This is a genomic window from Pseudoalteromonas sp. SR43-3, assembly GCF_014163875.1.
In the GTDB taxonomy this organism is placed as follows: domain Bacteria; phylum Pseudomonadota; class Gammaproteobacteria; order Enterobacterales; family Alteromonadaceae; genus Pseudoalteromonas; species Pseudoalteromonas distincta.
Genome location: NZ_JACJEC010000002.1, coordinates 155,509 through 213,179, shown reverse-complemented (window position 1 = coordinate 213,179; position 57,671 = coordinate 155,509). Strand labels below are relative to the sequence as shown.

The following is a 57,671-nucleotide window of genomic DNA, read 5'->3' as shown; positions in this document are numbered from 1 at the left end:
TGATAAGCAAGCACGTGAATACAGTAATGAAAATCAACAATTTAGATACATAGTGCGCTCAAATATTATTGTTTATTCTGCTGCGCCAGATAAAGTGCAAAACGCGCTGAGTAAAGTAAGCCAGCTTGCTAAACAAGATATCGCAATAGTGCAAGATAGCTACGAAACAAAAGTTGAATACATCTTTACTGGCCTCAATGATGTAAAGCCTGCGATGGTGCAAGAAGCAACTGAAAAAGCGCGTGAAGTCGCTAATAAATTTGCTAAAGACTCTAATTCAAAATTAGGCAAAATAAAAACAGCTCGCCAAGGGCAATTTAGTATCAGTAATCGAGATTCAAACACACCGCAAATAAAAAATATAAGAGTGGTAACCAGTGTTGAATATTATTTAAATGACTAGGGCCTGTTGACCTTTCAGGATTAAAATTTGTTCAATCTAGGGGCGATTTAATCGCGGCGTGAGGTTTGTAACCTAGTGGGCTAAGTAAAAACCGAGCAAAGCTTCCGCGTCCTGCTCACGCCTCTTACCTACATCCATGTAGGCAACAAAGAGTAAATTGCCCCTAGGCAGAACCCTTCGGCAGCGCATGTTTGGCATTTATTCCACGTTACCGCCTATTTATGGGAAATAACCACACTGCATAGGCTCTGCCTTGCCTAAATACCAAACATACTGCTGTAAATTTAACCTCGAAAGATAAACAGGCCCTAGGAAATAATATGTCAGAGTCTAAATATGGTCAGTTTGTACTGGCGCCCCGTTCGTATTTTTTCACTGCTATAGCGAGCGTAGTATTTGCGTTTAAAGGCTTTAGTTATAATGCATGGCGGATGGAGGCAAGTGAAGATAACAATAATACACGCATTGCTAGCTTTCAAATTTTACAAGAACTAGCCGAGCTTATTGTATTTGCGGCACATTACGATAATAACAAAATAGATGGCAGCCCCAGAAAAGGCTGGGTTAAAGTTAACTTAATTCATGACTTAAGCTACTTAGCCGTTGATAAAGTACATTTAAAAACAAAAGACTTACAAAAGGTCTGGCAAACAAATTGGCCAAATATGGTTGATCACCAAAGTGCTGCGCAATCTATTACACATGCCATAGACAGTGTGCGTACAGAAGTTATGAGTGAATTAAAGCGCCTTGATTAAGTGAGCAACTTGCGCCGTAGAGCGTTGCAAGTAAGCGGCGCTCAGTAAAATTGTGGTCTCGTTAACTTTTTGCCCTTTTATTACGTTGGCAAGCTGTTGTTTAGCGTTAGGATTTTGTTTTTGCTCTATTTCCATTAATGCTAACAAAGCTGAAAATTCATGCTTTACCGGTGTGCTAGGTTTATTTGCATAGGCTATGTAGCAGGCAACCGGTGTTAAGCCATGAGAGTTGGGCTGCGCCAGCGCTTTAGCTAACTCATCATTTGATTCAAACAACATCAAAGAGCGCACATAGTTAAATGGCAGCTTTGTCGCATCGGCATGCTTAAACACATTGTGCAGTACGTTATTTCCTTGTGTATCTTGTTCTAAAAAGCCTTTATTTACTTTCAGCGCAGGGGTAAAAAAGCTCAATGCGTCAATATTAGTGAGTTGATTAATAAATGGAGAAGGCGCTGTGTTAGAGCTTAATATCCGCGTTGCTATGTTTTGCATAAAGTCATACTTAACACTTAACCGTTGGGCGCTGTCATATAAATGGTTAAGCTGCAAAGTTTGCTGAGCAGAGCTTAACTGCTTAAAGTCGTTATCGAGCTCATTTAACTGTTGCTTTGAAATACGCGCATTAAGTAGTTGTATGCTTAAATCCATTATTATTTCCAAAAATCTTTTTTACTACTATAAAACAAAAAAGGCCGCAAATGCGACCTTTCATATTTAAAGCAATTGTTTAAATTGGTTTTAAGCTTTTTTGCTTGCTACCCATTCATTAACAAAGTTCTCTAGTACATTTAGTGGTACAGGACCATTTTTAAGCACTACGTCGTGGAACTGGCGAATATCAAACTTATCACCCAGTTGCTTTTTAGCGTCTTCACGAAGCTCTAAAATCTTAAGCATACCCACTTTATAAGCCGTTGCTTGTGAAGGCATTACAATGTGACGCTCAACCATTTTAACACCGTCAGATGTTGCATTAGGCGTGTTATTTACGTAGTAATCAATACCTTCTTGGCGAGTCCACTTCATCGCGTGAATACCCGTATCAACCACTAGACGACATGCGCGCCATAGCTCCATTGAAAGACGACCAAAATCTGAGTAAGGGTCTGAGTACATGCCCATTTCTTTAGGAATGAACTCTGAGTATAAACCCCAACCTTCAATATACGCTGTGTAACCACCAAATTTACGGAACTTAGGAACGCCTTCTAGTTCTTGCGAAATAGCGATTTGCATGTGGTGACCCGGAATACCTTCGTGGTAAGCAAGTGCTTCCATTTGATATGTTGGCATAGCTTCCATGTCATAAAGGTTAGCGTAGTAAATACCTGGGCGTGAACCATCTGGAGCTGGCTGTTGGTAAAATGCCTTGCCCGCTGCTTTTTCACGGAATGCTTCAACTGCTTTTACTTTTAAATCAGCTTTTGGTTTAACAATGAATAACTCATCTAAGCGTGTTTTCATTGTATCAATAAGTCCAGTGGCTTCATCAAGGTAGCGTTGCTTACCTTGTGCATCATTAGGGTAGTAAAATTGTTTGTCAGTTTTCATAAACTGCATAAACGCTTTTAAGTCGCCTTTAAAGCCTACTTTATCTTTAATTTCACGCATTTCATCATGAATACGTGTCACTTCAGATAAACCAATTGCATGAATTTCTTTAGCCGTTAAATCTGTTGTTGTAGTGCGCTTAAGTGCGTTGTTATAAAACGCTTTGCCATCTGGTAATTTCCATGCGCCATCGCGATCATCAGCACGTTTCTCAAGCTGCGCTAGGTAATTAATTAGCTTAGAGTAAGATGGTTTAACAGCCGATTTTAATGCATCTGATGCATCACTGATTAACGAGTCTTTTTCGTCTTGGCTAATTTCAAGCGCTGTTACTTTGCGTTTAAAGTCAGCAAGCAATGTAGAATCATCGCCTTTTTCAAACGGTGCACCGTGAATAATGTTTTTGCTTGAATCAATAACATGCGGGAATACAAATTTAGGGGCTATGATGCCTTTTTCTGCACGTACAGTTAAATCAACGATAAGCTGATCAATAACACCAGTTACACCATTTAGGCGTGAAATGTAGTCTTTAGCTTCTTTTACATTACTAATTGAGTGCTGATTAATTAAAAACGCAGGGATCATAGAATGCGTACCAAACATTTGGTTCACAGGGTAATTATGGTAGCGCCATTTAAAGTCAGCAATTGAGCTTTCAAGATCCTGTTTTTTTAAGTCGTAGCTAACTTTTGTTGCATCATCTAATAGATCACGATTAATTGCTTTTAATGCAACTAGGTCAGCTTTTGTTTGTGCTAAATCTTTAAGCTTTCTTTCTTCGCTGCCATCGTCCCATTTATCGTAATCTTGCTTAATCCCCATGTATGTTTGATATACAGGGCTGCTCATTACATCGCGGTTAAATGTATCTTCAAAAAATGCATTGGCTTTGTCTATTTCACTTTGTTGTGATTGAACTGCTTGTGCAATAGGGGCTGAAGTAGATTGTTGTGTTGTTTGCTGGCAGCCAGCAAGTAGTGCAACGCTTACTGCGGCCGCAATAAAAGTGAGTTTACGCATTGTTTTCCCTTTTGTTGTTAGAAACCCATTAGGGTGATTTATATTTATTAGTTTTATATTGTTGTGCAGTGCCTTAGCGCTACACAAACAATTCTAGCAGGTCATTTAAAAAGCGATGACCTTTTAAGGTTACCTGCCAATGGCTGTCTGTTTGAGTCAATAAACCTTTATTTATTGCTTGGTTTAATGCACTTTGCTGACTTTGCAGCGGCAGTGTTGTTAGTTTATTAAAATCATTAATTGGGCAAGGCTCAACAAGGCGAAAGCGATTCATAAAAAATTCAAACGCTAAATCGTCCTGCTCTACATGCCAGCTTTTATACATATATGGTTTAATTAAATCCATATAGCCGCGTGGATGTTTAACCTTTTCGGTACGCGTTATAAGCCCTGTATTTGCATCAGTAACCTTACCATGTGCGCCGCAGCCAATACCGAGATAATCGCCAAAACGCCAATAATTTAAGTTATGTTGGCATTGATAGCCCGGTTTTGCATAGCCCGATATTTCGTATTGCACGTAACCTGCTTGCGCGAGTAACTCAACCCCTTGTTCTTGAATGTCCCACAGTGTTTCATCTTGTGGCAAGGTAGGGGGCTTTGAAGCAAACTGAGTATTGGGTTCAATAGTTAGTTGATACCAAGATATATGCGGTGGATCGAGCGCTATTATTTGTTTTAAATCACTCAGAGCATCATCAAGTGTTTGCCCAGGTAAGCCATGCATTAAATCAAGGTTAAAGCTATTTAAACCGGCTTCTTTAGCTTGTTGCGCGGCATAGTTTGCCTCGTCGCTGCCATGAATCCGACCAAGTGCTTTTAACTTGTCGTTTTGCATGCTTTGCACACCGATAGAAATACGGTTAATGCCTGCTTTTACGTAATCTTTAAAGCGACCTGTTTCTACTGTACCAGGGTTGGCTTCAAGGGTGATTTCGCAGTGTTCTTCAAGCCCAATTAGGTTGTCGACTTCATTTAATAAACGGGTATAAGCTGCACCAGTTAATAAGCTTGGTGTGCCGCCACCAATAAAAATGCTGTGAATTTTACGTCCTTGCACTAAGTGCAAATCTGCTTTTAAGTCATCAATTAAGTGTTGAACATATTCAGCTTCAGGTATTTCACCTTTTTGTCCGTGGCTATTAAAATCGCAGTACGGGCATTTTTGCACGCACCAAGGCACATGCACATATAAGCTCAGTGGTGGAAGGTTCACAGGCCGCCTTTTTGCTGTAGTTCTAGTAATAATTTTTGCAGCGCTTGTCCGCGATGACTCACTGCATTTTTTTGCTCTTTTGTAAGCTCAGCACTCGTACAATTTTTCTCTGCTACAAAAAACACAGGATCGTAACCAAATCCACCGTTGCCATTTTGAGTGAGCGTAATTTCGCCCTCCCAACTAGCACTACAAATAAGCGGAGTAGGGTCGTCTGCGTGGCGCATTAACACCAGTACACACCAAAAACGTGCACTGCGAATAGGATTATCACCTAAATCTACGAGTAACTTATCAATGTTATCTTGATCGCTGGCACCTGGGCCTGCAAAACGGGCTGAGTAAACACCGGGTGCGCCATTTAGGCCATCAACTTCCAAACCTGAGTCATCGGCAATAGCAGGCATGCCAGTAATTTTAGCAGCATGGCGCGCTTTAATAATGGCATTTTCAACAAAGGTAGTGCCGGTTTCGGCAACTTCACCTACGTTAAAATCGCTCTGTGGAACTACATTAATATTCAAAGGGCTTAGCATGTTAGCTAGCTCTTTTACTTTGCCAGGGTTACCTGTAGCAAGTACTAAAGTTTTGGTCATGTTATTAATCTACGTAAAATTTTTGCTGAAACTGTAATTTTTGAAATTGATTACTTTGTTGTATTTCAATCTCAAAGCGTAAAATCTCTTCGTTGGTGTAATCAACTTGGGCAAGGTAATAAATTGACTCACCTTCTTTTACTTCTTTAAAAGTAAGCGTTTGTTTGTTGCCAAGTAGGTTTTTAGCTGTGCCTGTAAGCTTTGCCGTTTGTGCTGTTTTATCGGCATCATTTTTTAATATAGAAATGTTTACAACCCCTTTGTAGCCACTGCGCTCAAGGTTGTACGCTTTTGCTATTTTTGGCTGAATAAAAGTAGAAGGAAAGGCGATGTAATGCACTTGCCAAGGGCCAAGCTCTTTGTATTGTGCGCCCTGCATTTCTTCGCTTTGCGCGTTAAATGCAAATGCTAAACAAGCAATAAAACAAAACTTAATTAAACGGTTCATTATGTATTCCTCAAAACATATAAAAAAGAGGCCTTTGGGCCTCTAATTAAAAAATCCATATTAGACTAAAAAATCCATAAGCAGCATTTGCAAAAACTGAATACCAATAATAAGCACTAAAACTGATAAATCTAAGCCACCCATTGATGGTAATATTTTACGAATTGGTTTTAGCATTGGTTCAGTAAGCTGGTGGAAAACCGCTTCTATAGGGTTATAGCCTTGGCTAACCCAACTTAAAATAGCGCGAATAATAAGTACCCAAAAAACTAAATTAAGGCCTTCTTTTAGTACCGTTATAAGTGCTTGAATAAGTACAGGCTGTATTGCCCACGCATTATATATAACAAGCATTAAAGTACTAATTTTGGCTACAGCCACTATAAATGCCAGCAACAGAGATGCTAAATCAAGTCCGCCAAACCCCGGAATGATTTTACGCAGTGGCTTTACCGCAAACGACGTGGCTTTAACCACAAACTGGCTCATTGGATTATAAAAGTCGGCTTTTGCCCACTGCAGCCAAAAGCGCAGTAATACCACCATTAAAAACAAATCAAACAGGGTACTGATTAAAAATTGCATGGCATTCATAGTGTAACCTTCAATAAAAAGTGGTTTTAAAGTTCTTTTTCCATTTGCTCTGCACGCGCAATACACGCATCCATTGCATCGCCAACGGTTTTAGTTAAGCCTTCGTCTTTTAAGTGCTCAACAGCTGCGTGAGTAGTGCCGCCTTTAGATGTTACGTTTGAACGTAGTTGCGAAATACTAATATCAGGCTGGCTAAGTGCCATTTCGGCAGCGCCAAGGGCTGTTTGTTGTACCAGGCGACGAGCGTCTTCATCGTTAAAGCCCAGCGCTTTTGCTTTTTCTTCTATGGCTTCCATAAATAAGAAAAAGTAAGCAGGTGATGAGCCGGTTACAGCAATAATATCGTTAATTTGTGACTCTTTTTCCACCCATACAACAATGCCCGTGCATTCAAAAACTTGTTGTACAAATTCGTGTTCGCTTGGTGTTTCGCCCGCACCATATAAACCTGATACTCCGCGACCTAATAAAGATGGCGTGTTTGGCATGCAACGTACCATTTTAACGTCTTGGCCTAGCATTTCACGTAAACGTTTTACAGTTAAGCCCGCCGCAACAGAAATAAACAGTTTATCGCTAAAATCTACGCCCGACTCTTGAAACGATTTACATAAATCGCCCATCATTTGTGGTTTAACAGACAAAACAATTACATCAGCATCGCGCAGGGCTTCGTTATTGTCACTGGTGGTTTGCACCTTGAAATCAAATGCTACCTTTTCAAGCTTTTCTTGGTTGCGGTTAGTCGCAATTATGTTACTTGCGTTAAAGCCGTTTTTTACCATGCCACCAATAATGGCGTAGCTCATATTACCTGTGCCTATAAATGCGATTTTTTTATCTGACATAAATCTGTTATCACCTTTTAAGTTCGTGTTCCAAAAATGTCTGTGCCGATCCTTACCATGGTTGAGCCTGCGCTAATGGCAGCTTCAACATCGTTACTCATACCCATCGACAAAGTATCTACTTGAGGATATTGGGTCTTTAGTTTATCAAAGCAAGTTTGTAATTGCTCAAAAGATTGAATTTGCGTATCCAGTTTGTCGCTTTTAGCGGGAATTGCCATTAAACCTCGAAGTGTTAAGTGCTCACATTGGTTAATATAATCGGCAAGTTCATCTATTTCATCGCGGCGGCAACCTGACTTTGCTTCCTCATTACTTATATTTACTTGAATAAGTATATTAAGAGGTGGTTTATCGTTTGGGCGCTGGGAATCTAATCGCTTTGCTATTTTTATGCGATCAACACTTTGCACCCAATCAAAGTTAGCAGCTACTAATGCACTTTTATTTGATTGAATAGGGCCAATGAAATGCCAAATGATGTCGCTATATGACTGTAGTTGAGCTATTTTATCTATAGCCTCTTGAACATAAGATTCACCAAATTCGCGCTGACCATGCTCATAAGCTGCAATAATATCTTCGCTTGGTTTAGTTTTAGACACTGCTAGTAGAGTAACTTCGTTAGTGTTTCGCTGTGTGTTTTTTGCCGCGTCTGCAATTCTAGCGTAGGCGGATGTGAGTCGTTCTGCTATTGTAACCATATATTTATCAGTTAGTTGTGGAGTCATAAATGGATATTACCGAATTATTAGCGTTTAGTGTGCAACACAAAGCATCCGATTTACATTTATCGTCGGGTGTTTCACCTATGATACGCGTAGACGGTGATGTTCGCCGCATTAATATACCAGCCCTTGCAGACAAAGACGTAAACAGTCTGGTTTACGATATTATGAACGATAATCAACGCAAGGACTACGAACAAAACCTCGAAGTGGATTTTTCGTTTGAAGTGCCTAATTTAGCACGTTTTCGTGTGAATGCGTTTAACTCTAATCGCGGGCCTGCTGCGGTATTTCGTACCATACCAAGTGAAGTGTTAACGCTTGATGATTTAGGTGCGCCAGATATTTTTAAAACAATCTCTGATACCCCACGTGGACTCGTGTTAGTCACAGGGCCAACGGGTTCAGGTAAATCAACAACACTTGCCGCTATGGTCGATTATATAAATCAAAATAAACATCACCATATTCTAACAATAGAAGATCCAATCGAGTTTGTTCACGATAATAAATTAAGTTTAATTAACCAACGTGAAGTTCACCGCGATACACATAGCTTTTCAAACGCGCTACGTAGTGCATTGCGTGAAGACCCTGATGTAATACTTGTGGGTGAGTTACGTGATTTAGAAACAATTCGTCTTGCAATGACCGCTGCTGAAACGGGTCACTTAGTGTTTGGCACGCTACATACAACATCTGCACCAAAAACTATTGACCGTATTATTGATGTATTCCCAGGTGAAGAAAAAGCTATGGTACGCTCAATGTTATCTGAATCTTTACGTGCGGTAATTTCACAAACACTGCTTAAAAAAATTGGTGGTGGGCGAGTTGCAGCACACGAAATTATGATTGCAGTCCCTGCTATTCGTAACTTAATTCGTGAAGATAAAATTGCACAAATGTATTCGTCTATTCAAACCGGTGCGTCTGTGGGCATGCAAACAATGGATCAGTGTTTAACTAATTTAGTTAATCACGGTATTGTTACAAATACGGCAGCGAAAGAAAAAGCGCAAGACAAAACACAATTTGGTGGGTAAGAAATTATTATGGCTTTATCTTTAAACGACTTTTTACTCATAATGATTGAGAAAAAGGGTTCTGACCTATTTGTATCGAGTCAATTACCCGTGAGTGCAAAAATAAACGGTGAACTAACAGCTCTCAGTGACGATAGACTGACTGATGAGCAATCACTTGAGTTAGTAGAATCTGCAATGAGCGAAAAGCAAAAAGCAGAGTTTCATACAACGAAAGAATGTAACTTTGCGATTGCTACCGACGAAGGGCGTTTTCGTATTTCTGCTTTTTGGCAGCGCGATAGAGCGGGTATGGTTATTCGCCGTATTGTGACGCAAATTCCTGATGTAAGTGATTTAGGTCTGCCATCTACGCTGACAGATGTAATTATGTCTAAACGCGGTCTTGTCTTGTTTGTAGGTGGTACAGGTACGGGTAAGTCGACCTCACTAGCTGCACTTATTGGTTATCGAAACCGTAACCAACGAGGTCATATACTGACCATTGAAGATCCGATTGAGTTTGTTCATGAGCATCGTAAAAGTATTATTACTCAGCGCGAAGTAGGGCTTGATACAGAAAGCTTTGAGTCGGCACTTAAAAGCTCATTACGCCAAGCTCCAGATGTTATTTTGATTGGTGAAATTCGCTCGCAAGAAACCATGGAATACGCCCTAAGCTTTGCTGAAACCGGTCACCTGTGTGTTGCAACACTACATGCTAATAATGCGAACCAAGCGATTGACCGTATTATGCATTTAGTACCAAAAGAAAAACACGATAAGCTTAAGTACGACTTAGCACTTAACTTACGTGCCATTGTTGCTCAGCAATTAGTGCCGACTGCTGATGGTGAAAGCCGTGTTGCAGCTATTGAAATATTGCTTAACTCACCAATGGTCGCTGAACTGATTAAAAATGGTGATATTGGCGGAATTAAAGAGGCAATGGCTAAGTCAAAAGAGATGGGCATGCAAACCTTTGACCAAGCGTTATTTGAGTTGTACAGACAGCAGCGAATTAACTACGCTGATGCACTGCACCATGCTGACTCACCAAATGATTTACGCTTAATGATAAAACTGCGCAATAACGAACAACAAGGCGCAGGCTTTTTACAGGGCGTTACTATTGATGGCCTTGATGATAAAAATAGCGATCAATAATTTAAAAGTAATTAATAAAAAAGCGCCAATTGGCGCTTTTTTTATTTGTATAAAGGGTTGTTTATATAGCCAGTTTATTCACCGTAACTAGATTCAAAAAAGCTTTCTAAAATAATAACCGCAGACATATTATCTACGTTACCTTTACCTAAGTTTTTATAGCCGCCACTTTCAAAAAGTCGCGCTTTAGCATCCGCTGTCGTTAAGCGCTCATCCTGTGTTTGCACAGGAATGCCATAATGATTATGCAATCTGTTGGCAAACTTTTTTGCTTTAAAGGTAACCTCTTGTGATGTTCCATCCATATTTAGTGGTAAACCAACAACCATTAAGTCAGGCTGCCACTCGGCTACTTGTACGGCGATATGGTCCCAGTTAGGAATGCCATCTTGTGCTTTTACAGCCTTAAGGCTAGACGCACTGCCGGTTAACTCTTGCCCAATAGCAATACCAATACTTTTGGTGCCAAAGTCAAAGCCCATTACAGTGCGTTCGCCTTGCGGCTTAAGCGATTTTTTTGTCATGTGTATCTTGTTTAAGTTTGCTAAGGGTTAGTTACTATTATGCGTGACCAGCTTCAGGGCTGAGTTGGCTAATATCAAATCCCAACATTGAAACTGCTTTTTCCCATCGTTTTTCAACGGGGGTATCAAAAATGATCTTCGGATCGGCTTCTATGATCAACCAGTTGTTATCAAGTAACTCTTGTTCGAGTTGTCCTTGCTCCCACCCTGAATAACCAAGTGTAATAATAAACTGCTCTGGTGCTTGTGCAGTGGTTAAGTTTGCTAAAACGTCTTTTGAGGTAGTGATCATAATATCGCTACTGAGTTTTTGACTTGCTGAATAACCCGATTGGGGAGAGTGCAGTACAAAACCACGGTCAGTTTTAACGGGTCCACCTGCAAACACACTTACTTTTGCTGCGTTTTGCGTTTTGTCGTTATCAATTTCTATTTTATCTAAAAGTTCGCCAACAGTAACATCAATAGGTTGGTTTATTACCAAGCCCATAGCCCCATCTTCATTGTGCTCACAAATATAGGTAACAGCACGTTTAAAAAAAGGGTCTTGCATTGACGGCATCGCGATTAAAAAATGATTTTCTAATGACTGCATAGATTTCACCCTTTTTAGTTAATGAACTTTGAGTATGGCATAGTTATTTAAATTGACATAAAAAGACCATTAATTGCATGAAAGGCTTAAACTAATGGGCTTTTTATTGTGGTAATTACTTACCTAATTTACGCTCAATTGCATCAAATAAAATACCTGTGATAGAAATATCATAAGCAGCTTCAATTTCGCGTACGCACGTTGGTGCAGTTACGTTAATTTCAGTTAATTTATCGCCAATAATATCTAAACCTACAAATATTAAGCCTTTTTCTTTGAGCGTTGGTGCAACAGCTTGCGCTATTTTTAAATCTGATTCGCTAAGTGGACGGGCTTCACCTCGACCGCCTGCAGCCAAATTACCGCGTGTTTCACCATTTTGTGGTATACGCGCTAAACAATATGGAATAACTTCTCCATCAACTACTAGTACGCGCTTATCGCCTTGTTTGATCTCTGGAATGTAATTTTGCACCATTGCGAAGCGGCTGCCGTGCTCGGTTAACGTTTCACAAATTACACCAATGTTGGCATCGTCTTCTCTGATGCGAAAAATCGATGCGCCACCCATGCCATCAAGCGGCTTTAAAATAATGTCTTTATGCTGTGCTAAAAATTCACGAATTTGTTTTTGGCTACGTGTAACAAGTGTGTCTGGCGTATGCTCGCTAAACCATGCTGTAAACAGCTTTTCATTAGCATCGCGAAGGCTTTGTGGCTTGTTAATTATTAACGTACCTTCTTGTTCAGCACGTTCTAAAATATACGTCGCGTAAATGTATTCAGTATCAAAAGGAGGGTCTTTACGCATTAAAATTACGTCAAGATCGGCAAGGGCTATAGTGGCTTTTTCTTCAAGCTCATACCATTTTTCTGCATTATTAAACACTTGCGCTTTAGACGCTGTAGCGTACGACTTGCCTTTACGAAGAGATAAATCGTCCATCTCCATATAATAAATTTCGTAGCCACGTTCTTGCGCTTGCATCATCATTGCAAAACCGGTGTCTTTTTTGATGTTAAATCCACTAATAGGATCTGAAATAATACCTAACTTAATTGCCATGCGCTGTGCCTTACTATAAATGTTACTGTTTATATGAGGGTGCTTTTAGTTATTTCAATTAGCTAAATCGCCAAATTGAAGTTGTAATGCACTTAAGACCGTTAAAGCGGCTGTTTCCGTTCGTAAAACGCGCGGGCCTAAGCGAATATCTACAAACTCTAGTTGTTTGGTTAGTGCCATTTCATCGTCGGTAAAGCCACCTTCTGGGCCTACTAAAAAGCGTACGCCATCTTTAGGTACCGTAATGGTTTTAATGCTGTGCTCAGCACGAGGGTGAAGAGTGAGCTTAATTGCATCGGTTTGTTGTGCAAGCCATTGTTTTAAATCTATAGGTGGGTGAATAATTGGCACAAAATTACGCCCTGACTGCTCAGCCGCAGCAATTGCAATTTTTTGCCATTGTTGGTGTTTTTTCTCAAGACGATCGCCCATTAGTTTCACACCACAGCGCTGACTAAAAATAGGGGTGATTTCGGTAATACCTAGTTCAACTGACTTTTGAATTGTAAAATCCATCTTATCACCACGAGATACACATTGACCTAAATGAATTTTAAGTGGAGATTCTACATCGTGAGGGTTAAGTTCTAATGGCATTACGACGACTGTTTTTTTTGTTACCTCAATTATTTCACTAAGGTATTCGCCACCTTCGCCATTAAAAATAGATACGTGCTCGCCTACTTTCATGCGCAGCACTCTGCCAATATGCCCTGCAGCATCGTCATCTAAAGTTACAGGGGTGTTTAGGGCAATACTCGATGTTTGATAAATATGAGGAACTCGCATAGGGCGTCACTTACTACATAGCGTAAAATATATATTGCTATGGTAAGTAAGCTGGGAGCTGTGCGCAATTATTTATTTTTATTAAGTTGTTCGGCGAGATCTATTAAATCTTGTGGGGTGTGTGCTATATCGTGATGATTTTGCGAAGGTTCCGTTAACGTCTCGTCGGTAACCCGGCTGAGTGTATAGCCTGTATCATCAAGATTTATTAAAAAGCGTTCTTCATGTAAGGAGTTATAAATAAAGCGCTGCTTATCACTTGCGAGTAAATAATCGGTGCTATTGAAAAGGACTCCGTGTAAATCGTGATGATCTTTTAAATAATTAATTAACTCAGAAACGCTTATTTCGTTTTCAAGATCGCAATAACTGTAGTCTTTAATAAGCTCGTCAAACATCATTTTTACTAATTGGCGGGTATTACTGCCTGCAGCAATAAGTGTACTCGCTTTTGTTATGCCATTACTATTTACATAGTATTCGGCAAATGCGCGGCTAAATTCGTTGTCTATGTCAATTAACAAATAGTTCGTTATTTCAGGCGGCATAGAGCTAGGACCTTGTTGCATCTAAGTAATTACCATTATTACTTAAATGCAGACGTTTTAATTGCTGTATTTTCAGTAAAAAAGGTCTAAAGAGAAAACATACTAATAAGTAAATAACCAATAGCACAAAAAACAGCAAATTCTATGCATGCTACCCCAATATTATCTTGATGGTCTATTTCAAGAGCCGTATCAATATTTGGTAAAGAGATAACTTTTATCACATACGTTAAGCCGTAAAGTAGTATCCACATTACACCGCAATGCATTACAAGTGTAAATATGTTTTCAACCATTTTACCGTTTTGAAATGCTGCGCTAGATAAACCAGCATATACAGCCAACGCTAAGCCAATTGATTTTCCAGCATATCTTATACCAATAGATGTATTTTCTAGGTTAAAGTTACTTTGTAGTGACGCACCTTGGTTTGCTTTTGCAAAACGGTGTTCTCGTATTTTGCTATCAAGTGCAAACATCCCCTGAAGTGTAAAAAAGCTAACGCAAGCAATAAGTAAGTTGCTAAACCCTTGGGTGTGCGTCCACGTGTACAAGCCCAGAGCAATAATACAGTTAGCGATTAACATTCCTGAGTCTACCAATGCAGCACATACATTTTGTTTTAGTATGGCAGCTTCTTCATTAAATCTGTGGAGTATCCATTTTCTGTGAATTAAATGGCCCACTTTTATAAAAGTGAATAAGAGAACAATAATAATTAATACTTTTAACGGGTTTGACTGTGCAGTGCTTACGCTTATTTCGTCAAATAAAAAGGCTATAGTGGCTATAACAACCGATATTTCAGATGCAAAACTAATACCCATGGCAAAGTTGTCGTGTTGCGCTAACTCATCTTTAAGCGCTTGTTTTGCTTTGATTTGAGTGACAACTCGTAAACAAAAAATAGTTATGCAAATAACCGCAAAACTAATGGCAATCGCAATAAAACTAGTGTTAGATAAAGACAAATATGACATGGTGATCCTAATTAAGTTAACCTTTCTAGGTTTTAATCATTCTAGTACGGTTATTGATGATATAAAAGAGAGGATTGATGAGTAACGTAAAGCAACTTCCTATTCAATTACAAAAACTTGGCTTGATGCGCTTTGAACAGTTATACCCGCAGCAAAGTAAACAAAGTGAAGTTGTAAGGTTATTAGCATTAAGCGACTTTGCTTGGCGCAGTTTAGAGTCACAACCTGATTTAAATACCTGGCTATTATGCAAAGACGAAATACAAAATAGAGTAATAGACTCTCCTTTTAAAAACCTGAATTTAGCTGACCTTGATGAAGCACAGTGCCATAAAGTACTTCGTCAATATCGTGAAAAGTACTGGCTTAAAGTCGCCTTTTTAGATTTATGCTGTAATAACCCCATTGCCGATAGTATTAATTATATAAGCCAACTGGCTGACATGCTAATTAATAGCGCCAACCAATGGGCGCATGCACAGGTGGCAAAAGTAAATGGTGAACCGCTTGATGAGCAAAACCAAGCAATGCCGCTAATGGTATTGGGGATGGGGAAGCTTGGCGGACAGGAGCTAAATTATTCCTCTGACATTGATCTTATTTTTGCGTATCCGCGCAGCACAAAAACCCAAGGTGGCCGCAGAAGCCTTGAGGCCCAAGTGTTTTATACCAAAGTTGCACAAAAACTGATTGCAGCACTTAACCAAGCCACCGGTGATGGGCAAGTATTTAGAGTTGATATGCGCCTACGCCCGTTTGGCGAAAGCGGCCCTTTGGTTATGAGCTTTAATGCCATTGAAGATTACTACCAAGAACAAGGGCGCGACTGGGAACGCTACGCCATGTTAAAAGGGCGCTTAATTGGCACTCCTAATAAGTATTGGGATGAATTTATTAAGCTCTTAAAGCCGTTTGTTTACCGCCGGTATATTGATTTTTCGGTGATTGAATCCTTGCGTAAAATGAAGTTAATGATTGCACAAGAGGTTCGCCGTAAACGCTTAACTAATAATATAAAACTAGGCGCTGGTGGTATTCGTGAAGTTGAATTTATAGTGCAAGCCCTGCAAATGGTAAGAGGTGGGCGAGAGGCTAATTTACAAACCCAATCTTTACTCAAAGCATTATATGAGTTGGCACTTAACCAAGTTATAGATGAGCAAGAAGCAAGCGAGCTGAGGCGCAATTACCTTTATTTACGTAAAGTTGAGCAGTACCTTCAAATATTTGACGATCAGCAAACGCAAACACTCCCCGATGATGAATTGAATCAGCAGCGCTTAAATTTATTATTAGAACAAGCTGATTTTTCTGCCACTTTAAACACTATAGAAAAGGTGATGAAACAAGTTAACGGTGAGTTTGCACTTGTGATTGGCGAGGAAACCGTGCCACTTGATACCTGTGAAGGCGCATTTATTAGTGCTTGGGATCATGGTGATGTGAGCTTTTTAAAAGAGGCCAGAGATGAATGGCAAGCACCCCTTAACGATTTTAAATTAAGGCTGTCTAAGGTAAATATAGGTAACCGAGGGCGTGACACTCTTGATAAGTTAATGCCTGTTTTACTAAATCAATTAAATGACTTTAATGCCAGTGCAGCAGCTTTCACAATGGTTTGCCAAATTTTTAATAAGATAATTTCGCGTACTGCCTATTTAGAATTGCTTTACGAAAACCAAGGTGCATTAAAGCAACTTGTTTTACTGTGTTGTCATAGCAAATGGATAGGGGAGCATATTTCTCGCTACCCCATATTACTTGATGAACTAATAGACCCCGCAGTTCTTTATAAGCCAACCCCGCTCACAGCGTATAAAGATGAAATAAGACAGTATTTTTTACGAATAGAGCATGACGATTTAGAACTGCAAATGGAGTCGCTTAGGCAATTTAAGCAAACGCATCAATTACGAATTGCTGCCGCCGATGCAACCGGTGTTCTTGACGTAATGAAAGTAAGCGATCATTTAACCGTACTGGCAGAGGCGATTGTTGACCAAGCTGTTAATATTGCATGGCATAACACTGTTAAGCGCTTTGGTATGCCCCCTGGCACAGATGATGAAAATAAAGGTTTTGCTGTTATTGCATATGGTAAAACAGGTGGCTTAGAAGTCGGGTACGACTCAGATCTAGATTTGGTGTTTGTGCATAATCATGATGGCTCAAGCTTAACTAATGGTGAAAAACCGATAGATTCTCGCCAGTTTTATTTAAAGCTCGCTCAGCGCCTAATGCATTTATTTAATACCCGTACTGCATCGGGCATTTTATACGAGCTTGATACACGATTACGTCCTGAAGGAGCCTCTGGTTTATTGGCTATCAATTTAGAGAGCTTTAATCACTATCAGCAAACTCAAGCATGGACGTGGGAGCATCAAGCACTTGTTCGGGCTCGATTAATTTTAGGTCAAAACGATCTGATAGATCGTTTTTCACAAATTCGTAAAAATATAATTTGCCAGCAACGCGATGATACCGTGCTAAAAGCTGATGTAATAAAAATGCGCGAAAAAATGCGCGACCATCTAGCGAAGGGAAATGCTGAGAAATTTGATTTAAAACAAGATGTTGGTGGCATGGCTGATATTGAGTTTATTACGCAATATTTAGTACTTAAACACGCAAACGAGTTTGAACAGCTTACAGTTTACTCAGATAACGTAAGGATATTAACGGATGCGGCAAATATAGGTTGTATTACTAAAGAGCAAAAGCAGCAGTTGATAAAGGCGTATATTGATTACCGCTCGTGTTATCACGTGTTGAGCTTGGAGCAAAAAGGCAAATTGATCCCGCGAGAAACGTTTTTACAAGATATTACTAACGTAACTAATATTTGGAATAGTATTTTTGAATTGAATTGAATTGAATTGAAAACCCAAGCGCTTGCTTGGGTTTTTGTATGTGTAAACCCTTAAACCTTTAGTTTTAAACAGTTTGTACGTACAAATTCTGATGGTAACTCGGTAATAACCGCTGCTCTTTGTTTATGGCAAAAGTAAGTATAAACCTCATGCTCAAAGTCATCATTTATAGCGCGCCCAATTTGGTACAGTGCTGAAGTAAAGTTACTGTCTACTCTAAAATGATCTTTAACTACGTAATCTTTACTTAAGTACCAGTAGAGCTCAATCCCCTCGTTTTTAGCATATTGATTAAGTACATCTTTAAGAGTTGTGCCATTTTCAAAGCGCCTAGGTTCAACTTCTCCAGTCCAATTTGTAGGCATTGGATCTACTGTTCGCGCACGTTCAGCCAATACTCTATCCAAGGTTTGTTCTGGTGTTTTAAGTTTTAAAACAAATTGATCTCGTTCTTTATTACTTTTTACTTGGTTACGAATGGAGGAGTAAAAGCGTGATAATCCTTCGGCGGCTGCATTTTTAGATTTTTTAATATCAAATACAGAACCATCACCCACTAAGAAGTATACGGCGAGTGCTATTAGCACGGCTGCAAATGATAAATGTCTAATCCAAAACCACATGATTATTACCCACCTTATTTGTTCCTATTATTGTTATACCATTACTTTTTGTAAAAAGAAGGGGTATTTTTATCCGGTCGAGTTTTAAAGCGACGGTGTAGCCACATGTATTGCTCTGGTGCTGCATTAACAGATTGTTCCATGCGTTGATTTACACGTGTTACATCAGCCTTATCATCACCACTTGGGAAGTTTTCAAGCTCAGGTACTACCTCTAAATGATACTTTCCATTTTCGTCACGACGCGAGATTAAGCTCATAGTTTCGCAGTTTTTACTGCCAGCAAACATAAGAGTACCTGTTGTCGTTGCTGTGTCAGGGACGGCGTAAAATGGCACAAACTCACAGCGGTTACGGCCGTAATCTTGGTCAGGTAAGTAATAGCATACTTTTTTGTTTTTTAATGATTTTAGTAAACCTTTTACATCTTTTCGGCCAATTAGGTATTCGTTAGAACGAAGGCGGCCATTAGTTGTAAAGTATTCCATTAGAGCGTTGTTGTGAGGGCGGTAAAAGCCTAAACCTTGGCATTTTAATCCCATTACACGACTCGCCATTTCAAGATGCAGAATATGAGGTACAAGTAATAAAACACCTTTACCAGATGCCTGTACGCGCTCAAAGTGTTCCAAACCTTTGATTGAGCCATATACACTTTTTACTCGCCACTGCGGCCACCACCAAGCCATGCCGGTTTCAACCATTGCAATGCCGGTGTTTTCCATATTTTTGAGTACAAGGTCTTTTTGATCTGCTTCGCTCATATCAGGAAAACACAGCTTAATATTTACTTCTGCAATATGGCGACGGCGCTTCATAAATTTATGGACTAAGCGGCCAAGTTGCTTACCCATTGCCAGCTGTAGCTTTTGTGGTAGCCAAGAAATTAAGTATAAAAATAAAACGCCAACCCACGTTAGCCAGTATCGAGGGCCTAAAAAAGATGCTTTAAAAGGAGATGAGGTGACCACAAAAATCTCTCTGAGAATGAAAACGATAGTTTAACGCTAAGCGCTATAAAATACAAAAAGCCAGCTACATGCTGGCTTCGAATAAATCTATATTATGTTTAGCTGTAAAAGTTAAGCTGATTTTAAACCTTGGTTTATAGCAACCAAATCTTCACTTGTTAGTATACCCGCAGCTTGTTTTAAGCGAAGGGTAGATAACACATAACGGTAACGCACATCAGCAAGGTTACGTTTTGCATCGTATAAATTTTGCGTACTCACTAGTACGTCAACAATGGTACGAGTACCTACTTCAAAACCGGCTTCAGTTGCTTTAAGGGCACTTTGAGCTGAAACAACCGCTTGCTCTAGCGCTTTGTAAGTCGCAATATCTGAAACAACTTGATTATAAGATGTAATTACTGTGCGAGTGACTGCGCGGTAATTTGTTTCATAATCTTGGCTCGCTGATACGTAAAACGCACGCGCTTGGTTTGTTGCAGCAACCGTTGCGCCACCTGAATATAAAGGTACGCTAAAGTTAAGCCCAACAGAACTTGAGTCTGAACGCGGTTGGTCATCAAAATTAGCGCCATTTATTTGAGTGTCTGTAAGAGAGTCACCATAACTTGCACTTAGAGTTAGTTTTGGATAATGACCTGCTTTTGCTAATTCAATTTGATCTTTTGCAATATCAACCGTTACTTTAGAGACTTGTAAGTTGATATTTTTATCTTCAGCTACTTTAACAAAGTCGCTTGAGCGCTTCGTTGGCTTAGTTGTTGAGAAAGTATCTGTATTTAAAAAGTCTAATTTTTCGTGATATTTACCAGTTATCTCACGAAGTTGCTCGCGTGCAGTTTCTACAGCATTACTGGCAATAATTTCTTGGGCTACTGAGTTATCAAACTGAGCTTGTGCTTCGTGTACGTCTGTTATAGCTGTTAAACCTACTGCATAACGTTGTTTTGTTTGCTCAAGTTGACGTGCAATGGCACGTTTTTCAGCTTCGACAAATTCAAGGTTATCACTGGCACTTAATACGTTAAAATAACCTTCAGCAACGCGTACAATTAAATTTTGTTTAGCTGCATCATATAGGCCGCTTGCTTGTAGAGCTTGCTTATCGGCAATGTCTAAAGTGTTCCAAGCACCTAAATCAAATAATGTTTGGCTTAAACTTACACCACGAGAGAATTGGTCTGTGTCACTTTCAACTTTAACTTGGTTAGATAAGTCGCCAACGCTTTGGTACGACGTTGCATCGCTTTTCGTATAACCCATAGTTAAACCAATTTGAGGTAATAGTGCACTCATCGCCAAATCGCTTTGGTAAGACTGCGCATCGGCTTGGGCTTTTGCTTTTAAAACAGTAGGATCGTTAGCTGTTGCTATTTCAAAAACTTGTAGTAAATCTTCAGCTTTCACTGCTGTTGCACCTAGTGCGCATGATAAACTAACTAGCGCCGCAAGAATGTTCTTTTTCATGTGGGGTTCGGTCCTTAGACAATTTTTGTACTAAAAGCATGTTAACCTGTTTTACTGCATAACAAAAAAAATAATTAGTAAAACAGTATGTTCAAGTGTAACAGAATATATTAACGCATTTTAAAGCTTTAGATAAGTAGGAGGTAGGCACGTGGTTGATAAAAAGCTCGTTCAATTTACACATAAAGATGTAAATTTAAAGCCAATAAAAAACCTTTATAAAGGTTTTTTTCAGGTTGATTTATACCAGTTTGAACATGCTCTTTTTGCGGGTGGAAAATCAGAGCTAATTAGCCGAGAAATATTAGAACGTGGCGATGCAATTGCAGTACTCCCTTATGACCCAATATCAGATACTGTTCTTTTAATTGAGCAAATACGTATTGGCGCTATTAAAAGTAAGCATTCGCCGTGGCTACTAGAATGTATAGCCGGAATGACTGACGGCAGTACGGATTACGAATCAGTTGTAAAAAAAGAAGCGTATGAAGAAGCAGGGCTTGAATTAACTGAACTTGAATTTATGCTTTCATACCTATCAAGCCCTGGCGGTACAACTGAGCGCTTACATTTATATTTAGCGCGTGCTGATTTAAGCCAAGTGAAATCAGGTGTATATGGTCTTGAAACTGAAGGCGAGGATATAAAAACTCATATTTTATCGGTTGATGATGCGCTAATGCGCCTCAATAACGGTGAAATGGATAATGCGGCAACGGTTATTTGTATGCAGTGGCTTGCGCTAAATCGCGAAAAAATGGCAAGCAAATGGGCATAAACTCTTACTAATATTATGGCGGAACTTTGACAGCACAATTAGCAACAAATCGATATATTCAAAGCCTCCCAAAGTATTTAACACTTTGTGAGCATAACTATGTGCGACTATTAAAGTTGTTACCGAGCGAGCGCAATATAGGAAGCATTCGTGAAGTAAAACTTGGCAACAGTGAATTTGCTACAAAAATTGATGGCAGTGCAAAATACACTATGGATATTTCAATTAAGCAGCTAACAGGAATGGTTAAAGGGATAGCGCCGCTGTATTTAACGGCTCGCTTGTATCATGATGCGAAAGTAGCTGAAATTATTCATCACGATTACCATCAACGCATAAAACCATCGTACGGATACCCCAACCCTAAAATGCATCAAAAAGATGAAAAGTATCAACTTAATGCTTTTTTATACGACTGGTTAGTGGCCTGTGTAGAGCATGGGCAAGCAACATTAAATTGGGATGTAAATAATGGCTTGGTTTGATGGTACATATACATTTGATAAATCATCTTTGTGCATTGCGCATATTACCGACAGCCATTTATTTGCAGATAAAAATGGTGAATATTTTAATGTAAATACTGCAGCTCATTTTGAACAAGCTTTGGCACGCATCGCTGAGCAGCCAGTAGATTGCGTAATTTTTGGTGGTGATTTAACACAAGACCATAGTTTCGAATCGTACTTATTATTTAGTGAACTTATAAATGCTAGTGACATCACTTGCCCTGTATTTTGGGTACCAGGTAATCATGATGAACTAGTAATGCTTAATCGCATAAGTGGCGGAAAAATAAATTCGGCTAAACATATTATTGCTAACGGGGTTGAGCTGCTTCTTATTAATTCTAAAGGGCCCACGCCCGCAGGATGGGTTACTGGCGCGCATTTAGATGAAATAACTGATACTTTAGTCAACTCGAATAATAGTAAAGTTATCTTTTGCCATCATAATCCGCTGCCAATAAATGGCTATCTTGATAAGCACTTATTAGAAAATGGTCCACAGCTTTTAAATATTTTAGTTAATAGTAATAATGTATCTGCGCTTTTTCATGGTCATGTACACAACGATTATGAACAAAATTTTAGAGGCTTGCCTATATATGCAAGTCCTGCCAGTTCAGTGCAGTTTGTAAAATACACTCCAAAGTGGGAGCAAAAAAATGCAGGGCCTGCTTACAGAATGCTAAATATAAAGAGTAAAAAAGATAAAGTCGAAGTAAAAACGGAAGTGGTATGGCTAAGCGCGTAATTTATATTCATGGCTTTAATAGTTCACAAAAATCATATAAAGCTGTGCGCTTTGGTGAGCTTATGGCAAACTATGACGTTGATTATTGTGTACCGAACTTAAACCACGAGCCCCTACAAGCTATAATTGAGCTTGAACAATTACTAACGCCAGATACCGTTTTATTAGGTAGCTCGTTAGGTGGTTTTTTTGCCACGTATTTATCGCAGCGTTATCAAATTCCTGCAGTGGTCATTAATCCCGCGGTCGCACCCTATAATTTATTACAGTCGTTACTTGGGCCTAATTATAATCCGTATCAAGATTATCATTACGATTTAAATAACAGTCATATTGAGGCGCTGAAATTACTCGCTGTAGATAAATTAGCACATCCTGAGTTACTGTATTTATTGCAGCAAACAGGAGATGAAGTGTTGAACTTTCAACACGCAGTAAAATATTATTCGCAATGCAAGCAATTGATAGAGTTTGGTGGCGATCATAGCTACGTTGAATTTGAACGCACCTTTGCAAGTATTGTAGATTTTCTTAAAATCACGTAAAACTAGTTAGCCTGAACTGAGGTTAGTTACTATATTAACGCTTTAGCGCATATAACAATAAAACTAGTAAACGTATTAGAGCCTTAGCGGATATAAAGACAAAAACTATGAGTGATCAAAATTATAACGCCGAAGCCATTGAAGTACTTAATGGATTAGATCCGGTAAAACGACGCCCAGGGATGTACACCGATACCGTACGCCCAAACCATTTAGGCCAAGAGGTTATCGATAACAGTGTCGATGAAGCTATGGCGGGCCACGCTACTCGTATCGACGTAATTCTCCACGAAGATAACTCGCTCGAAGTGAGCGATGACGGTCGTGGTATGCCTATTGATATTCACCCTGAGGAAGGTATCCCTGGGGTTGAACTAATCTTCACTAAGTTACACGCCGGTGGTAAGTTTTCTAATAAAAACTACCAATTTTCGGGTGGTTTACACGGTGTAGGTATTTCTGTAGTAAATGCCTTATCTACACGTGTAGAAGTAACCGTAAGGCGCGACGCTCAACAATACAGAATGGCATTTGAAAATGGCGATAAAGTAGAAGATTTGAGCGTAATTGGTACTGTTGGTAAGCGCAATACAGGTACCACCGTTCGTTTTTGGGCTGATGTTAGCTACTTTGATTCACCAAACTACTCAATTACCAAGCTTAATCATTTATTAAAAGCCAAAGCGGTTTTATGCCCAGGACTGCGTATTAAGTTTGTTAATAAGCAAACAAAAGAAACCAAAGAATGGTTTTACGAAACTGGCTTAAAAGATTACCTAATTGAAGCCGTTAAAGGGTTTGAAACATTACCGCAAGACCCATTTGTAGGTGAATTTAAAAGCTCAATTGAAGGCGCTGATTGGGCTGTTGTATGGCTACCTGAAGGTGGCGAATCAATAGCGGAAAGCTACGTAAACTTAATTCCTACTGCGCAAGGTGGTACACATGTAAATGGTCTGCGCCAAGGCTTGCTTGAAGCAATGCGAGAGTTTTGTGAGTTTAGAAATTTACTACCTCGTGGCGTAAAGCTAACACCGGATGATATTTGGGAGCGTTGTAGTTACGTATTGTCGGTTAAAATGCAAGATCCACAATTTGCAGGGCAAACCAAAGAAAAACTTTCATCACGTTCATGTGCCGCATTTGTATCGGGTGTTGTAAAAGATTCGTTTAGTTTATGGCTAAATGAACATACCGATACCGCAGAATTATTAGCTGAGTTATGTATTTCAAACGCGCAAAGCCGTTTGCGTGCAGCTAAAAAAGTCGTACGTAAACGAGTTACTGCAGGGCCTGCATTACCAGGTAAATTGACCGATTGTAGTGCTGCCGATAATGACCGAACCGAGCTGTTTTTAGTGGAAGGTGATTCTGCTGGTGGTTCTGCTAAACAAGCGCGAGACCGTGAATTTCAGGCAATTATGCCGCTACGTGGTAAAATTTTAAATACCTGGGAAGTAGAGTCGGGGCAAATACTAGCATCACAAGAAGTACATGATATTTCAGTGGCACTGGGTATTGACCCAGAATCAACAGATATGTCGGGACTGCGTTACAATAAGATTTGTATACTGGCCGATGCTGACTCGGATGGATTACACATTGCAACATTGTTATGTGCACTGTTTGTTCGTCATTTTCCAGAATTAGTAAAAACAGGGCATGTGTATGTTGCAATGCCGCCATTATTTAGAATAGATATTGGCAAAGAAGTTTATTACGCCCTAGATGAAGAAGAGAAAACCGCTATTTTGGCGCGCATAGAAGCCGAGAAAAAACGCGGAAAAGTAAACGTACAACGATTCAAAGGTCTGGGTGAAATGAATCCGTTACAGCTTCGTGAAACCACTATGGATCCTAATACACGACGCTTAGTGCAGCTTACGCTTGATGAAGAAGTAGAAACCATGGAAATGATGGATATGCTACTTGCTAAAAAACGATCGCCTGATCGTCGTCAATGGTTAGAAGATCATGGTAACAAGGCGCTCGTTTAATTGCTTGTGCCTAACACTAGGAGAGACGAATGAAAAAATTACTAGGAAGTTTGCTGTTACTTGGGCTGACTAGCGCTCCTGCAATGGCTAAAAATATACTTGATAAGCTCACCGTAGCACCTGGGTTTGAAATTAGTTTATTTGCAAATGATGTAGAAAATGCACGTCAAATAGCCGTTTCAAAAAAAGGTATTGTGTATGTTGGCTCTCGTAAAGCGGGCAACGTATATGCACTTATTGATCATAATAGCGATGGTGTAGCAGATAAAAAAATTGTTGTGGCTAAAGGCCTTAATATGCCCTCTGGCATAGCAATTAAAGATGGCGATTTATATGTAGGCGAAGTACATCGTATTATTCGCTTTAAAAACATTGATACCCAATTAAAAGACCCAAAGTTTGATGTGGTCTATAACAAGCTACCGAGCGAGCGTCATCATGGTTGGAAATTTCTGCGTTTTGCACCAACGGGAGAATTAATCATTCCGGTGGGTGTACCGTGTAATATTTGTGCTGAAGATGAACGTTTTGGCCGTATTTTTGCGCTTAATGTAGAAACAAAACAAATAAAAACAATAGCCAAAGGCGTGAGAAATACAGTGGGTTTTGATTTTCATCCAGCTACTCAAGCTCTATGGTTTAGTGATAACGGTCGCGACATGATGGGCGATGATATTCCGCCTGATGAGCTAAACCGTGCAACGCAAGAAGGGGAGCATTTTGGTTTTCCGTATGTTCATGCTGGCGCAATTATTGACCCTGAGTTTGGTGAAGGTAAAAACATTGCCGATTATACGTCACCAGCACTTGCACTTCCTGCGCATGTAGCGCCATTAGGTATTCATTTTTATAACGGTAAGCAATTTCCAGCAAGCTATAAGCAACAATTATTTGTTGCTGAACATGGCTCATGGAACCGTTCTAAAAAGTCAGGTTATAAAGTAGGCCTTGCAACAATCGAAGTAGGTCGCGTAACTAAATATACGCCATTTATTACTGGCTTTATGAAAGACGAAACAACATTTGGACGCCCTGTTGCATTTGCAGAATTAGGTGACGGCAGTCTGTTAGTAAGCGATGATTACGCCAATGTAATCTACCGTGTAAGCTATAAGAAAAACTAGGTAAGCTTTAATGAGTGATACAGATACCTTGCTAATGCAAGGAATTGAGCAACAAACAATGGGGCGTTTTACCGAAGACGCCTATTTAAATTATTCCATGTACGTAATCATGGATCGTGCCCTACCGCATGTAGGTGATGGTTTAAAACCAGTACAGCGTCGTATTATTTATGCGATGAGCGAACTGGGTTTGTCGGCTAATGCCAAGTACAAAAAATCAGCTCGTACAGTGGGTGACGTACTTGGTAAGTACCATCCACACGGCGACAGTGCCTGTTACGAAGCTATGGTATTAATGGCGCAGCCGTTTTCTTATCGCTATCCTTTGGTAGATGGACAAGGAAACTGGGGTGCGGCAGATGACCCTAAATCGTTTGCAGCAATGCGTTATACCGAAGCGCGTTTATCTAAGTTTTCTGAAGTTCTGCTTAAAGAGCTTGGCCAAGGCACCGTTGATTGGACACCAAACTTTGATGGCACCATGGATGAACCTGTAGTATTGCCTTCTCGTTTACCGCATATTTTACTCAATGGTATAACGGGTATCGCCGTAGGTATGGCAACAGATATTCCGCCACATAACGTACGTGAAGTGGCTAGCGCATGTTGTTTATTACTTGATAAACCAAAAACAGAGCTTGAAGAATTACTTGAGCTTGTACATGCACCAGATTACCCAACAGATGCTGAAATAATTACCCCAAAAGCCGATATTCATAAAATATATAAAACCGGTCGTGGGTCTATCAAAATGCGTGCGGTTTACACCGAAGAGCATGGCGATATTGTTATTACAGCGCTGCCGCATCAATGTTCAGGTGGTAAAGTACTTGAGCAAATTGCAGCGCAAATGAACGCTAAAAAATTACCTATGATTGCTGATTTACGTGACGAGTCAGATCACGAAAATCCAACGCGTATTGTAATTATTCCGCGCTCAAACCGCATTAAAGCTGAGCCATTAATGGCGCACTTATTTGCAACCACCGATCTTGAAAAAAATTACCGCGTAAACTTAAACATGCTAGGCCTAGATGGTCGCCCGCAAGTTAAAGACTTGCGCTGTATTTTAAGTGAGTGGCTAACATTTAGACGCGAAACAGTGCGTCGTCGTTTGCAGTATCGTTTAGATAAAGTATTAGCACGTTTGCATATTTTAGAAGGTTTATTAGCAGCCTTTTTAAATATCGATGAAGTGATTGAAATCATCCGCAGCGAAGACAAACCAAAGCCTGTATTAATGGAGCGCTTTGATTTAACTGATACGCAAGCAGAAGCTATTTTAGAATTAAAACTTCGTCATTTAGCAAAACTTGAAGAGTTTAAAATTCGCGGTGAGCAAGATGAACTAGCCAAAGAGCGTGATAAATTAGCGCAAATTTTGGGCTCAGAACGTCGTATGTCGACACTGCTTAAAAAAGAAATTCAAGAAGCCGCTGAAATGTACGGTGACGATCGTCGCTCGCCAGTGATTGAGCGCTCAGAAGCGAAAGCACTTAACGAAAAAGATTTAATTCCGTCAGAGTCAGTTACTGTTGTGCTATCAGACAAAGGCTGGGCACGCGTTGGTAAAGGTCATGACTTAGATGTACAAGGCTTAAATTATCGCTCAGGTGACGGCTTTAGAGCCTCTGCTCGTGGTAAGAGTAATCAACCTGCGGTATTTTTAGATTCAGCAGGGCGGGCGTTTGCAACTGATGCGCACAGTCTACCTTCGGCGCGTAGCCAAGGGGAGCCAATGACAGGTCGTTTTAACTTAACACCAGGTGCTAATTTTGAGCACGTGGTAATGAGTGAAGACGAGCAAGTATTGCTTATGGCGTCAGATGCAGGTTACGGCTTTATTACCGACTTTAAAGACTTAGTGAGTAAAAATAAAAATGGTAAAGCGCTGGTAAGTGTCCCTAAAGGTGGAATATTACTTTCTCCTATTAGAGTGAACGATGTTGCTAGCGATTACTGTATGGCTATTTCTAACGAAGGTCGAATGCTTTTATTCCCGCTGCGAGACTTACCAAAGTTAGGCAAAGGTAAAGGTAATAAAATCATCTCTATACCAGGTGCTAAAGTACAAGCCCGTGAAGAGTTTGTAAAAGTGCTTGCTGTTGTGCCACAAGGAAGCAGTGTTACGCTTCATGCTGGTAAGCGTAAACTAACGCTTAAACCAAGTGATTTAGAGCATTATCATGGTGAGCGAGGGCGTAGGGGTAATAAACTACCGCGCGGCTTACAGCGTGTTGACGAAGCCGTTGTTGAGCTAACCCCACAAGATGATGAACCAATAGAAGCCATTAACGAAGAGTAACCAATTACTTTTTTGTATAAATAAAAACGGTCTGCATTTGCAGGCCGTTTTTGTTTTAAAATAAAGAGCTTGCATATTTCAGCGTACACTTGTGCGCTATTGACTCGTCTGTGTCACAAAATAACGCTATAATAATCATAATTGATCTTTGGAGAAACTCATTTGCTAGCTGTTATACGCGTTTTTATTATGCTGATGTTTATATTATTCAGTTGTATTTTTGGTTTATTACTTTCGATTGTAAGACCATTTCATCCCAATAATGTACATATTATAGCGGGCTGGTTTGGCTCAATGGCTAAAATGATTGGCGTTAAATTAGTTTTAACACGTCATAAAGATGCAATTGATGCAGGCCCTGCAGTTTATGTTGCTAATCATCAAAATAGCTACGACTTATTTACAGTGCCTGCAATGGTGCCTAAAAACTGCGTAAGTTTGGGGAAAAAGAGCTTAAAGTGGATCCCATTTTTCGGTCAGCTTTATTGGTTGTCGGGTAATATATTAATAGACAGATCGAATCGCTCCAAAGCAGCGGGAACTATCTCCAAAGCAGCCGAAAAAATTAAAAATAATGGCTTATCTGTATGGATGTTTCCAGAAGGCACACGAAGCTATGGAAGAGGGTTGCTACCGTTCAAAACAGGTGCTTTTCACACCGCAATGAGCGCAGATGTACCCATAATTCCGGTATGTATGAATACAACACATAAAACCATTAAGCTAAATCGTTGGGATAATGGTACAATTTACATCGAAATGTTAGCGCCTATACCGCTTGATAAAGAAATTAGCGCGCGTGAGCATGCTAAAAGCGTGCATAGCATTATGGCTGCTAAAATAACTGAATTAGATGCTCAAGTGAGAGAAAAATAATGGAAAACTGGCGTGAAATAAGTGAAGACATCGTAAGTTCACTACTAGAAGATGGATCAGATCCTGAAATACTTTATGAAGTAGAACACCATTTTGTGTGTGAAGACTTCCCTAAACTAGAGCAAGCTGCATTGGCTGCTTTTAAATTAGGCTACGATGTTGAAGAGCCAGCAGAGCTTGAGCTTGAAGATGGCAGTAAAATTTGGAGCTTTGACATTGTAGTTGAAGCTGAGCTAGACGTAGACGTTATTATGGAAGACGTTGATAAGCTAGCGCAACTAGCCGTTGAGTGCGATGTTGAATACGACGGTTGGGGCACTTACTTTCAAGAGTAATTAATTACCCAGCATTAGAAAAATAGTAAAGGCGAGCATTTAACAGTGCTCGCCTTTTTTTAGTTTTACTCCCTGTTTAAGCTTTAAATACACTCATTAGCCTCTATATAAATCAAAAATGTACATTACCAATTTAAATCTGGTTATTACCAATTTTAAATTAGTCTTTAATTTATCTCTATTTTTATTTTTTATTCATACTAAATTAATATAGTCCATAATTATTGGTAAGCAGTGTTATTTATTTTTTAGTACTTATGTCTGAAATTAAAATTTATTTTTAAAAATTAATTCGTCACTTAATAAAATCTAATGTGTTGATTAAATTGAAAATTAAATTTGTTTTTAAGTGGTAATAAAGATGTAAGTAATACTTATTTGCTGTACCACACTGTGTTGACATATTGGTAACAATAAATATAACCTTTACCCCGCCTTCGGGCATAATTTTTGGTAATGTTAATTGGTAAGTTTTATTTGCCATTTAAATTACCATTACTATTCATACACAATTAAAAACCTGTATAGCGGTAAGATCTAAGTGTTAGTGAATTTCACTAACCTAAGTAGTTAGGTTGTTTTTATGTTCAGGTTTAAAGGAATAAAGATAATGATTAACCACAAGAAATTGTTTATTTGCACTGCAATTACTGCAACCTCAGCGTTATCTCACGCTGCAACTATTAATAACCCTGGCTTTGAAAGCGGTTTTAGTAGTTGGAACGAAACTGAGCCAGCGGCTATTTCATCTGATGCATATAGCGGATCTAAATCGTTAAAAATTCAGGGTAGTCCTGCACGTGTTTATCAATTAGTAAATATTCAGCCAAACACTGAATATACGTTAAGTGCTTATGTACTTGGTAAAGGGCAGATTGGGGTTAACGACTTAAACGGTTTATTTAAAAACAAAACCTTTGATGTATCGTCTTGGACTAAGGTAACTAAAACGTTTACTTCAGCGAATACCAATTCACTGCAAGTATTTGCTAAGCATTACAATAGCTCAAGTGATGTACGCTTTGATAATTTTACATTAGTTGAGGGCAGTAATAATGGCGGTGGCACTGATGATGGTGCAGGATCTGGAGACGGTACAACGATTCCAAGCAGCATTACAAGTGGTAGTGTTTTTGATTTAGAAGGGGATAGCCCTAACCCGTTAGTTAACGATAGTACGTTAGTGTTTGTACCTTTGGAGGCACAGCATATTACGCCTAACGGGAATGGCTGGCGTCATGAGTACAAGGTAAAAGAAAGCTTGCGTGTTGCCATGACACAGTCTTACGAAGTATTTGAAGCAACTGTAAAAGTTGAAATGTCTGATGGCGGTAAAACAATTATTTCACAGCACCACGCCAGCGATACTGGGACTATTTCTAAAGTGTATGTTTCAGATACTGATGAATCAGGTTTTAACGACAGCGTAGCGGGTAATGGCATTTTTGATGTCTATGTTCGTTTGCGTAATACCAGTGGCAATGAAGAAAAATTTGCGCTAGGTACTATTACAAGCGGTGAGTCATTTAACTTGCGAGTGGTAAATAATTACGGCGATGTAGATGTAAGTGCACTAGGTAATTCGTTTGGTATTCCTGTAGAAGATGATTCTGAATCTTACTTTAAGTTTGGTAACTACTTACAGTCTCAAGATCCAAATACTCTAGATAAATGCGGTGAAGCAGGTAACTCTAATTCATTCAAAAATTGCTTTGAAGATTTAGGCATTACCCAATCAAAAGTAACAATGACTAATGTTACATATACCCGTCAAACAAACTAAGTAGCCACTTAATTATGGCCACTCAATTGAGTGGCCATATTAAATATGCGTTTTAATTTACAGCCATTTTTTATTTTTAAAATACACACCAATACCGCCAGTGAGCACAATTAAAAATATGACAAAAGCACTAAACGCATAAGGGCTCTCTGTACCAGGAATACCTCCTACGTTTACACCTAAAAGCCCCGTTAAAAAGCCCAGTGGTAAAAAAAGTGCTGCCACTACAGACATAACATACATTCGCTGGTTTAACTGCTCAGAAACTTGGTTAGTGATTGTTTGCTGAATAATTTGCGCACGCTCAATCGAACTATCTAGCTCTTCAAGATAACGAATTAATAAGTTGATGGTTTCATTAAGTTTTGCTTTATCGTCATCTAATAACCATAGGTAGTGGTTATTTACCATTGAACTAAGGGCTTCTTTTTGCGGTTTTAAATAACGTTTTAAGGCAATAGTTTGGCGTCGCAACTGTGATAAACCTTGGTTGTCAAACTTTTTACTTGGTTCATCTATTTCTTCTTCAAACTCGTCGAGTGTTTCATCTAGTGAGTCAATAACACTTTGCATACGTGAGGTTAATTTTTGTGTAATAGAGCACACTAATTCAGAAATATTGCATGGGCCTTTATTTTCATTTAAACAGGCGAGCGTATCTTGCACCGATAATAAACGGCGCTTACGGGTAGTAATAAGAATGTCTTCGCTAATAAATAAACGAATTGAAACCATGTCTTCAGGGCTTTGTGCTGGATTTAAATTTACACCACGTAAAAATAACATGTGCCCGTTAGTTGTAGCCGTAATACGTGGGCGTGTTTCATCAGCAATTAAAGACTCTAGTTCGTAATCGTTTAAATGAGGCTGTGCCTTGAGCCATTCAACAGCCTCACTTTGGCTATAATCCATGTGCACCCAAAGTTTACCTTGGCTTGGTTGCCAGCTATTTAGCTCATTAGTGCTTCCAATAGGACGAGCGCCGCCTTGTCCATCAAGTACAAGTGCATGTAGTAAACCATTAATCATAATTAGTTCTCATAATAGTGTATTTTTAATACTGTTAACTATAGTGTATCTACTTAGTTGCTTACAGGCTTACCTTTACTTTTAATAAGTTAAGCTTAAATAGCAAAATATATGCAGAGCCTCTATGTTGAGCAAAGTGGCATTAAAGTACGGCTTAGCAAGGCGTGCATTGTGTTACCAGTTGCTTAAAAAGATCAATTTAATTTACTAATCGACTAGATAAATTTATTTCATTGGTGTTTTTTGACCTGTAGAGTATAAGTCACTTTTTTATTAAGGGCACATTTATGACAGCAAAGATCACAGTTGGTTGGCGTGAGTGGTTAAGTTTACCTGAGCTTGGTATTAACGAGATAAAAGCAAAAATTGATACTGGCGCTCGCACTTCATGTATTCATGCAATTAACATTGAAGAATACGAAGTTGACTCAGAAAAATGGGTTAAATTTACGGCCCAACCACTGCAAGATGATGAACAAACACAAGTCACTTGCAATGCAAAAGTTAAAAAAATGAAGTACGTAACCAGCTCAAGTGGGCAAAAAGAGCTACGCTACTTTATAGAAACTACATTACATGCAGGCGAGCATAGCTGGCCTATCGAGCTTACTTTAACAAGCCGTGCAACAATGAAGTTTAGAATGTTATTAGGGCGTACAGCCATGGAAAATCGTATAGTCGTTGACCCGGCTTTATCTCAACTATTAGGTCGTAAGGTTTAACTATGAAAATCGGTATTTTATCTCGTAACAGAAAGCTATATTCAACACGTCGCTTAATTGAGGCAGCAGAAGCACGCGGCCACGAAGTTAAAGTGATTGATGCATTGCGTTGTTATATGAATATCAACTCTGAGCAACCAGAAATTCACTATCGCGGTGAAAACTTAAAAGAATTTGACGCAATTGTCCCGCGTATTGGTGCATCGGTTACATTTTATGGCTGTTCGGTACTTCGTCAGTTTGAAATGATGGGTGTTTATCCTGTAAACGAATCAGTCGCTATTTCTCGTTCGCGCGATAAATTACGTTCACTTCAGTTACTTTCGCGCAAAGGCGTTGGTATGCCAGTAACAGGTTTTGCCAGCAAACCCGATGACGTAAAAGACTTACTAGAAATGGTAGGCGGTGCACCTGTTGTAATTAAATTACTTGAAGGCACACAAGGCATTGGTGTTGTACTTGCTGAAACACGCAAAGCAGCTGAAAGTGTTATTGAAGCGTTTATGGGCTTAAAAGCCAATATTATGGTTCAAGAATATATTAAAGAAGCGGGTGGTGCAGACATACGTTGTTTTGTACTAGGCGACAAAGTAATCGCAGCAATGAAGCGCCAAGCACAAGAAGGTGAGTTCCGCTCTAACCTTCACCGTGGTGGTAGCGCTACATTAGTTCGCATTACTCCAGAGGAACGTAAAACGGCAGTAGCAGCGGCTAAATCAATGGGCTTAAATGTAGCGGGAGTTGATTTACTTCGCTCATCTCGTGGGCCACTTGTGATGGAAGTTAACTCATCACCGGGTTTAGAGGGCATTGAAATAGCAACAGGTAAAGATATTGCAGGTATGGTAATTGATTTCATCGAAAAAAATGCCTCAAGTAAAGGAACAGCAACACGTGGCAAAGGTTAAAATTAACCGTCCTTTTTCCTTATTAGGAGAAAATGTAGGCGTAGGCGAGCGTAAAACGCTTGCCTTAGAAGCAGCTAAGCTTTACACCCATTCACCACTTAATATTCCTATTGAAGTGGTTAATGGTGTAATGGAAGGCCCTGTGCTTATGGTGTGTGCGGCTATTCATGGTGATGAGCTAAATGGTGTAGAAGTTGTGCGTCAGTTACTTGCTAAAATAGATCCAAGCCAACTGCGCGGAACTATAATCGCTGTGCCTATTGTGAATGTGTTTGGCTTTATTCACAAATCGCGTTATTTACCAGATAGACGCGATATGAATCGCAGTTTCCCAGGTTCTGAACGTGGTTCATTAGCTGGGCGTATGGCTTATATGTTTTTTAATCAAGTGGCAGTACATTGTACTCACATTATTGATTTGCATACTGGCGCTATTCATCGTACTAATTTACCGCAAATTCGCGCTAATTTAGAAGATGAAGCAACCGCTGAAATGGCTAAAGCATTTGGTACGCCGGCGGTTATAAATGCATCCCTTCGTAATGGTTCATTACGCAGTGAAGCCGCAAATTTAGGTATACCTGTTATTACTTATGAAGCAGGCGAAGCGCTACGCTTTGACCCTATCGCTATTGCGGCAGGTGTGCAGGGCGTTGATTATGTTATGCGCCATTTAAAAATGATCCGTGGCAAGCGCCCTAAAAAGTTACCAGATCCTATTATTGCAGGTTCGACTAGTTGGATACGTGCAGAGGTTGATGGCATTGTGCGTGCACAAGTATCACTAGGGGAGCATGTAACTAAAGGGCAAGTGCTTGCATATATAAGTAGCCCTCTAGGGGATTCTGAGCTTGAGCTTTTAGCGCCTAAAGGCGGTATTGTTATTGGTCAGCAAACGATGCCATTGGTAAATGAAGGTGATGCGGTATTCCACCTTGCTTACTTTGCAAACGACAATAGTTTAGTAGAGCAGCAACTAGAGAACTTTATTGATGAGATAAATGATTTAGATGACGAGCTTAAAACAGCTGAACTAAATAACTAATAGCTAAACTAAATTCTGTTTAGCTAAGCATTAAAAAGCCGCAGTAGGTAATTACTTACTGCGGCTTTTTTGTGGACATTGCTTTATCAACGATGCTTTTTAAACTATGTTTTTTTAGGACCAATAATACGCTTTATAACAGGGGTTTTAGTTGGCTTTGGTTCTTTATTTAAAACCATGACAGGACGGGTCACAAATAAATTGTTAGGGTAAATTACACGGTGCCCATCAATATGTTCAAGTACTACATTCATTAAGCCCATTTCAACAATGCGCCCTTCAACATGATTCGCACCATCAATAATTCGTACCCAATAACCAACGCGGCAATCGTTTTGAATAAACATCAGTAAAAATGCGGTGAGATTACTCAATAATGACCAAGCGGCAAAAAGCGCTACCCCTAACATGGCAAATAAAGAAGAGCCTAAAACCAATAAACCACGCAGCTCTATACCCCAAAATACTAAAACCAAACACAGTACTACAAAGGCGAGTATAATTTTTAGTAAAAGCTCTGCACGGTATTTTCGGTGTAAATCTACTTTGCCTTTAATCGCTTTTTCGAGTAGTTTTTTGGTTATTTTTAATAGAAGAGGGAAAACCAAAATAGCGATTATAGTTACAACTAACTTATATTGTGATGCAAACAATTCTAAAACTTCTATTATTTCCACATTAGGTCCTGAACTTTCATAACAATTTAATGCAATTGGTATTAGTTTAACGTGTTTGTATTATTTAAAAAGTGTTTTTAACGCTTACTAGCCACTGGACTGAGTCTACATCATCGTAGCTATCAACAGGGGCGGCAATATCAATGTGGATCATGGTTCCTGAGTTTGCGCGACTCGGTGCCAAACGCAGACCAACGCCTACATTTTTCAATACATGTGCATTTTCACCGTTATCTTCATCGTTAAACCATGCTCTGCCTACATCTACAAAAGCTGCGCCACCCACTTTAAATAGTTGCAGTAAATCGTACTCCCAGTAATAGCGCTTTTCTAAATTAACTAAAAAGCTGCGATCGCCATGTTGATAATCCATCGGGTAACCACGCAGGCCTGTTTCGCCACCTAAAGTAAGCTGTTGATCAGCAGTCAGGTTTTTGGCGTATTGCACGCGGGCTTTAACATACCAAGATTGGTCTTCACTGGTATTTAAATAATATTGTACTTGGCTGGTGGCCATAAAGTTTTCGAGTTTTTTCTGTTCTTTATTCCAATAGCCATCAATATCAGCACTAAAACGCCATAAAGTATTATCGTTAGTAAAGTGGGCTTTTTTAAAGTTAAAAGAATACACCGCGCGGCTGTCGTCATTACTTAAGGACTCATCTGAATAGCCAATTAAGCTTTTAATATTCCAACCTAAATTTAAATCCTCAGTGCGAGATATACTGTCGAAGTTGCGTACTTTTATGTAGTTATCTTCAAACCAATGGCCGCTTATAAAGGGATAACTTAAGCTTCTGTCATCGGCAAGTGGTGCAAATGTAGTGTCTATAGCTTCAAAGGTATGTTGCTCATCGGTATAGCCTAACGTTAGTCGCTGGGTCCAATTATTATTAAGCGCTTTAGAGTGTCCTATAAATACACGGTTTAAATCGGTAGTTTGATCAAATTCGCTAAACTCTTCGCCGCGTTTATATAGTGACTCTTCGCGCTGCTCAGAATAGCTTAAAATACCGTAACTAAAGGGGGTGTCAATTGCGTAAAATGGATAGGTTAGCTCAAGCAAATGGCGCTTGCCGTCGCTGTTATCGGCGTACTCTAAACGGCCTCGGTAGCGAGTAGATAAAATATTAGGATCGTCGTAAACAAATAAGTAACCGCTGCGATCGCTGTCAGTGGTACGCGAAAAAGAAAGGCGCTTACCCCACCCAAGCAGGTTAGATTCTCTAAAACCTATACTCGATTTGTTTTCTCCACCGCTCCGACTAAAGTTCACTTCAGGTAAAAGTGTCCATAAATCACGGGTAACCACTTCTACATTAACGTCGCCGTCGCAGTTTTCGGTAGCACTAATTTGTGCATCATATAAGTAGCTTTCTTTACGAAGTAAACGCTCAGATTCTGCGAGCTTTTTAGCGTCGTACTTGTCACCTGGGGAGAATAATAAAAGGTTATTAATGACATCGGGCTCTGTTTGAATGTGAGCGCGATTAGCAAAACGGAATAGGGCAATATTTTCCTCTTCAAGCTCAGTATTAAATACATTAAGTTGCTTGAGCTTTATTGAGGCTATTTTAGCGTTACTATTACTGTGCGTGAGGGTTGTTTTGTCTTGAACTTCTCGGCGTAGGTTTTTATTTGTGCTTAAATCTGTCTGTTCTACAAGGCAGTTATCAGTTTTCATTGAAGATTGTTGTGCGAACGTTTTAGACACATAAAAGCTTAAAACCGTTAAACTAATACAACATTGTGCTATCCATTTCTTGCTCACCATTAAACCTCTTACTGCTACGTAGCAAATGACTATCGTAATATCAGCTTACATCATTGTTATTATAATGTAAGTAAAAGGTATGGATTTTGAAATTAATTAATTGTTACCCATATTCACTTTTGTTAATAGCCAGCTGGTTTGCAGCGACCTATGCGCTAGGCATTAAAAGCTAGCTTAAATAAAATGCTAAAGCGGCGAGTAAGTGTTCAGCTTCATGACCTTCGGCATTAATCCAGATGCTTTGGCTGTAATGCTCATAGTTTAAATTAAAGGTTTGATGATTATAGGTAAAGCGAACTTGATGGCGATCGGCGCCAGCAGAATATTCGTTGAGTGTTACTTCGTCTGAGTGTAAAAATAATGTACTCCACAGCTCAAAGTCTTCATCGTTTGGTAGCTCAATGGGATTAATCAAAATACATTTGTGTGTATGGTCATATTCTATTTGGGTCATAATGCTCTTAATTAGTAGCTAGGTAATGTCGAATTGCCGTTAAAAATTCGCCGCCGTACTTATTTAACTTAGTAAAACCAACACCTGAGACCTTTAAAAATTCACTGTCGTTTGTTGGCATAAGCTGCGCCATTTCGGCTAACGTTTTATCATTAAATACTACATAAGGTGGCACATCGTCGGCATCAGCAAGTTCTTTACGAAGTGCGCGCAGGCGAGCAAAGAGTTTTTTGTCGTAATTAAATTGCGCTAACTTATCTTGATAAACGTGTTTGGCTTGCAGGCGTGGCTCGGCTAATTGCAGTGCATATTCACCTTTTAAAATTACACGCGCGGCTTCGGTTAATCTAAGTGACGCACCTTGTGTTATATCTTGGCTAAGTAAGCCTTGATGAATAAGTTGGCGTAAAATACTGAGCCAAAACTCACTGCTTTTATCTTTACCTATGCCGTAAGTACTTAACTCATGATGATTATTATCGCGGATGCGGCTCGTGTTTGCACCGCGAAGTAATTCAACAATATAACCAAGTCCAAAACGTTGCCCCGCTCTGTATACACACGAAAGTGCTTGCTGGGCGACTAACGTACCATCAAAGCTTTTTGGCGGATTTAAGCAAATATCGCAGTTGCCACAAGGTTCGCGTTGATATTCACTAAAATAGTTAAGTAATATTTGACGACGACATGTTTGCGCTTCGGCAAAGCTTGCCATTGCGTTAAAGCGTTGTTCTTCTACGCGGCGGCGTTGTTCGTCGTCTATGTCTTCAAAAAAGCGCCTTACGCGACCTATATCAGCTGGGTCAAAATACATTATAGCTTCTGCGGCAAGTCCATCTCGCCCAGCTCGACCAGTTTCTTGATAGTACGACTCTATACTTTTTGGAATATCGTAATGCAGCACAAAACGCACATTAGGCTTGTTTATGCCCATACCAAAAGCAACGGTTGCGACCACTATCTGTATATCGTCACGGGCAAACCCGGTTTGTACAAATTGTCGTTGCTCGTTACTCATACCAGCATGATAAGCGGCAGCGTTTAGTCCTGCATCTGCAAGCTTTTCAGCAATGTCGTCTACGCGTTTACGGCTGGTGCAATAAATAATACCGCTTTGGCTTTTTTGCTCCTTTAGGTAGCGAAGCAATTGCACCATAGGTTTAAATTTTTCTTCTATGGTGTAACGAATATTGGGGCGATCAAAGCTGCCTGTATGAATATAAGGCTGTTGTAGTTTTAATTGCTCAACTATATCAAACCGTGTGGCTTTATCGGCGGTGGCGGTTAATGCCATCATTGGGACATGTGCAAAACGTTGCTTTAATTCGTTTAAGCGAAAGTAATGAGGTCTAAAGTCATGACCCCAATGCGACACACAGTGCGCTTCGTCAATAGCAAATAAACTCACATTTAAATGCGATAAACGCTCTAAAAATTCGTGTTGTAATACTTTTTCAGGCGCCACATATAAGAGCTTAATTTGCCCCTGATGAAGCTGTTGATACACCAATTGCTGTTCTTCTCGTGCTAAGCTGTTATTAACGTAAGCGGCTTTTACCCCAAGAGCTTGCAGTTGCGTTACCTGATCTTGCATTAGCGATATAAGCGGAGATATAACAATGGTTACGCCTTCGAGTACTAAAGCAGGGATTTGGTAGCACACCGATTTTCCGCCGCCAGTAGGAAGCAATACAAGCGAGTCTTGACCGTTAATAGCGGCATCAATAACTGCTTTTTGACCGTCGCGAAATTCACTGTAGCCAAACACTTGTTTGAGGACAGTTTCGGGTTTACGCACAAGGGTGCTAGAAGGAGGAGTTGATGTATTCATTGGCGGGTATTTTAGTGGTTTTTTAGTGAGATGTCTTTAGCTGAGTTACTTGATAAATTATTTAAGTGGAGTCTCGTAGTTTTACACTATGTATGTTTTACTCATCTTACCTGTTTTGACATAGAGAATAATAATGAATAAAGAAATGTTAATTGAACAAGTGGGCGCGTTATTTGTAAATGGCATGCCGTTTAACCAGTTTTTACAAATATCGGTTGAGTCGTTAAGCCCTGAACAGGCTAAAATTACGTTCCCGTGGCAGGATGTACTAATTGGTAACCCTGCGCAAAAAATACTCCATGGTGGTGTTATTTCAGCCGTACTTGATAATGTAGGTGGTATGCTCGCTGCAGCAAGTGTAATTGATAAACTCACCGATTTAGATATTACAAGCGTGCAAACAAAATTAGCCACGCTTGGGACTATCGACTTACGTACTGATTATTTGCGCCCTGGTAAAGGAGAGAGCTTTACTGCCAGCGCAACACTTATTCGTTCAGGTAATAAAGTATGTGTATGCAGAATGGAATTACATAACGAACAGTCTGTTCAAATTGCTTTTGGAACCGGCACGTATTTAGTTGGATAAAACGCGTATGGCAAGTAAACTAGCGGCCTTTTAAATCACTAAGTGTGTATTATGTCGATTGATACTGAGCAGCGTAAAGGTGCTATTTTTGCTTGTCTTGCTTTTTTAATGTGGGGCCTTGCGCCAATATACTTTAAGTGGATTCAGCATGTTTCTGCTTTTGAAATTTTAATGCATCGGGTTATTTGGTCGGTTGTGTTTTTAGTATTGGTAGTAAGTGTTTTACGGTATTGGGGTAAAATTAAACGCATTATCGTTCAACCTAAGCTTTTGCTTATGCTTGTTATCACCTCTGCACTGCTTGGGTTTAATTGGGGTTTATTTATATGGGCTATAAATAATAACCACATGCTTGATGCAAGCTTGGGCTATTACATAAATCCTCTTTTAAATGTATTACTGGGTATGCTTTTTTTAGGCGAACGCCTGCGTAAGTTCCAAGGCGTAGCAGTAGCCCTTGCCTTTAGCGGTGTAGTGCTGCAGCTAATTAGTTTTGGCTCGTTTCCGGTAGTTGCCTTTTCACTGGCTATATCATTTGCACTTTATGGTTTATTACGTAAAAAGTTACCGGTTGAAGCCTTGCCTGGCATTTTACTCGAAGCACTTATATTACTGCCCGTCGCACTTATTTATTGGTGGTTAATGGTGCCTACAGCAACATCAAGCCTGCCAGCTAATGATTGGCATACTAATGTACTACTGATTAGTGCAGGTATTGTAACTACATTACCACTGCTGTGTTTTACCGGTGCAGCTAAGCGTTTGCAATATACTACACTTGGCTTTTTTCAATACATTGGGCCAAGCTTAATGTTTATACTCGCTGTGGTGTTTTATGGTGAAGTGTTTGATGCAGAGCGGGTAGTAACATTTGCATGTATTTGGAGTGCACTGGCTATTTTTAGTTGGGACTCTTACCATCAATCACGCAAACGTAAAAAAGCGGCTATTACAGCCGCAGAAGTATAATTAACTAATAAAATGGTTAACTAACTACTTTATTACGACCAGATTCTTTAGCGTCGTAAAGCTTTAAGTCGGCCTGTTTTAAAAGTTCATCAATTTGATAAACAGGCCCGTTTGCAAAGCCAATAGAAATGGTGAATTTTATTTTAGCTTTACTAAACTCTTGGCTATTCATTTCTATAAAATACCTAAAGCCTTCAAGGCGTTTAAGGGCTTCTTGTTTATCTGCATCTATAAAATAAACTGCAAACTCTTCACCACCTAAGCGCGCTACTAAGTGCTTTTTAAAGTATTTACTGAAGCAAATAGAGAGCCCTTTTAATACTTCGTCGCCAACATCGTGTCCGTATGTATCGTTAATTGATTTAAAGTGATCAATATCAAGCATAGCTAAAGCACCGTCACCTTTAGTATGTTTTATTTGCTTTAATGATTTTTCAGCTTCTTCAAAAAAGTAACGACGATTTGGTAAATTAGTTAAATAATCCGTGTTGGCTTGTCGCCTTATGGTGGCTATAAGGTCTAACATATCGACGTTTTGACTAAGCCTGCAGTAAAACTCTTCGCTATTAAAAGGTTTGTGCAAATAATCGTTTGCGCCATTTTTTAAAAATAAACTAGAAAGCCCTACAGAGTCAGAACCCGAAATACCAATAATAGCTTTTTCATCATTGCTGTATAAGCGGCGAATCTCGCTACATAGTTCATCGCCATTCATATTGGGCATTTCATTATCAGTAATAATAACTGAAATATCAGGTGAAGCTTCAAGCAGGTTTAACGCTTCTTGTCCGTCTTGTGCTTCAATAATTTGATACTTATGGCGCACTAATAAACTACAAATGTATCGTCGGGTCGATTTAGAGTCGTCAACAACGAGTACTTTTACATTTTCGTTGCGAGGCAGGCGCTGTAACTGTTTTTCGAGGTACTGATAAGCTTGTTTATTTTCTTTAATGATGTAATCGATGATTGGGTATTTTTCTACAGTGTCGCGAGTTTTTTTATCAATATTGCCCGTCATTACAATAGTTGGAATGTCTGCATTAATAGTACAAGGTATTGCCTCACCTAATGGGGCATCAGGTAATATGAAGTCAACTACAGCGCAAAAATAGCTATTTTTACTTATAAGCTCTTTTGTTTGCGCTAATGACTCAGCTATATCAACTTCATAACCAGCCTTAAGCGCGATGTGCTTTTGCACTCGCGCCATGGCAGGTGTATCTTCAACTATTAGTATTTTTCGCGTCACGGAACAACCCTATATATATTTTGCAAAAATATTTGCTTATACAAGTTGTAACTGTTAAAACGCAAAAAAGCAAATAACTTAAATACTTACAGATTATCCGCTTCTGAATAATACTCTTGGCTAATCGGCGCCGGGCTCGACATTTTTGAACGGCCAAATAAAGTATGAAACTTAGTTTTGCAGGTCGTTAGTTTTAAGTATTTTACCCAAGCTCGTTCGATTGGGTTGGTAGGTTCTTGTGAGCCAGTTACGACTGCTACAAACTGTTCTTGGTGTTCGTTTTGCGGCTCAATTGTTTTACTGTATAAGCCTTTTAAAACAACTCCGTGTTGTTCAAGTATGCTGGCTTCTAATAAGGTGAAGTTTCCGCTGCGGCTAAAGCCTCGTGGAAAGTTTTGATCATCATAAAATTGACGTTGGCTAACAAATGCTTGGCGTAGTAATGAAATGTTATTGCTCATAGCTTTATCCTCATACCTTAGTAATTAGCTGGAGTATGATGCAAGTTTGGCAATTTATTAAACAAATTATTTTTATCGTGAGGATAAAAAATTGGATATCGATTTATTAAAAACATTTGTTGAGGTAGTGCGTACGCGTCACTTTGGTAAAGCGGCCGAAAACCTTTATATTACGCAGTCTGCAGTGAGCTTTAGAATTCGCCAATTAGAGCAAGGACTTGGTGTTAATTTGTTTATTCGCCAGCGTAATAACATTCAACTTACAGCACCTGGCGAGCGTTTATTACCCCATGCACAAATGATTATTACGGGCATGCAACGCGCCAAAGTGGATGTTGCGCTTGCCGATAATATGCATAAGCAAATTAGCTTAGCAGGAACGCCCAATATTTGGGATGCTTTTTTACAGTTTGGTATAACAAATATTGTATCAGCGATGCCGGGCGTGTCATTAGTCGCAGAAGTTAAAGCACAACAAGAAAGCACTCGGCTGTTATTAGAACGCACGCTTGATTTGGCAATATTGTTTGATCCACCAAAAGTAGACGAGCTAGTGGTAGAGCGAATCTGTGAGTTGCCAATCATTCCCGTAAGCGGATACGACACTGCAACGAACGAAAACTTTTTTGATAATCAGTATGTATATGTTGATTGGGGAACTACTTTCTCACTTTGGCATGCGCGTCAGTTTACCGGTAAAACACCGCCTTATTTTAGAACCAGCACAGGACGTATTGCACTTGATTTAATACTGCAATGTGGCGGCAGTGCATTTATACCTCAAGTATTGGTAGAAGGGCATTTAGAAAAAGGTGAACTGTTTCATGTTAAAGATGTAGAAAATACCTCGCGAGACGTGTTTATAGCGTATCACAGAGACAACGAGCAAAAAGAGTTAATAGAAACCTTAGTTAATTTACTATCGCAAATGACCCCAAGCTTGTCATTAAAGAAAAGTAAGTAAGTTCGGCCGTTTATTAGGCTTTCATGTTATTTTGATTTCAAATTTAATGCATTTTTATTAATAAAAAAAGACATTAATATTTCCATTGTAATATTACTGTCATTTAGCGGTGACAAAATGCAGCAGTTTTAAAAATTAGTCTTTTGTGATTATCCAAGGAAATAACATGAAATTTGTAAAATCGAGCTTATGCTTAGCACTATTAAGTGGTTTATCTTTTAATGCACTTGCCGATGTAGACATTTACGGTAAAGCGAATGTAACAGTGCAATCATCTGATGACGGCGAAGGATCTTTTACTGAGATAAAAAGTAATGCATCTCGTCTTGGTGTTAAAGGTTCTGAAAAAATAAATGATAGTTTAGAAGCGGTATATAAGTTTGAGTTTCAAGTTGATGTGTCTGATGCTGATTCAAAAGGCGATAACGACGACAATATTTCTGCGCGTAACCAATACGTTGGTTTAAAAGGTGCGTTTGGCCAAGTGGTTATTGGTCGTAACGATACTGCGCTTAAACAATCTCAAGGTAAGTTAGACTTGTTTAACGACCTTGAAGGCGATATTAAAAATGTATTTAAAGGTGAAAACCGTTTAGGGAATACTGTTAGTTATTCATCAAACTCATACGAAGGTTTTAAAGTACTTGCTACTTTTGTAGCTGAAGATGATGTAGACGCTGATAACGGTTACTCAATAGCGGTTACTTACGGTGACGTGGCACTTAAAAAGAGCGCAGTATATGCCTCTATCGCAGCCGATAGTGAAGTAAATGGCTACGATGTAGTACGCGCGTCAATCCAAGGTAAAGTTGAAAACTTTAAGTTAGGTGCAATGTACCAAACACAAGAAAAAGTTGACGGCAGCGCAGAAGCGGATGGTTATCTATTAAATGCAGCTTACAGCATGGGTAACAACACATTTAAAGTACAATACCAAGACATGGACTTTGACGACAGCGACGATAAGTCAGCAATATCAGTTGGTCTTGATCACAAATTAAATAAAAACATTAAAGTATTTGGCTTTTACTCAAGCTTCGACATGGACAACAACGTTGACCAAGACTACGTAGGCTTAGGTATGGAATACAAGTTTTAACTATTCGCTAAATTAGTTAAAACACTCCCTTTTTAACCGCGCTCTTTTGAGTGCGGTTTTTTTTGCTTTAAATTATTTACTTAGCCGCCCATAATAGAGCTTCATTTGGAATGAGGTGCGAGTCCTCGACTGTTCCCGCAACTGTAATTAGCGCAAAGCTTTAAGTCAGATACAAATGGTATAATACCAATTTTATTAAAAACATGATCTTTCTAGCGAATTAAATAACTTACTAACTTCGTTAAAAATTATTCATATAGAACAAGTATATGTCATAATTTCCGCTTTGTTATTAAGCTATTTCTTTGTCGCTATAATAAATCACTAATTTAGTGCAATTGGTATAAATTCTTTTAACGAGCGGGTTTACTCATTTTTTCTTGTAGTGCATTAGTATTTTTATCGCATTTTAGTGAGTTTAATCCCGTCTAGGACTGACTATTGCACACTCAAACGCCATTAAATATACCATTACTAAACGTTAAAAACGTATCGTGGGGTATTGGCAATAAAACGATCCTCAAAAAAATAAACCTTAAAATAACCACAGGTAAATTTGTTGGTTTAATTGGCCCCAATGGCGCAGGTAAATCGAGCTTATTGCGTTGTTTATATCGTTTTAATAAACCCAGTGATGGCGTTGTAGAGTTTAACAACACCGATATTTGGCAGCTAAAAAGCGATGAGTACGCAAAAAAAGTAGCGGTTGTTTTACAAGAAACCCCGTCGCAATTTAACTTAAGCGTATTTGATGTTATTGCACTTGGGCTAACGCCTCATAAATCGCTATTTAGCTCAGTAACTAACATTGATAAACAAAAAATTACCCAAGCTATCAACACTGTAGGGTTGGCAGGTCATAGCGATCAAAGCTTTGAGTCACTTTCGGGTGGTGAAAAGCAACGTGCCTTGATAGCCCGCGCCATAGTTCAGCAACCTCAGTTGTTAATAATGGACGAACCAACTAGCCATTTAGATGTTAAATACCAAATACAGGTAATGGAGCTTGCTAAATCGTTGGGTGTAACGGTGTTTGCATCGTTTCATGATTTAAACTTAGCTTCTGCAATGTGCGATGAACTAGTGGTTATTAAAAATGGTGAAATTACACATACAGGCACGCCAAGTGAGGTATTAACCGAAAACATGCTAGGCGACGTTTTTGGTGTCTGCGCCCAAGTAAATAATCACCCGCAAATATCGAAGTCGGGAAATAGCATCCCTCATATCACTTACTTTTATGGTTACGAATAATATGAGCGCAGTTAATACTCGCCACTCACTTGCGCTATTCATCAGTGCTGCGGCTGCTTTATTTAGTTTATTTGCAGCACTTAGTTTTGGTGCAGCAGAGACCTCACTTCAAGATGTATTTAATAGCTTTTTGCTCTCAACTGATGTGTCTTTTAATTCGCGTATTATTTTTGAACTAAGAATGCCACGAACATTACTCGCCTTTTTAGCAGGCTCTGGCTTAGCAATTGCGGGGCTTATTTTACAAACGGTAACGCGTAACCCTTTAGCCGATCCTTACTTATTTGGTATATCGTCGGGCGCCTCATTTGGCGTGGTGTTACTTATGGCATTAGCAGGCATTAGCGCAGGTTTTATGTTATCGGCAGCAGCGTTATTAGGTAGCTTACTCGCTATGAGTTTATTAATTCTTATTGCAGGTAGGCAGCAAAGTGCACAGGTAGAATCAATGTTATTAGCTGGTGTTGCTCTATCGTTTTTATTTAGTGCGTTTACCAGCTTGTTGCTTTATTGGAGCGACCCTCAGGCGGTAGCCGCTATTTTATTTTGGACACTGGGCAGCTTTTCGCGTGCGCAGTGGGCTACGCTTAGTTTGCCTTTATTGGTAATTACATTGTGTACGTTTGTAATGCTGAGCTTTAGAAGGCAGCTAAATGCTATGTTACTGGGCGATGAAAGCGCAATTACATTAGGTGTGAGGGTTCAGCGCTTTAGAATACTTATGCTGGTTTTAAGCTCATTAATTACCGCTGTGCTGGTGGCTATGTGTGGTGGTATTGGGTTTGTAGGATTAATGGTGCCGCATATTGTGCGCTTTTTTATATCCCAAGGCACCATCGCTGGCTTACTGGTAACCAGCTTGGTGGGCGGTACATTTATGGTGTGGGTTGATGTACTTTCGCGCTCATTGCTGAAAAACCAAGAACTGCCCGTAGGTGTTATTACTGCAGCTATTGGTAGCGTGTTCTTTTTGAGTCTATTGTTTTTTAGAAAGCGAAGGGTGTAATTCCATGAAAACCTTAATGGTGCAAGGCACTACATCAGATGCTGGTAAAAGCACTTTAGTTACTGCCCTTTGCAGGGTGTTTGCTAAGCGAGGGGTAAAGGTTGCGCCTTTTAAACCACAAAATATGGCACTTAATAGCGCAGTAACAAAAGATGGCGGCGAAATTGGTCGTGCGCAAGCTTTGCAAGCAATAGCAGCTAAAGTAGAGCCAGAAATAGACTTTAACCCTATATTACTTAAGCCTAATAGCGACACGGGCGCACAAGTAATTATTCACGGAAAAGCCGTTAGTAATATGGAAGCGGGCAAATATCACGACTATAAAAAAGTGGCGATGGATGCAGTAATTACTTCACATAACCGCTTAGCTAAACGCTTTGAATTACTCCTTGTTGAAGGGGCTGGGAGCCCTGCTGAAATAAATCTGCGTGAAAACGATATTGCTAATATGGGCTACGCCGAAGAGGTAGATTGCCCAGTAATTATAATTGCTGATATTGATAAAGGCGGCGTATTTGCACACTTGGTAGGTACGCTTGCGTTGTTAAGCGAGTCAGAACAAGCGCGCGTAAAGGGTTTTGTTATAAACCGCTTTAGAGGCGATATAGGTTTGCTGCAAGGCGGGCTTGATTGGCTTGAAGAATACACAAACAAACCCGTACTTGGCGTATTACCTTATTTACACGACCTTGCGCTTGATGCTGAAGACGCCGTCGCAATTGATAATAACGTAACTAACGCCACAATTAATATTGCAGTGCTGCTTGTACCCCACATTAGTAACCACACCGATTTTGACGCACTGCGTTTGCACCCAAACATTAATATAAATTACGTGCGCCATACGCAAACGATCCCAGACGTTGATCTGATAATTCTTCCAGGCAGTAAAAACGTGCTGGGCGATTTAACCTTTTTGAAAAATGAAGGCTGGGAGACTCAAATTAAACGCCACTTACGCTATGGTGGTAAAGTACTTGGCATTTGTGGCGGCATGCAAATGCTGGGCAATACGCTTAACGATCCCGAGGGTATTGAGTCATCATTAAAGCAAGTAAATGGGCTTGCTCTGTGCGATTTTGAAACCACGCTAACAACACAAAAAGTATTAACTAAAATAACCGCTACACTGCTTTTAAATAACCAATCAACACCCTGTAGTGGTTACGAAATACATGCAGGGATTAGCCAAGGTGCGGCGCTTAATAAGCCATTTTTAACCTTTGATGAAAGCCACCCACATGGCTTTACGTTTGATGGCTTTATTAGCGATGATAACGCCATTGCGGGCACTTATTTACATGGCTTATTTGATGAAGCCGATGCTACATCGCAAATTTTAAAATGGGTAAAACCAAGCGCCTCAATTAACCCAATTAGTATTGCCGCTCACCGCGAGCAGCAGTTAGAACGATTAGCAACCATGTGCGAAACGCATTTAAACATACAGCAAATTATCTCGATTTATGAAGGGCACAATAATGACTGAACAAAACAACGATAAGCATAAGCAGCGCCAACAAAAAGTAAAAGAACAAGTGGATGCACGTGTTGCCGCCGCACAAGATGTAAAAGGTATTTTTCAGGTAATTACCGGTAATGGTAAAGGTAAATCAACCTCAGGCTTTGGCGTTGTAGCACGCTGCGTTGGACATGGTAAAAAAGCAGCCGTTTGCCAATATATTAAAGGTACGTGGGAATGTGGCGAGCGTAATTTATTACAAAGTGCAGGTGTTGAGTTTGTTGTAATGAACACCGGTTTTACTTGGGATACGCAAAATAAAGAAGCCGATACTGCAGCCGCGCAGGCAACATGGCAAGAGTCAAAACGTATGCTTGCTGATAGCAGTATTGATTTAGTATTACTTGATGAGCTTACGTATATGGTGACTTACGGCTACGTTGATTTAGATGAAGTAGTAACAGCCCTTAATAACCGCCCACCCATGCAGTCAGTTATTATTACAGGGCGTGCAGCACATCGTACTTTAACCGACCTTGCCGACACAGTAAGTGAAGTGCGTAATGTAAAACATGCATTCGACTCAGGCATAAAAGCGCTCGAAGGGTTTGATTACTAATGTTTAAAGCGTTTTTTATTGGGGTGCTGCTTTTTTGTGTATCGGGCAGTGCACTTGCAGAGCTGGCTAATGATTCTAAAAAACTGCGAATAATCGCGCTTGCACCGCACATTGTCGAAAACCTATTTGCCATAGGGGCGGGCGATAATATTGTGGGCACGGTTGATTACGCCGACTACCCAAGTGAAGCCCAAAGTATTGAGCGCATAGGGGGTTATTACGGCATCTCGCTTGAAAAAGTGTTAGCGCTTAAACCCGACTTAGTTATTGCGTGGAAAAGCGGAAATCAAAGCGAAGATTTAGCCCAAATAGAGCGTTTAGGTATAAAAGTGTATTTGAGTAACCCCGTCACAATCGCTGGTGTAGCCGACGAGTTACTTACTTTTGGTGAATTTACAGGGAATATTGAGCAAAGCCAACAAGCGGCAAGCGCATTTACACAAAAACTAAACGCGATTATTAAAAGCCAGCAAGATAAAAAAAATATTACCGGATTTTATCAGTTATGGGCTGAGCCCATGATGACGGTAGGTAAAAACACATGGATAAATCAGCTGATTGAAACATGCCATGTAAGTAATGTATTTGCCGATAGCGTTACAGATTATCCGCAAATTAGTATCGAAAATGTTATTGTTACTAAGCCACAAGTTATTATTATCCCTGATGAAAAATCAAAAACACCACAGCCGGTTGTTAATTGGCAAAAGTGGCCAGAAGTACCAGCAGTTAAAAATGATCAATTTATTAGCGTAAATGCCGATTTATTACATCGTTTTACCCCGCGCATGCTAGATGGACTCGCGGATATGTGTGTTAAAATAGACGCATCACGTAAACAGATTAAGAGTACGCAATGAGCAATTGGGCTACATTTTTAGAAAGTGAATTACAGCAACCTTACATGCAGCAAACGTTAGAGTATGTGGCTAATCGCCGCAATGAAGGTGTTGCTGTTTACCCGCCTGAAGCTCAAGTATTTAGTGCTTTTGATGCCACCGCACTTAATGACATCCGCGTCGTAATTTTAGGACAAGACCCATACCACGGGGAAGGGCAAGCGCATGGCTTGTGTTTTTCGGTATTGCCTGATGTAAAAAAACTGCCACCGTCGCTTAAAAATATGTACAAAGAGTTAGCTGTCGATATCAGCGGGTTTATTATTCCTGAGCATGGTTACCTGCAAAGCTGGGCAGATCAGGGCGTGTTTTTACTCAATACAGTATTGACCGTTGAGCAAGGGCAAGCGCATTCACATAAGCATTTAGGATGGGAGCTATTTACCGATAATGTAATTGCCCATATTAATAAGCACTGCGAAGGTGTGGTATTTATTTTATGGGGGGCACATGCACAAAAAAAAGGTAAAGACATAGATAGCGCTCGCCATCATATTTTAAAAGGGCCGCACCCATCGCCGCTTTCGGCGCATAGAGGCTTTTTTGGTTGTAAGCATTTCTCACAAACGAATGAGTTATTGCAAGCCAAAAAAAATAAGCCAATTAACTGGCAAATCTAATTTATTCTAAAGAACTCAAATTGTTTAAATCATTAAAAAAGGCTTCCAGATTCTGGAAGCCTTTTTGTTTAGTTGGGGCGTATTGAATTAAAAATCGAGCTCATCAATTGCAATACTGTCTGTAAAGTAGTCTAGTTCTTGTAGTTCTTTACGTAGGCGCTGTTTGTCTTTTATTGCTTCTATTTCACGCCATTTTCTTTTTTTATTTTTCTGAGAGGTTTTTCTTGTTGTATCTGGTCCTTCTAATATCTCTAATATATCGTTTAGGCTATCCATGAACTTCTCCTATTGATTTTATTGACCTCAAGAATACCTATACCACAGGCCTAGTTAAAATAGAATAAAAAAGTGACAGTTATGTTACATAAGTGTGATTAATTGATGAAGGTTTATACGAAGATTATATGAAGGTTAAATAGAGAAGTAGCCTATTTTAGGCATAAAAAAACGCCGCTATTGCGACGTTTTCTAAAACACGATTATAGCAAATTACATTGCTTTAAAACGCGCTTCTAGTTGTTCTTGTGCATCAGCAAAAGAGCGAATACCTTCAGCTAGTTTTTCAGTAGCCATAGCATCTTGGTTATGTAACCAACGGAACTGCGCTTCTGTAAGTGGCTCTGGTTTTGGCTCTTTAGGAATATCTGTTTCTAGCAAGTATTCCTGTGCGCCTTCAAGGTTACCTAAATCTTCTAAAAGATTAGGGCTAATAGTTAGCTTGTCGCAACCAGTAAGAGCAATAATTTCGCCTGTATTACGGAAACTTGCACCCATCACAACTGTTTTGTAATCATGGCGTTTGTAAAATTCAAAAATGCTGCGTACAGACTGAACACCTGGATCTTGTAGCGGATCGGTTGGTTTTTCCATACCGTTAGCAACATGCCAATCTAAAATACGACCAACAAATGGCGAAATTAGAAATACGTTTGCATCGGCACATGCGCGAGCTTGGGCATCGCTAAATAGTAAAGTAAGGTTACATTTAGTACCTTCTTTTTCTAGCTGCTCAGCGGCTTTAATGCCTTCCCACGTAGACGCTACTTTGATTAAAATTTTATCTTTGCTTACACCTTCTTTTTCGTAAAGGCTAAGTAGGGTATGTGCTTTATCAATAGTCGCTTGCGTATTAAACGAAAGGCGTGCATCTACTTCAGTAGAAATATAACCAGGTACAATCTCACTAATTTCTTTACCAAGTAACACGGCAAAGTAATCGCATGCTAGTTCAAGTTGTTTAGCTGGCTCTTGCTCGGTTTCTTTTGCATAGCTCCAAGCTTTATCTAGGTAAGGCTTATATGCTTCAATCTCGCTCGCTTTTAATAAAAGCGACGGGTTTGTAGTTGCATCTTCTGGTTGATGCTTTTTAATAGCTTCAATATCACCAGTGTCGGCTACGATAGATGAATGTTGTTTTAGCCTTTGTAGAGCTGAAGTCATTTGCTTTCCTCATTCCAAGCAAGTTAAAAGAAAAATCTAATCACTCTTAATATATACAATCCATACTGCAACAGTGTGACAATGCTTGATAGGTCTTATGTCCTTATCAATAGAAAAACGGCAATGCATGAGTTATTAAGAGAGGATTTATTTAAACAAAACGTGCTTTTCGTTTCATTTAATGTTGAAATTGACACTAAATAAATTACAAGTCAATAGCTAACTATGATCACTGTTATTTCACCTGCAAAAAATCTTGATTACGAAACGCCACCCGCAACAGACAAGTTCACTCAGCCTGAATTACTAGAGCACAGCGAAGAGCTCATGAAAGTATGCCGTGAACTAACACCAGCGCAAATTGGCAGTTTAATGAAAATTAGCGATAAGCTATCTGGGCTTAACGCAGCACGCTTTAGCGAGTGGGTGCAGCCGTTTACACAAAGTAATGCTAAACAAGCAGTGCTTGCCTTTAATGGCGATGTATACGGCGGTTTAGATGCAAGCACGCTTAAAGCTAGCGAGCTTGATTACGCACAAAACCATTTACGTATCCTTTCTGGCTTATACGGCTTATTAAAACCACTTGATTTAATGCAAGCTTACCGTCTTGAAATGGGCACCAAGCTTGAAAACTCGCGTGGCAAAAACTTATACGAGTTTTGGGGCAGCGTAATAGCGAACAAACTAAACGACGTATTAAAAGCACAAGACGCGCAATACTTAGTTAACCTTGCTTCAAACGAATACTTTAAAGCGGTAGATAAAAAAGCATTAAATGCACAAATTATTACCCCACACTTTAAAGACTGTAAAAACGGTCAATACAAGGTAATTAGCTTTTACGCTAAAAAAGCACGCGGCATGATGGCGCGCTACATTATCGAAAATAAAGTAACGCAATTAAGCCAACTTAAAGAGTTTACTGTGGCGGGTTATTACTTTAGCCCTGAGGCAACAGTTAAAGAGCTTGAGCCGGTATTTATGCGCGACGAACAAAATTAGGTCATAAGCTTAAATAAACAATTGAAAAGCCATGCATTGCATGGCTTTTTTGATACTGGCGTTATATTTGCAGCTATATCTAATATTAATGAGATTATTAATTAAATAGGTGCAAACAAAATGATCAGTATTCCGTCAGTTGGCGAAGCCGAAAAACTAATAGAGGAAAAGCTCGGAGGGTGGTTTGATGTTGTTATCAGCCATATCCCTAATTTTATAGTGGCAATTGTAATTGCCATAGTATTTTCAATATTGGCGCGCTTTGCTGGCAAGCTGATGAAAAACGTGTTGCGCCGCTCTCTCGATTCAACGCAAATTGCCGACTTAATGGCGTCAATATTTAAAGTTATTGTGTTGTGCATAGGTTTATTTATAGCGCTCGATTTTGTTGGCTTAAAAGGCACTGTTACTTCGCTACTTGCTGGTGCGGGTATTGTGGGTTTAGCCATTGGTTTTGCGTTTCAAGACATGACCGAAAACCTAATTGCAGGTATAGCAATGGGTGTACGTAAGCCATTTAAAACAGGTGATGTAATAGAAACCGATGATGTGTTTGGTTCGGTGCATTCTATAAACCTACGTAACACGCTAATAGAGAGCTTTTACGGGCAACTAATACTTGTACCAAACAAAGTCTTATTTAGAAATGTACTAAAAAATTACACCACGCTAGGTATAAGACGTATAGAAGTACCCGTAGGTATTTCGTATGGCGACGACATAGAAAAAGCAAAAGACGTTATAGTCGATAAAATTAACGAATTTGACTTTGTAATACGTAAAGACGAAACCGCTGTATACGCTGAAGGTTTTGGCGACAGCAGCATTAACTTACTGGTGTGGTTTTGGATTAAATACCCAGGCGAGCCTGACTTTATGACGGTACGCCACAAAGGTGTTGTTGCCGTTAAGCAAGCATTAGACGAAGCTGATATTAGTATTCCTTTCCCAATTCGTACTTTAGATTTTGGTATTAAAGGCGGTGAGAAACTCGATGCCATGATAAGCGATAAAATAAGCCAGCAGTCATCCAATAAAGACAGTAGCGACGGTGCTGACTCTAGCCAAAGTGAGTAATTTAGTTAAAACTCATTAGGCAAAAGCATTGGGAAATAGTTACTTACCAACAGCGCAATTTTACAGAGTAAAATTGCGCTTTTTTATAAATGGATTATTAGCTAAAAGTTTAAATACCTAGTTTTGTGTTTATTGAATATCAATTCAGATTAGTTGCGTTTGGTCATGGGAGTATTAACAAGTAAGATTAGTGTTTACCCAACGATTTTTTTACTGCCTTGCCGCACACTCTGAAAAAACGCTCTCATCTATTTCAATAACTAAATAAATCATCCTTTTTAAGCCCGTTAGGTCGGCTAAAGAATCTGTGTAAGCTTTTTCAGTATCAATTGGGTTAACTTAAGGGTTAAAAGAGCAAAGACAAACACGCTAGCGTCAATTCTAAATCTATCTTCTTAAGTATAAGTGTGAGCTATCGTTTTAAGGGGAGGAATAATCGTATTGCTTAGGCTTTATTTTATCTTTTTTACAGCAGCAAAACTTGCCTTAAACTGAATATAAAAAAGCGCAGCTTGTGTTGGAGTAACAAGCCGCGCTTATGAATTAGTTATACAAATAGGTTTTTGTGGTACGTATTAAATAACGCTAATTTTGTTACGAATGATTTTAACCCCATCTATATTTTCTAGAAATTTTTGAGCTAGTGCGCGCTGAAAACCAGTTTGTGCTTCACCGTATAAATCTACTTCACCATTTTTTACCTGCACACGAATATCACTTAACGTCAGGTTAGGGTTAGTTCGTAGGGTGTTGGTGATAGTTTGTTGTAGGTTAGGTTGAGTGGCTACACTGCTTACTACGGCCATGTTGGTTGCTGCACTTACCTTTGTAGCGCAAGCTAATAAAAATAAACAACAAAATGATACTAAAGCGATAGTTAACTTGAAGCGGTTCATAACTTAATCCTTACATTACGGTGAATAGTGCAGCCACAAAATGGAAATTCCATCGGCTAGGTTATCTTTGTAGTTACAATTTCAGTGCCAATATTAACGCTATGAAATATAAGGTAATTTTATTAAGTGGGAATTAAGGTGGGCAAAAATTACATTTAAATGAGTATGAGTTACATGCTTGGGTTACATATGTAACAGGTACAAACACCAGAGCCTGTAAGGCTTGCATTAAAAAAGCCGACAAAAGTCGGCTTAGAATAAAAATATGTTAGGTTACTTTTTCTTTTTAACCTTGGCCTTTTTCTTGGCTTTCATTTTTACTGGATCTTTACGCTTTTTAGCCGGCGGCTTAGCTTCTTTATGCTGTGGCTCAACACCTTTAATTACACGGCGTTTTAGTTTTTGTTCAACGTAGCGCTCTACTTTATACAAAATACCAATGTCGTGTGCTTCAACTAATGATATTGCAATCCCTTTTTTACCAGCACGGCCAGTACGACCAATACGGTGTACGTATACGTCGGCAGTGCGCGGCATATCAAAGTTAATAACGTGGCTAATGTCAGATACGTCAATACCACGTGCAGCTACGTCGGTAGCAATTAAGATACGTGTTTTACCACTGTGGAAGTTTTCCATGGCTTTCATACGTTTGTCTTGTGGCATTTCGCCGCGTAACCAAGCTGCTTTAACGCCGTTATTGGTTAGCTCGCCAATCAGTGTTTCTAAACGCTCACGGGTTTTAACAAACACAATTGCTTTAGTCACGTCTGGACCATTTAAGGTATTTACTAAAAGCTCTAGTTTATGATGATAGTCATCGGCTAAATGTACCCACTGGTGAATTTTAGCTTTTTCTTTACGTGACGATTCAGCTTCTAATAGAGCTGGGTCGTTTAATGTTTTTTCAGCAAACCTTTCTACGCTGTCACCTTCGAGTGTTGCTGAGAATAAAAAACATTGGCGACGATTTTTAGCTTCGTCACAAATACGGCTCATTTCTTTTTTGAAACCCATATCTAACATGCGATCTGCTTCATCAATAATAAGCATTTCTACGTGTTCAGCATGAAAGTTTTCGGTTTCTAGGTATTCCATTAATCGACCTGGTGTGGCGATTAAAATATCGTTATTTTTTTCAAAAATTTCTTTATGCGTGCCGTAGTTAATACCGCCTGTTACTACACCAATTTTTAGGTGTGTGCGTTTAGCTAGCAGTTCACATTGTTCATGAATTTGATAAGCCAACTCACGAGTCGGGGTCATAACGAGGACGCGCGCAAAACCAGGATCACGACGTGGGAAATCCAGTAAGTACTGAATAGCCGGAATTAAAAATGCCGCTGTTTTACCTGTACCAGTAGGCGCAGATGCTAAAATATCGCGCCCCTGAAGTGCTTCAGGAATAGCTTGTTGTTGAATGCTGGTTGGCGTCTCGTAGCCCATTTTATTAATGGCATCGAGTAGCTTGTTATCAAGATCAAATTCAGAAAATTGCATAGAGTGTCTAAAATAAGGGACAATTACCCTGATTATACGCGCTATGCTGCGCTTGGTGAATGAAAAGGTGAAAAAATGTCTGGTTTTGTATTTAAACAATTTAAAGTTGAACACGACCACTGTGCAATGAAAGTTTCTACCGATGGCATTTTGCTTGGCGCATGGGCTAATTTAAGCGGTGCAAAGTCATTACTTGATATAGGCACAGGCACCGGCTTACTAGCACTAATGTGTAAGCAGCGCAGTAATGAGCTTGGTATAACTGCGGTAGAAATTGACGAAAGCGCCTATACCCAAGCATTACAAAATGTAGCTAATAGCCC

At 39.5% G+C, this 57,671-nt stretch carries 59 protein-coding genes and 1 riboswitch (2 of these 60 only partly in view); of the genes, 31 read left to right on the top strand and 28 right to left on the bottom strand.

Annotated features, from left to right (window positions below):
• On the top strand, positions 1-403 hold the 3' portion of the coding sequence (locus H5088_RS03345) for an SIMPL domain-containing protein (RefSeq protein WP_165744511.1). 314 nt of this gene lie to the left of the window's left edge; only the last 403 of its 717 coding nucleotides appear in the window; its start codon lies beyond the left edge, outside the window; its stop codon occupies positions 401-403.
• Positions 404-723: 320 nt separating this feature from the next.
• Positions 724-1,161, top strand: coding sequence for a hypothetical protein (locus tag H5088_RS03340; RefSeq protein ID WP_182752193.1), 438 nt, complete (start codon positions 724-726; stop codon positions 1,159-1,161).
• On the opposite strand, the gene H5088_RS03335 is transcribed toward H5088_RS03340, so the two are convergent.
• From H5088_RS03335 to H5088_RS03300, 8 genes are all read right to left on the bottom strand, one after another.
• A complete protein-coding gene (locus H5088_RS03335; RefSeq protein WP_182752192.1) occupies positions 1,144-1,812 on the bottom strand; it encodes a hypothetical protein in 669 nt (222 codons plus the stop codon). The two genes, H5088_RS03340 and H5088_RS03335, sit on opposite strands and share 18 nt — an antisense overlap.
• A 90-nt stretch (positions 1,813-1,902) precedes the next feature.
• Positions 1,903-3,738 carry a DUF885 family protein gene (locus H5088_RS03330; RefSeq protein WP_182724709.1) on the bottom strand — a complete coding sequence of 612 codons (1,836 nt, stop codon included), beginning with the start codon at positions 3,736-3,738 and terminating at the stop codon, positions 1,903-1,905.
• A gap of 79 nt (positions 3,739-3,817) precedes the next feature.
• On the bottom strand, positions 3,818-4,954 hold the full coding sequence (gene hemW, locus H5088_RS03325) for a radical SAM family heme chaperone HemW (RefSeq protein WP_002962575.1): 1,137 nt from the start codon (positions 4,952-4,954) through the stop codon (positions 3,818-3,820).
• Complete coding sequence (locus H5088_RS03320; protein ID WP_039488314.1) at positions 4,951-5,550, bottom strand: XTP/dITP diphosphatase; 600 nt, start codon at positions 5,548-5,550, stop codon at positions 4,951-4,953. Before H5088_RS03320 ends, hemW begins: the two co-directional genes overlap by 4 nt.
• A 4-nt stretch (positions 5,551-5,554) precedes the next feature.
• Positions 5,555-5,998 (bottom strand): DUF4426 domain-containing protein, encoded by a 444-nt coding sequence (locus tag H5088_RS03315; protein WP_154903714.1) that lies wholly within the window; start codon positions 5,996-5,998, stop codon positions 5,555-5,557.
• A 60-nt stretch (positions 5,999-6,058) separates the two neighbouring features.
• Positions 6,059-6,592 carry a YggT family protein gene (locus H5088_RS03310; protein ID WP_002962568.1) on the bottom strand — a complete coding sequence of 178 codons (534 nt, stop codon included), beginning with the start codon at positions 6,590-6,592 and terminating at the stop codon, positions 6,059-6,061.
• Positions 6,593-6,618: 26 nt separating this feature from the next.
• Positions 6,619-7,440: a pyrroline-5-carboxylate reductase gene (gene proC, locus H5088_RS03305; RefSeq protein ID WP_039488316.1), complete on the bottom strand. Its 822-nt coding sequence runs from the start codon at positions 7,438-7,440 to the stop codon at positions 6,619-6,621.
• A gap of 17 nt (positions 7,441-7,457) precedes the next feature.
• Entirely contained in the window at positions 7,458-8,171 is a 714-nt protein-coding gene (locus H5088_RS03300) for a YggS family pyridoxal phosphate-dependent enzyme (RefSeq protein ID WP_165723833.1), read from the bottom strand.
• 2 nt (positions 8,172-8,173) lie between these two features.
• Between H5088_RS03300 and H5088_RS03295 the strand changes: the two genes are divergently transcribed.
• Both H5088_RS03295 and H5088_RS03290 read left to right on the top strand, forming a co-directional pair.
• A complete protein-coding gene (locus H5088_RS03295) occupies positions 8,174-9,214 on the top strand; it encodes a type IV pilus twitching motility protein PilT (protein ID WP_024596218.1) in 1,041 nt (346 codons plus the stop codon).
• A gap of 9 nt (positions 9,215-9,223) precedes the next feature.
• Positions 9,224-10,360, top strand: coding sequence for a PilT/PilU family type 4a pilus ATPase (locus H5088_RS03290; protein ID WP_024596219.1), 1,137 nt, complete (start codon positions 9,224-9,226; stop codon positions 10,358-10,360).
• 74 nt (positions 10,361-10,434) lie between these two features.
• Here H5088_RS03290 and ruvX read toward each other — a convergent pair whose 3' ends face one another.
• From ruvX to H5088_RS03260, 6 genes are all read right to left on the bottom strand, one after another.
• Positions 10,435-10,884: a Holliday junction resolvase RuvX gene (gene ruvX, locus H5088_RS03285; protein ID WP_002961947.1), complete on the bottom strand. Its 450-nt coding sequence runs from the start codon at positions 10,882-10,884 to the stop codon at positions 10,435-10,437.
• 37 nt (positions 10,885-10,921) lie between these two features.
• Positions 10,922-11,479, bottom strand: coding sequence for a YqgE/AlgH family protein (locus tag H5088_RS03280; protein WP_165723832.1), 558 nt, complete (start codon positions 11,477-11,479; stop codon positions 10,922-10,924).
• Positions 11,480-11,594: 115 nt separating this feature from the next.
• Positions 11,595-12,545, bottom strand: a complete 951-nt coding sequence (gshB, locus tag H5088_RS03275; RefSeq protein ID WP_154903711.1) for a glutathione synthase — start codon at positions 12,543-12,545, stop codon at positions 11,595-11,597.
• A gap of 54 nt (positions 12,546-12,599) precedes the next feature.
• Positions 12,600-13,334: a 16S rRNA (uracil(1498)-N(3))-methyltransferase gene (rsmE, locus tag H5088_RS03270; RefSeq protein WP_002961950.1), complete on the bottom strand. Its 735-nt coding sequence runs from the start codon at positions 13,332-13,334 to the stop codon at positions 12,600-12,602.
• Between the two features lie 68 nt (positions 13,335-13,402).
• Positions 13,403-13,903: a hypothetical protein gene (locus H5088_RS03265; RefSeq protein WP_082007357.1), complete on the bottom strand. Its 501-nt coding sequence runs from the start codon at positions 13,901-13,903 to the stop codon at positions 13,403-13,405.
• Positions 13,904-13,968: 65 nt separating this feature from the next.
• Positions 13,969-14,862: a hypothetical protein gene (locus H5088_RS03260; RefSeq protein ID WP_002961952.1), complete on the bottom strand. Its 894-nt coding sequence runs from the start codon at positions 14,860-14,862 to the stop codon at positions 13,969-13,971.
• A 77-nt stretch (positions 14,863-14,939) separates the two neighbouring features.
• Between H5088_RS03260 and glnE the strand changes: the two genes are divergently transcribed.
• Positions 14,940-17,735 (top strand): bifunctional [glutamate--ammonia ligase]-adenylyl-L-tyrosine phosphorylase/[glutamate--ammonia-ligase] adenylyltransferase, encoded by a 2,796-nt coding sequence (gene glnE / locus H5088_RS03255; RefSeq protein ID WP_182752191.1) that lies wholly within the window; start codon positions 14,940-14,942, stop codon positions 17,733-17,735.
• 50 nt (positions 17,736-17,785) lie between these two features.
• On the opposite strand, the gene H5088_RS03250 is transcribed toward glnE, so the two are convergent.
• From H5088_RS03250 to tolC, 3 genes are all read right to left on the bottom strand, one after another.
• A complete protein-coding gene (locus H5088_RS03250; RefSeq protein WP_002961954.1) occupies positions 17,786-18,358 on the bottom strand; it encodes a toxin co-regulated pilus biosynthesis Q family protein in 573 nt (190 codons plus the stop codon).
• 41 nt (positions 18,359-18,399) lie between these two features.
• A complete protein-coding gene (gene lpxL, locus H5088_RS03245; protein WP_002961955.1) occupies positions 18,400-19,329 on the bottom strand; it encodes an LpxL/LpxP family Kdo(2)-lipid IV(A) lauroyl/palmitoleoyl acyltransferase in 930 nt (309 codons plus the stop codon).
• 111 nt (positions 19,330-19,440) lie between these two features.
• Entirely contained in the window at positions 19,441-20,796 is a 1,356-nt protein-coding gene (gene tolC, locus H5088_RS03240; RefSeq protein WP_182752190.1) for an outer membrane channel protein TolC, read from the bottom strand.
• A gap of 151 nt (positions 20,797-20,947) precedes the next feature.
• Between tolC and H5088_RS03235 the strand changes: the two genes are divergently transcribed.
• The 10 genes from H5088_RS03235 (at position 20,948) to H5088_RS03190 (ending at position 31,796) form a co-directional block, all read left to right on the top strand.
• On the top strand, positions 20,948-21,574 hold the full coding sequence (locus tag H5088_RS03235; RefSeq protein WP_002961957.1) for an NUDIX domain-containing protein: 627 nt from the start codon (positions 20,948-20,950) through the stop codon (positions 21,572-21,574).
• A 26-nt stretch (positions 21,575-21,600) separates the two neighbouring features.
• Positions 21,601-22,059: a DUF1249 domain-containing protein gene (locus H5088_RS03230; protein WP_002961958.1), complete on the top strand. Its 459-nt coding sequence runs from the start codon at positions 21,601-21,603 to the stop codon at positions 22,057-22,059.
• Positions 22,046-22,831 carry a metallophosphoesterase gene (locus H5088_RS03225; RefSeq protein ID WP_165723825.1) on the top strand — a complete coding sequence of 262 codons (786 nt, stop codon included), beginning with the start codon at positions 22,046-22,048 and terminating at the stop codon, positions 22,829-22,831. The genes H5088_RS03230 and H5088_RS03225 overlap by 14 nt, the downstream gene beginning before the upstream one ends.
• Positions 22,816-23,376 carry a YqiA/YcfP family alpha/beta fold hydrolase gene (locus H5088_RS03220; RefSeq protein WP_002961960.1) on the top strand — a complete coding sequence of 187 codons (561 nt, stop codon included), beginning with the start codon at positions 22,816-22,818 and terminating at the stop codon, positions 23,374-23,376. The genes H5088_RS03225 and H5088_RS03220 overlap by 16 nt, the downstream gene beginning before the upstream one ends.
• 107 nt (positions 23,377-23,483) lie before the next feature.
• Complete coding sequence (gene parE / locus H5088_RS03215) at positions 23,484-25,373, top strand: DNA topoisomerase IV subunit B (protein ID WP_002961961.1); 1,890 nt, start codon at positions 23,484-23,486, stop codon at positions 25,371-25,373.
• A 29-nt stretch (positions 25,374-25,402) separates the two neighbouring features.
• Positions 25,403-26,497: a sorbosone dehydrogenase family protein gene (locus H5088_RS03210; RefSeq protein WP_024605067.1), complete on the top strand. Its 1,095-nt coding sequence runs from the start codon at positions 25,403-25,405 to the stop codon at positions 26,495-26,497.
• 10 nt (positions 26,498-26,507) lie between these two features.
• Positions 26,508-28,802 carry a DNA topoisomerase IV subunit A gene (gene parC, locus H5088_RS03205; protein WP_024605066.1) on the top strand — a complete coding sequence of 765 codons (2,295 nt, stop codon included), beginning with the start codon at positions 26,508-26,510 and terminating at the stop codon, positions 28,800-28,802.
• A gap of 162 nt (positions 28,803-28,964) precedes the next feature.
• Positions 28,965-29,678, top strand: coding sequence for a 1-acylglycerol-3-phosphate O-acyltransferase (locus H5088_RS03200; protein WP_149603218.1), 714 nt, complete (start codon positions 28,965-28,967; stop codon positions 29,676-29,678).
• The gene (gene rraB, locus H5088_RS03195; RefSeq protein WP_002961968.1) at positions 29,678-30,013 is read left to right on the top strand and encodes a ribonuclease E inhibitor RraB; all 336 of its coding nucleotides are present in this window, start codon (positions 29,678-29,680) and stop codon (positions 30,011-30,013) included. The genes H5088_RS03200 and rraB overlap by 1 nt, the downstream gene beginning before the upstream one ends.
• Before the next feature lie 610 nt (positions 30,014-30,623).
• Complete coding sequence (locus tag H5088_RS03190) at positions 30,624-31,796, top strand: polysaccharide lyase family 7 protein (protein ID WP_024605063.1); 1,173 nt, start codon at positions 30,624-30,626, stop codon at positions 31,794-31,796.
• A gap of 57 nt (positions 31,797-31,853) precedes the next feature.
• Here the strand turns inward: H5088_RS03190 and H5088_RS03185 are convergent, their stop codons facing one another.
• On the bottom strand, positions 31,854-32,825 hold the full coding sequence (locus H5088_RS03185; RefSeq protein ID WP_182752189.1) for a zinc transporter ZntB: 972 nt from the start codon (positions 32,823-32,825) through the stop codon (positions 31,854-31,856).
• A gap of 287 nt (positions 32,826-33,112) precedes the next feature.
• On the opposite strand from H5088_RS03185, the gene H5088_RS03180 reads away from it, so the two are divergent.
• The 3 genes from H5088_RS03180 to H5088_RS03170 are packed head-to-tail and all read left to right on the top strand — an operon-like array spanning position 33,113 to position 35,500.
• Entirely contained in the window at positions 33,113-33,547 is a 435-nt protein-coding gene (locus tag H5088_RS03180) for an ATP-dependent zinc protease (protein WP_002961974.1), read from the top strand.
• Between the two features lie 2 nt (positions 33,548-33,549).
• Positions 33,550-34,455 carry a 30S ribosomal protein S6--L-glutamate ligase gene (gene rimK / locus H5088_RS03175; protein ID WP_002961977.1) on the top strand — a complete coding sequence of 302 codons (906 nt, stop codon included), beginning with the start codon at positions 33,550-33,552 and terminating at the stop codon, positions 34,453-34,455.
• On the top strand, positions 34,442-35,500 hold the full coding sequence (locus H5088_RS03170; protein ID WP_002961978.1) for a succinylglutamate desuccinylase/aspartoacylase family protein: 1,059 nt from the start codon (positions 34,442-34,444) through the stop codon (positions 35,498-35,500). The genes rimK and H5088_RS03170 overlap by 14 nt, the downstream gene beginning before the upstream one ends.
• A 104-nt stretch (positions 35,501-35,604) precedes the next feature.
• On the opposite strand, the gene H5088_RS03165 is transcribed toward H5088_RS03170, so the two are convergent.
• The 4 genes from H5088_RS03165 to recQ form a co-directional block, all read right to left on the bottom strand.
• Positions 35,605-36,177: a mechanosensitive ion channel domain-containing protein gene (locus tag H5088_RS03165; RefSeq protein ID WP_138489650.1), complete on the bottom strand. Its 573-nt coding sequence runs from the start codon at positions 36,175-36,177 to the stop codon at positions 35,605-35,607.
• A 64-nt stretch (positions 36,178-36,241) separates the two neighbouring features.
• On the bottom strand, positions 36,242-37,951 hold the full coding sequence (locus tag H5088_RS03160) for a BamA/TamA family outer membrane protein (RefSeq protein WP_182752188.1): 1,710 nt from the start codon (positions 37,949-37,951) through the stop codon (positions 36,242-36,244).
• Positions 37,952-38,120: 169 nt separating this feature from the next.
• Positions 38,121-38,405 carry a DUF3630 family protein gene (locus tag H5088_RS03155; protein ID WP_002961372.1) on the bottom strand — a complete coding sequence of 95 codons (285 nt, stop codon included), beginning with the start codon at positions 38,403-38,405 and terminating at the stop codon, positions 38,121-38,123.
• Positions 38,406-38,412: 7 nt separating this feature from the next.
• Complete coding sequence (recQ, locus tag H5088_RS03150; protein ID WP_024605058.1) at positions 38,413-40,236, bottom strand: DNA helicase RecQ; 1,824 nt, start codon at positions 40,234-40,236, stop codon at positions 38,413-38,415.
• Positions 40,237-40,369: 133 nt separating this feature from the next.
• On the opposite strand from recQ, the gene H5088_RS03145 reads away from it, so the two are divergent.
• Together H5088_RS03145 and rarD are read left to right on the top strand one after the other, a co-directional pair.
• Positions 40,370-40,825 carry a thioesterase family protein gene (locus H5088_RS03145; RefSeq protein ID WP_024596241.1) on the top strand — a complete coding sequence of 152 codons (456 nt, stop codon included), beginning with the start codon at positions 40,370-40,372 and terminating at the stop codon, positions 40,823-40,825.
• 51 nt (positions 40,826-40,876) lie between these two features.
• Entirely contained in the window at positions 40,877-41,794 is a 918-nt protein-coding gene (rarD, locus tag H5088_RS03140) for an EamA family transporter RarD (RefSeq protein WP_182752187.1), read from the top strand.
• Positions 41,795-41,810: 16 nt separating this feature from the next.
• Here the strand turns inward: rarD and H5088_RS03135 are convergent, their stop codons facing one another.
• Positions 41,811-43,046 carry a response regulator gene (locus H5088_RS03135; RefSeq protein ID WP_024605056.1) on the bottom strand — a complete coding sequence of 412 codons (1,236 nt, stop codon included), beginning with the start codon at positions 43,044-43,046 and terminating at the stop codon, positions 41,811-41,813.
• A gap of 86 nt (positions 43,047-43,132) precedes the next feature.
• On the bottom strand, positions 43,133-43,507 hold the full coding sequence (locus tag H5088_RS03130) for a DUF413 domain-containing protein (protein WP_024596244.1): 375 nt from the start codon (positions 43,505-43,507) through the stop codon (positions 43,133-43,135).
• Between the two features lie 91 nt (positions 43,508-43,598).
• Between H5088_RS03130 and H5088_RS03125 the strand changes: the two genes are divergently transcribed.
• The 8 genes from H5088_RS03125 to ung all read left to right on the top strand — a co-directional run bounded on the left by H5088_RS03125 (position 43,599) and on the right by ung (position 51,430).
• Positions 43,599-44,471 (top strand): LysR family transcriptional regulator, encoded by an 873-nt coding sequence (locus tag H5088_RS03125; protein WP_024596245.1) that lies wholly within the window; start codon positions 43,599-43,601, stop codon positions 44,469-44,471.
• Positions 44,472-44,637: 166 nt separating this feature from the next.
• The gene (locus tag H5088_RS03120) at positions 44,638-45,570 is read left to right on the top strand and encodes a porin (protein WP_182752186.1); all 933 of its coding nucleotides are present in this window, start codon (positions 44,638-44,640) and stop codon (positions 45,568-45,570) included.
• A gap of 61 nt (positions 45,571-45,631) precedes the next feature.
• Positions 45,632-45,766: riboswitch (cobalamin riboswitch) on the top strand.
• A 245-nt stretch (positions 45,767-46,011) separates the two neighbouring features.
• Positions 46,012-46,824, top strand: a complete 813-nt coding sequence (locus tag H5088_RS03115; protein ID WP_182752185.1) for an ABC transporter ATP-binding protein — start codon at positions 46,012-46,014, stop codon at positions 46,822-46,824.
• Position 46,825: 1 nt separating this feature from the next.
• On the top strand, positions 46,826-47,830 hold the full coding sequence (locus H5088_RS03110) for an iron ABC transporter permease (protein WP_182752184.1): 1,005 nt from the start codon (positions 46,826-46,828) through the stop codon (positions 47,828-47,830).
• A 4-nt stretch (positions 47,831-47,834) separates the two neighbouring features.
• Complete coding sequence (locus H5088_RS03105; protein WP_182752183.1) at positions 47,835-49,319, top strand: cobyric acid synthase; 1,485 nt, start codon at positions 47,835-47,837, stop codon at positions 49,317-49,319.
• Complete coding sequence (gene cobO / locus H5088_RS03100; RefSeq protein WP_024604202.1) at positions 49,312-49,911, top strand: cob(I)yrinic acid a,c-diamide adenosyltransferase; 600 nt, start codon at positions 49,312-49,314, stop codon at positions 49,909-49,911. The genes H5088_RS03105 and cobO overlap by 8 nt, the downstream gene beginning before the upstream one ends.
• Complete coding sequence (locus H5088_RS03095) at positions 49,911-50,771, top strand: cobalamin-binding protein (protein WP_182749526.1); 861 nt, start codon at positions 49,911-49,913, stop codon at positions 50,769-50,771. Before cobO ends, H5088_RS03095 begins: the two co-directional genes overlap by 1 nt.
• Positions 50,768-51,430: a uracil-DNA glycosylase gene (gene ung / locus H5088_RS03090; protein WP_182695436.1), complete on the top strand. Its 663-nt coding sequence runs from the start codon at positions 50,768-50,770 to the stop codon at positions 51,428-51,430. Before H5088_RS03095 ends, ung begins: the two co-directional genes overlap by 4 nt.
• Positions 51,431-51,517: 87 nt before the next feature.
• Here the strand turns inward: ung and H5088_RS03085 are convergent, their stop codons facing one another.
• Both H5088_RS03085 and tal read right to left on the bottom strand, forming a co-directional pair.
• Positions 51,518-51,706: a DUF3545 family protein gene (locus tag H5088_RS03085; RefSeq protein WP_002961395.1), complete on the bottom strand. Its 189-nt coding sequence runs from the start codon at positions 51,704-51,706 to the stop codon at positions 51,518-51,520.
• 213 nt (positions 51,707-51,919) lie between these two features.
• Positions 51,920-52,870: a transaldolase gene (tal, locus tag H5088_RS03080; RefSeq protein ID WP_002961397.1), complete on the bottom strand. Its 951-nt coding sequence runs from the start codon at positions 52,868-52,870 to the stop codon at positions 51,920-51,922.
• A 225-nt stretch (positions 52,871-53,095) separates the two neighbouring features.
• Here tal and yaaA point away from each other — a divergent pair, with 225 nt between their 5' ends.
• Together yaaA and H5088_RS03070 are read left to right on the top strand one after the other, a co-directional pair.
• Positions 53,096-53,875: a peroxide stress protein YaaA gene (gene yaaA / locus H5088_RS03075; protein ID WP_182752182.1), complete on the top strand. Its 780-nt coding sequence runs from the start codon at positions 53,096-53,098 to the stop codon at positions 53,873-53,875.
• Between the two features lie 120 nt (positions 53,876-53,995).
• The gene (locus tag H5088_RS03070; protein ID WP_024596180.1) at positions 53,996-54,952 is read left to right on the top strand and encodes a mechanosensitive ion channel family protein; all 957 of its coding nucleotides are present in this window, start codon (positions 53,996-53,998) and stop codon (positions 54,950-54,952) included.
• Positions 54,953-55,527: 575 nt separating this feature from the next.
• Here the strand turns inward: H5088_RS03070 and H5088_RS03065 are convergent.
• Positions 55,528-55,848 (bottom strand): BON domain-containing protein, encoded by a 321-nt coding sequence (locus H5088_RS03065; RefSeq protein ID WP_182752181.1) that lies wholly within the window; start codon positions 55,846-55,848, stop codon positions 55,528-55,530.
• A 273-nt stretch (positions 55,849-56,121) separates the two neighbouring features.
• On the bottom strand, positions 56,122-57,348 hold the full coding sequence (gene srmB, locus H5088_RS03060; protein WP_002961405.1) for an ATP-dependent RNA helicase SrmB: 1,227 nt from the start codon (positions 57,346-57,348) through the stop codon (positions 56,122-56,124).
• Positions 57,349-57,423: 75 nt separating this feature from the next.
• Between srmB and H5088_RS03055 the strand changes: the two genes are divergently transcribed.
• Positions 57,424-57,671, top strand: the 5' end (the start) of a protein-coding gene (locus H5088_RS03055) for a tRNA1(Val) (adenine(37)-N6)-methyltransferase (RefSeq protein ID WP_182752180.1). 451 nt of this gene lie beyond the right edge of the window; the window shows 248 of its 699 coding nt (coding positions 1-248); its start codon is at positions 57,424-57,426; its stop codon lies beyond the right edge, outside the window.

What these genes read in the sequence shown, in the direction of transcription:
- H5088_RS03340 (WP_182752193.1), top strand. Translation starts at nt 724, where the DNA reads ATGTCAGAGTCTAAATATGGTCAGTTTGTACTGGCGCCCCGTTCGTAT.
- H5088_RS03335 (WP_182752192.1), bottom strand. Translation starts at nt 1,812, where the DNA reads ATGGATTTAAGCATACAACTACTTAATGCGCGTATTTCAAAGCAACAG.
- H5088_RS03330 (WP_182724709.1), bottom strand. Translation starts at nt 3,738, where the DNA reads ATGCGTAAACTCACTTTTATTGCGGCCGCAGTAAGCGTTGCACTACTT.
- H5088_RS03320 (WP_039488314.1), bottom strand. Translation starts at nt 5,550, where the DNA reads ATGACCAAAACTTTAGTACTTGCTACAGGTAACCCTGGCAAAGTAAAA.
- H5088_RS03315 (WP_154903714.1), bottom strand. Translation starts at nt 5,998, where the DNA reads ATGAACCGTTTAATTAAGTTTTGTTTTATTGCTTGTTTAGCATTTGCA.
- H5088_RS03310 (WP_002962568.1), bottom strand. Translation starts at nt 6,592, where the DNA reads ATGAATGCCATGCAATTTTTAATCAGTACCCTGTTTGATTTGTTTTTA.
- proC (WP_039488316.1), bottom strand. Translation starts at nt 7,440, where the DNA reads ATGTCAGATAAAAAAATCGCATTTATAGGCACAGGTAATATGAGCTAC.
- H5088_RS03300 (WP_165723833.1), bottom strand. Translation starts at nt 8,171, where the DNA reads ATGACTCCACAACTAACTGATAAATATATGGTTACAATAGCAGAACGA.
- H5088_RS03295 (WP_024596218.1), top strand. Translation starts at nt 8,174, where the DNA reads ATGGATATTACCGAATTATTAGCGTTTAGTGTGCAACACAAAGCATCC.
- H5088_RS03290 (WP_024596219.1), top strand. Translation starts at nt 9,224, where the DNA reads ATGGCTTTATCTTTAAACGACTTTTTACTCATAATGATTGAGAAAAAG.
- ruvX (WP_002961947.1), bottom strand. Translation starts at nt 10,884, where the DNA reads ATGACAAAAAAATCGCTTAAGCCGCAAGGCGAACGCACTGTAATGGGC.
- H5088_RS03280 (WP_165723832.1), bottom strand. Translation starts at nt 11,479, where the DNA reads ATGCAGTCATTAGAAAATCATTTTTTAATCGCGATGCCGTCAATGCAA.
- gshB (WP_154903711.1), bottom strand. Translation starts at nt 12,545, where the DNA reads ATGGCAATTAAGTTAGGTATTATTTCAGATCCTATTAGTGGATTTAAC.
- rsmE (WP_002961950.1), bottom strand. Translation starts at nt 13,334, where the DNA reads ATGCGAGTTCCTCATATTTATCAAACATCGAGTATTGCCCTAAACACC.
- H5088_RS03265 (WP_082007357.1), bottom strand. Translation starts at nt 13,903, where the DNA reads ATGCAACAAGGTCCTAGCTCTATGCCGCCTGAAATAACGAACTATTTG.
- H5088_RS03260 (WP_002961952.1), bottom strand. Translation starts at nt 14,862, where the DNA reads ATGTCATATTTGTCTTTATCTAACACTAGTTTTATTGCGATTGCCATT.
- glnE (WP_182752191.1), top strand. Translation starts at nt 14,940, where the DNA reads ATGAGTAACGTAAAGCAACTTCCTATTCAATTACAAAAACTTGGCTTG.
- H5088_RS03250 (WP_002961954.1), bottom strand. Translation starts at nt 18,358, where the DNA reads ATGTGGTTTTGGATTAGACATTTATCATTTGCAGCCGTGCTAATAGCA.
- tolC (WP_182752190.1), bottom strand. Translation starts at nt 20,796, where the DNA reads ATGAAAAAGAACATTCTTGCGGCGCTAGTTAGTTTATCATGCGCACTA.
- H5088_RS03225 (WP_165723825.1), top strand. Translation starts at nt 22,046, where the DNA reads ATGGCTTGGTTTGATGGTACATATACATTTGATAAATCATCTTTGTGC.
- H5088_RS03220 (WP_002961960.1), top strand. Translation starts at nt 22,816, where the DNA reads ATGGCTAAGCGCGTAATTTATATTCATGGCTTTAATAGTTCACAAAAA.
- parE (WP_002961961.1), top strand. Translation starts at nt 23,484, where the DNA reads ATGAGTGATCAAAATTATAACGCCGAAGCCATTGAAGTACTTAATGGA.
- H5088_RS03210 (WP_024605067.1), top strand. Translation starts at nt 25,403, where the DNA reads ATGAAAAAATTACTAGGAAGTTTGCTGTTACTTGGGCTGACTAGCGCT.
- parC (WP_024605066.1), top strand. Translation starts at nt 26,508, where the DNA reads ATGAGTGATACAGATACCTTGCTAATGCAAGGAATTGAGCAACAAACA.
- rraB (WP_002961968.1), top strand. Translation starts at nt 29,678, where the DNA reads ATGGAAAACTGGCGTGAAATAAGTGAAGACATCGTAAGTTCACTACTA.
- H5088_RS03190 (WP_024605063.1), top strand. Translation starts at nt 30,624, where the DNA reads ATGATTAACCACAAGAAATTGTTTATTTGCACTGCAATTACTGCAACC.
- H5088_RS03185 (WP_182752189.1), bottom strand. Translation starts at nt 32,825, where the DNA reads ATGATTAATGGTTTACTACATGCACTTGTACTTGATGGACAAGGCGGC.
- H5088_RS03180 (WP_002961974.1), top strand. Translation starts at nt 33,113, where the DNA reads ATGACAGCAAAGATCACAGTTGGTTGGCGTGAGTGGTTAAGTTTACCT.
- rimK (WP_002961977.1), top strand. Translation starts at nt 33,550, where the DNA reads ATGAAAATCGGTATTTTATCTCGTAACAGAAAGCTATATTCAACACGT.
- H5088_RS03160 (WP_182752188.1), bottom strand. Translation starts at nt 37,951, where the DNA reads ATGGTGAGCAAGAAATGGATAGCACAATGTTGTATTAGTTTAACGGTT.
- H5088_RS03155 (WP_002961372.1), bottom strand. Translation starts at nt 38,405, where the DNA reads ATGACCCAAATAGAATATGACCATACACACAAATGTATTTTGATTAAT.
- recQ (WP_024605058.1), bottom strand. Translation starts at nt 40,236, where the DNA reads ATGAATACATCAACTCCTCCTTCTAGCACCCTTGTGCGTAAACCCGAA.
- H5088_RS03145 (WP_024596241.1), top strand. Translation starts at nt 40,370, where the DNA reads ATGAATAAAGAAATGTTAATTGAACAAGTGGGCGCGTTATTTGTAAAT.
- rarD (WP_182752187.1), top strand. Translation starts at nt 40,877, where the DNA reads ATGTCGATTGATACTGAGCAGCGTAAAGGTGCTATTTTTGCTTGTCTT.
- H5088_RS03130 (WP_024596244.1), bottom strand. Translation starts at nt 43,507, where the DNA reads ATGAGCAATAACATTTCATTACTACGCCAAGCATTTGTTAGCCAACGT.
- H5088_RS03120 (WP_182752186.1), top strand. Translation starts at nt 44,638, where the DNA reads ATGAAATTTGTAAAATCGAGCTTATGCTTAGCACTATTAAGTGGTTTA.
- H5088_RS03110 (WP_182752184.1), top strand. Translation starts at nt 46,826, where the DNA reads ATGAGCGCAGTTAATACTCGCCACTCACTTGCGCTATTCATCAGTGCT.
- H5088_RS03105 (WP_182752183.1), top strand. Translation starts at nt 47,835, where the DNA reads ATGAAAACCTTAATGGTGCAAGGCACTACATCAGATGCTGGTAAAAGC.
- cobO (WP_024604202.1), top strand. Translation starts at nt 49,312, where the DNA reads ATGACTGAACAAAACAACGATAAGCATAAGCAGCGCCAACAAAAAGTA.
- H5088_RS03095 (WP_182749526.1), top strand. Translation starts at nt 49,911, where the DNA reads ATGTTTAAAGCGTTTTTTATTGGGGTGCTGCTTTTTTGTGTATCGGGC.
- ung (WP_182695436.1), top strand. Translation starts at nt 50,768, where the DNA reads ATGAGCAATTGGGCTACATTTTTAGAAAGTGAATTACAGCAACCTTAC.
- H5088_RS03085 (WP_002961395.1), bottom strand. Translation starts at nt 51,706, where the DNA reads ATGGATAGCCTAAACGATATATTAGAGATATTAGAAGGACCAGATACA.
- tal (WP_002961397.1), bottom strand. Translation starts at nt 52,870, where the DNA reads ATGACTTCAGCTCTACAAAGGCTAAAACAACATTCATCTATCGTAGCC.
- yaaA (WP_182752182.1), top strand. Translation starts at nt 53,096, where the DNA reads ATGATCACTGTTATTTCACCTGCAAAAAATCTTGATTACGAAACGCCA.
- H5088_RS03070 (WP_024596180.1), top strand. Translation starts at nt 53,996, where the DNA reads ATGATCAGTATTCCGTCAGTTGGCGAAGCCGAAAAACTAATAGAGGAA.
- H5088_RS03065 (WP_182752181.1), bottom strand. Translation starts at nt 55,848, where the DNA reads ATGAACCGCTTCAAGTTAACTATCGCTTTAGTATCATTTTGTTGTTTA.
- srmB (WP_002961405.1), bottom strand. Translation starts at nt 57,348, where the DNA reads ATGCAATTTTCTGAATTTGATCTTGATAACAAGCTACTCGATGCCATT.